The sequence below is a fragment of the uncultured Litoreibacter sp. genome (genome assembly GCF_947487515.1).
Taxonomy (GTDB): Bacteria; Pseudomonadota; Alphaproteobacteria; order Rhodobacterales; family Rhodobacteraceae; genus Litoreibacter.
In genome coordinates, this window is record NZ_CANKWO010000001.1 from 965,328 (window position 1) to 1,021,997 (window position 56,670).

Sequence of the window (56,670 nt, forward strand, 5' to 3'; positions counted from 1 at the left end):
CTGGCGGCCCGCCTCAAAGGTCACAGTAGGATACACCGCATTTGCAACTTGAAATCCGTCGACATTCACCGAACCTGAATCCAGCACCCCATGCAGGCTGTCTTGCAACTGATCCACCTTGGTTTGCGGCCCGACAAACACCAGATCCAAGCCCAAGCTCATCTCGGTCGCGCCTTTTTGAAAATGCGTATGCGCCCCGAACGACAAGGCCCCCACATAGAGGCGATCCGACGCATTCGGCGCTGCCACATTGACCGGTGTAATCATCTCGGCGCGGAACCGGTATTCGATCAATGCGCCAATCCGGTCCGGACGCTGCCCAGCCCATTCCTCTCCGCGCACATGCGAGACAACCAAGGACGCACTGCGCCAGCGATCTTTGCCGTCGCCCAATGTGTCGTTGTTAAACAGGCTCCCCCACCCCAAGGATTTATGCCCCTCGGCGCAGGCGGCACTGGTGGCTGCAAAAAGCATAAAAGCAACAGCGGCGCTGCGGATTACATTCATGGGGACCTCAGATGGTTGGTTGCAGGTGTTATCGGCAAGCTGCGGGGGCTTCACAAGCCTTGCAGTTCATTCATTGAAGACCCGTGGCACGAAGGCTACGCCGCCCCGCGCCCTCCCAAGTCCGCAGGGGCCACCGACACAGATTTGATCACCGCGTAGCAGCTCAGCCCCGCGCGCAGCCCCATCGCCCGCGCCGAGCGACGCGTGATCCGCGCGATCAATGAATCCCCCCCCGAGGTCAAAGCCACCGCCACCCCCGGCCCCTGCCCCTCATGCACTTGGGTCACCGTACAGGGCAGTATATTTAGCGCCGACAAGCCGTCCGGCCTATCCTTTGACAAGATCACATCACTGGCCCGAATGCGCACCCGCATGGCGCTGCCATCCTCGGCATGGACAGGCGGCAGGAACAAACGCCCCCTGCTCGTGGCCAATTCGCTTAGCCCGTCGCTGTCATTGGCCCGTGTCACCGTCACGTTTAAAATCGCTCCAGCCTCGCGCACTCCGATGTCACAGATTGCGGCCGGATCAGCGAGGATGTCCCCAAGCGGCCCTGCCCGCGCCACACGCCCCTCCCGCAGCACCACCAAATTGTCGGCCAATTGTGCGACCTCGCTCATGGCATGGCTGACGTAGAAAACGGGGATGCTTGTTCTGGCAACCAGCTGATGCAGATAGGGCAAAAACTCTGCCTTGCGCGCCTCATCAAGGGCCGCCAATGGCTCGTCCATCAGCAGCACATGCGGTTCGCTGCTCAAGGCCCGCGCGATGGCCACCCGCTGCGCCTCGCCTCCTGAAAGGTCGCGCGGGGAGCGATCCAGCAGATGCGCGATCCCCAACGCCGCCACCCCTGCATCGCGGTGCGTGGGGGGCTGCTGACGGGGGTGTCCATAAGCGATATTTTGCGCCACGCTCATATGTGGAAACAGGCGCGGCTCCTGAAAAACATAGCCAACACGACGCTTGTGCGGCTGCACAAATGTCCCCTTTGCGCTGTCGAACAGGACCTGCTCTCCTAGGCGAATATGCCCTTTGTCAGGCTGTGCCAATCCTGCGATGGCGTTGATCACAGACGTCTTGCCGCTGCCCGAGGGGCCAAACAGCGCCGTCACCCCGCCGTCACTTTCAAAGGCGACGTCCAAGGAAAAATCACCAAGCTGTTGCTGAATGCGGACGGAAACGCTCATGCTTTCCCACCCACGACGCGGCGCGCCACATATTCGGATATTGCCACGGCTCCCAGCGCAATCACCAAAGACACCAACACCAGTTTGCCAGCCTGACTTTCGCCGCCAGGCACCTGCAAGAACGCGTAGATCGCGGAGGGTATGGTTTGTGTCTGCCCGGGAATGGCCGCAACGAAGGTAATCGTCGCGCCAAATTCGCCGATGGCCTTTGCAAACCCCAATACCGCGCCCGCGATCACGGACGGCAACGCAGTTGGCAAGGTAATGGTGTAGAACACCCGCCACGGGGACGCGCCCAAGGTGACCGCCGCCTGTTCCAACTTGGGATCACTTGCCTCAAACCCGAGCCGGATCGCGCGCACCATCAACGGAAAGGCCATAATCGCCGCCGCCAAAGCCGCGCCGGTCCAGCGAAACGCCAAAACGATGCCAAGCTCATTAAGCATCGCGCCGATCATCCCTTGTGTCCCGAAGGTCAACAGCAACAAATAGCCCGTCACCACCGGCGGCAAAACCAAGGGCAATAACACCAAGCCGTTCACCAGCCCCTTGCCAACAAATTCACGTCGCGCCAGCAAATGCGCCACCCAGATCGCCAGAGGCAAAACCAACATCGTCGCAACCAGCGATACACGTATCGACAGCCAGATTGCCGTCCACTCATGCGGTCCCAATCCCAATGTCATGGCACACCAAACCCGTGAGCGGTGAAAACTGAACGAGCGGTCTTCGTTTGCAAAGCGTCCAATACCGCCCTCGCGCCTGCGTTCGCCCGAGCCGTCAAGGCTACGGGATAGCGGATCGGCAGGTCCTTTGACACGGGCCACATATGCACCAGTTGCACCGCAGGCTGCGCCACCACATCGCTGGCGTATACGATCGCAAAGGGCACCTCGTTGCGCGCAACCAAGGTAAGGGCTGCGCGCGCACTATCGGTCTCGATCAGGCGCGGGGCGACTTTTTCCCACTGACCCGCGGCCTCCAGATAGGCTTTCGCGTAGATCCCGGCAGGCACCGATCCGACCAACCCCGTCGCCACATGTCCGTCCCCAGCCAATAGATCATCCAGCGTGCCCGCGTGGCCGCTGACCGCCACAAGCCGATTGTTTACCACCTCCACACGGCTGTTGGCGGCAACCGCCCCGCCCTGTATTGCCGCATCCATCCACTGGACGTTGGCAGAGAAGAAAATATCCGCAGGGGCCCCTTGCAACAGCTGTCGCGCCAACAATCCGCTGCCCCCATAAGAAATGCGCACGGGCATCCCTTGCGTGACTTCGTCCAAGGCCGATTTCAGGCTCGAGGCCGCAAAAATCACCACCTCTTCGGCCCAAACGGGCGCGGCAATCAGGGCAAAGGCCAAGGAGATGAACAAGCGACGGATCATAGCGGTTGATTGTGGGCAATGTGCTGACAGGTGCAAGGCCAAATGCCACTTGAGACTCGACAAGAGGCGGCTAATCTACCCCCATGATGACATTTACCAAATCCGAACTAGAAGACGCCTGCACCCTCGCTTATCGGCATATGAATGCGACGCCGCAATATAGCTGGCCCTTGCTGAATGCGCGCACCGGCACGCCCACATGGGTCAAACACGAAAACCACGGCCCCAGCGGCGCGTTCAAAATGCGCGGTGCGATAACCTTCATGGACTGGCTGACCCGCACTCATCCAGACGTCCCAGGCATCTGCACGGCCACAAAGGGCAACCACGGCCAAGGTCAGGCACGGATGGCAACCGCCGCTGGATTGCGGGCGTTGATTTACGTTCCTCACGGAAATTCGGTCGAGAAAAACGCCGCCATGCAGGCCTTCGGCGCCGAGTTGATAGAGCATGGCGCTGACTTCGACGAGGCGAGAACCGAAGCCATTCGTGTCGCCGCACTAGAAGGCTTGTTCATCGTGCCACCGTTCCACAAAGAGCTGGTGCGCGGGGTGGCCACCTACGCGTTTGAGCTGCTAAGCGCGCAGCCCGACCTTGATACGATCTATGTCCCAATCGGGTGTGGCTCTGGCATTTGCGGCACCATTTTGGCCCGCGACGCCTTAGGGTTGAGAACAAAAATCGTGGGGGTTGTGTCAGACCGCGCGCAGACGGCGAAGCTTTCGGTTGAAGCTGGTCGGATGATCGAAACCGAGGCCCCCGACACCTTTGCAGATGGAATGGCCGTGCGTGTGCCGGTGCCTGAGGCTTTTGAAATCTACTCCAAAGGTGCTGAACGGATCATCGCCGTCTCTGACGATGAGGTCGCCGAGGCAATCCGTGCCTATTATCACTGCACTCACAATTTGGCCGAAGGGGCGGGCGCTGCACCATTGGCGGGGTTGTTGCAAGAGAAACACCGAATGGCTGGCAAGACATGCGCTGTGATCCTTTGCGGCGGAAACATCGATACGGATTGGTTCTTGCAGGTCTTGCAAGGGAGAACACCAAAACTTTAACCCGATATTCGTTCCCTTCCCTATCTATTGGAGCTAAATTGGGTCTATCGGCGCGCAAACACGCCTTCGGAGCAGCAATGTCACTCATCAAGATGAAACATCCGCCCTTGCGGATGGGCGGATCGCAAAAACGGGATGTACGCACCCAATTCGGAGCTTTGTGCTTTCGGGTGCAGGGCAAGGAAACCCAGATTTTGCTGGTCACATCGCGGAATTCACGGCGTTGGATTATCCCCAAGGGCTGGCCAATGGAGGACCAATCTCCCGCTCAGGCCGCCGCGATAGAGGCCTATGAGGAAGCCGGTGTAGAAGGAAAGGCCTTCAACATCTGCCTTGGGCTCTATTCCTACACAAAAGTCATGGATAAATCTGACGACTTGCCCTGTGCGGTTTCGGTTTTTCCAATGAAAGTTCAGAAAACTCGCAAAGTCTGGCCCGAAAGCAAGGAACGCAAACGCAAATGGTTTAGCGTGAAAAAGGCCGCTGCCCGCGTGCGCGAGCCTGAATTGCGCAAGATTATCAAGAACTTTGACGCCTCTTTGCTGAAATCATAAATCTACGCGCTTTGCGGTTAGGACTTGCTATCGCGTTGTGACAGCTTAAATTTACACCCCACACCAGTCACGAGGACCCTGAACCGGTATGATCCGCTACGCTCTTTCTTGCGCAAAAGACCACAGCTTCGACAGCTGGTTTCAATCCGCCGATGCCTTCGACAAGCTCAAGGCCGCGGGCATGGTGACATGTGCCATATGTGGCTCTGGGGACGTGCAAAAGTCGATTATGGCCCCGCCTGTGCGCACATCATCCAAGGACGCCCCGCTATCGGCCCCGTCTTCCCCTGCTGAGCAGGCCCTGAAAGAGCTGCGCGAAAAGGTCGAGGCAACCTCCGAAGATGTTGGCGAGAACTTCGCCAGCGAGGCCCGCGCGATGCATGACGGCACGGCCCCCGAACGCTCCATCTTCGGGGAAGCCAAAATCGAGGACGCAAAAGCGTTGATTGAGGACGGTGTGCCAGTGGTCCCCTTGCCCTTTGGACCAAATCGCAAGACCAACTAGCCCTACCCGCAGCCCTTGCCCTCAGCGCGCCAGCGGCCTAAGAGGCTGTTCGATACGACAAAGGGCAAAACCAATGCCAAGACTGGTAATGAAATTCGGCGGCACATCTGTCGCCAACCTAGACCGCATCCGGCGTGCAGCAAAGCGTGTGGGTGTCGAGGTGGCCAAAGGGTACGAAGTGATTGTGATTGTCTCGGCAATGTCGGGCAAAACCAACGAGCTTGTAGGCTGGGTCAACGAGACGTCACCGATGTATGACGCCCGCGAGTACGACGCGATTGTGTCTTCGGGCGAAAACGTCACCGCTGGCCTTATGGCGCTGACGTTGCAAGAAATGGATGTCCCCGCACGCAGCTGGCAGGGATGGCAAGTTCCGTTGAAAACGACGGACGCCCATGGCTCGGCGCGCATCGAAGAAATTCCAACCGCCAATTTGGACGCAAAGTTCAATGAAGGCATGAAGGTTGCGGTCGTTGCAGGCTTCCAAGGCATCAGCCCCGAGGGCCGGATCACCACTTTGGGGCGTGGCGGCTCAGACACGACCGCCGTTGCCTTCGCGGCCGCATTTGATGCTGAACGCTGCGACATCTACACCGATGTCGACGGGGTCTATACCACTGACCCGCGCGTCTCGGACAAGGCCCGCAAGTTGGACCGCATCGCCTTTGAAGAAATGCTGGAGCTGGCGTCCCTTGGCGCAAAGGTGCTCCAAACCCGCTCGGTTGAACTCGCGATGCGCTTCGGCGTGAAGCTGCGGGTTCTCTCGAGCTTTGAAGAAATGGACGACAACGCAGGCACATTGGTATGTGCCGAGGAGGATATCGTGGAAAGCAATGTAGTCTCAGGCATCGCCTTCGTGCGCGATGAAGCCAAAATGACCCTCATCTCGGTCGCTGACCGCCCGGGGATCGCCGCCGCAATTTTCGGACCTTTGTCCGAGGCGGGCGTGAATGTGGATATGATCATTCAAAACATCTCTGAAGAAGGTCGCACCGATATGACCTTCTCTTGCCCTGTTGATGAGGTCGCGCGCGCAGAGAAAGCAATGGCGGAGGCCAAGGCCTCGGGCGAGATCAACTACCATGACCTACTCGCCGACACCGATGTGGCCAAAGTTTCTGTCGTGGGTATCGGCATGCGCAGCCACGCAGGTGTCGCCGCCAAAATGTTCCACGCCCTGCAATCAGAAGGCGTAAACATCAAAGTTATCACCACCTCCGAGATCAAAATTTCGGTGCTGATTGATCGCAAATACATGGAATTGGCTGTTCAGGCCCTGCATGACGCGTTTGAGTTGGAAAAGGCGGCCTAAGCGCCGGCTCGGTAACCAAATCTGAACACTGTCAGCCCTCAGGTGTTGGCAGTGTTCTTTGGGGCCTTTGGATGCATAGGCCCCCGTGCGACCAATAATCGCGAGATGACGTCATTCCCCCCGTGATTCAACGACGAATTCATAAGCATTATTTGCATTCTACCGCCAGTACGAATTCTCTGCCCTCCCATTCACTGACAAACTCCCCTATATCCCTTATGGAGACCAGTAAGGGGGGCGAAGAAATTGCCCAAAGGATCAGAAAGTGAAAGCCGCAAGCTGCTTGGCCGCCTGCGCGATACTCTCGCCGAGGAGGGCGCGGGTCAGGAACGACTGGACCGGATCACCAGCATCATCGCGGGGTCTATGGGAACGGACGTGTGCTCGATCTACTTGCTGCGCGACGCCGAAACCTTGGAACTCTGCGCCACTGAAGGCCTGAACAAAGCGGCTGTCCACCAAACCCGCATGCGCATCGGCGAAGGGCTGGTCGGCCGCGTGGCCAGAAGAAAAAGGCCGATCAACGCGCCAGATGCCCCCTCCGAACGCGGCTTTCGGTTTATGCCCGAAACCGGCGAGGAAATTTACACGTCATTCCTAGGCTTGCCGATCCAACGTTTGGGCGAAACCTTGGGCGTATTGGTCGTGCAATCCAAGGACGAGCGCCGCTACTCCGAAGACGAGGTTTACGCCTTGGAGGTCGTGGCGATGGTTCTCGCCGAGATGACCGAGCTTGGCGCGTTTCAGGGCGAAGGGGCGGCCATGAGCGCGCGCCACATCCAACAAGCCCTGTTTCGTGGCGGCATCGCGCAAGAAGGTGCCGCAGAAGGACAAGTGTACCTGCACGAGCCGCGCGTCGTCGTAACCAACCCGATCGCGGATGACCCCCATGCCGAACTCAAGCGCCTGCAGGATGCCATGCGGACCTTGCGTGGGTCAGTGGATGAAATGCTCGGCTCGATGGGGAAGAACTCTGACAAAGAGCAGGTAAAGGTTCTGGAAGCCTACCGTATGTTCGCCAATTCGCGATCTTGGGTGCGGCGGATGGAAGAAGACATCGCCCTTGGCCTGTCTGCCGAGGCCGCCGTCGAGAAAGAGCAATCCGCCACCCGTGCCCGCATGGAAAATGTGCCGGATGCCTATCTGCGCGAGCGGCTCCACGACCTCGATGACCTCTCCAACCGGCTGTTGCGCCTGCTCACGGGGCAAGGCCAAGACACGGGCGCCGAGATCCCCGAGAACCCCATTCTGGTCGCCAAAAACATCGGCCCGGGTGAGCTGCTGGACTATGGCAAGAAGCTGAAGGGCATTGTGCTGGAGGAAGGCTCTGTCGGATCGCATGCGGCGATCGTGGCGCGGGCTTGGGCAATTCCACTGGTCATCAACGCAAAGCGTATTCTGACAGAGGCGCTGAATGGCGACCAAATCCTTGTGGACGGCGATCAAGGAATTGTGCATCTGCGCCCGGAAGAAAGCGTCGCCGCCGCCTTCCGCGACAAGATCGCCATGCAAACAGAGGCGCAGCAACGCTATGCCTCGATCCGCGAAAAACCGGCCACCTCATTGGATGGCACCACGGTGTCCCTGCATATGAATGCCGGCCTTATGGCCGATTTGCCATCGCTGGAAAGTTCGGGGGCGCAGGGCGTCGGCTTGTTCCGAACAGAGCTGCAATTTTTGACGCGCGCACGTGTGCCCCGACGGTCCGAATTGGCAACAATCTACGGGTCGGTTCTGGACGCGGCCAAAGGTAAGCAGGTCGTGTTTCGCACCCTTGATATCGGGTCGGATAAGGTCCTGCCCTATATGAAACCCACCGAGGAGCCGAACCCCGCAATGGGCTGGCGGGCCATTCGTGTGGGGTTGGACAAACGCGGCGTCATGCGGATGCAACTGCAAGCCCTGATCCGTGCAGCCCAAGGCCGCCCGCTATTGGTAATGTTCCCTTTTGTGGCGCAATTCGACGAATTTCGCGAAGCCCGCCAGCAACTCCTGGACGAATTGGACCGCGAAGAGAAAATGGGCCATGTCATGCCGTCTGATGTCAAGATTGGCGCCATGTTGGAAACCCCGTCACTGGCCTTCGCACCGCGCCAGTTTTTCGAGATGGCCGATTTCATCTCAATCGGCGGCAACGATTTGAAACAGTTCTTCTTCGCAGCAGACCGCGAAAATGAGCGGGTGCGCAAACGCTACGACACGCTGAATGTAAGCTTTCTGACCTTCCTTGAGCAAATCGTGGCGCGATGCGACGCCACCAACACGCCGGTCAGCTTTTGCGGCGAGGACGCGGGCCGACCGGTAGAAGCCATGTGCTTTGCCGCGATGGGGTTGCGGTCCCTCTCCATGCGCCCTGCATCAATCGGCCCAGTCAAAAGCCTGCTGCGCCGCGTGGATTTAGCCGAGGTCAAAGATGTCATCGACACAGCGCGCGGCACCGGTGACCAATCGGTACGCGCGGCAATCATGGATTACCTGACGGGGCGCAACGGGAAACCCTGAGCGGTCCACCAGCGCATAAAAAAACCCGCCATCTGAAAAATCCAGATGACGGGTTTTACCAGCAAGAGGGAAACTTGCTGAAAACTCTTTACTTACTCGTGCCTCAGGTACCTGCAGTTGATCAATTACCCGCCACAAAGGCAGGTAACATGAGGAAAGTTATCGAAAGGTTAACGATCGCTGAGTTTCCCGAAAATTTCCGCCCGAAATAACTCAACCAATGCTGCGCGATCTGATCCGGTCTCTTCCGCCAGCTTGCGCAACCCAAAGCTGACGTGGGCCATTTCCTGATAGTAACTGGTAAAACTGTAGTTGATCGCGGCCCCCGTCACCGCCCCCAAAACCGGCACCATTTGCGCCGCCAACTTCTGCCCCAGCACCACTGCCAACTTGGGGGATATGGTCTTGATCATGGTGTGGAGCGTGACGCCAGTGACGCTGGCCCGCAACGTCAAGAAGCTGAGGTCTGTGCTGTCATCCTCTGCCAAAGGTCCGGCAGAGGCGAACACCTGCAAACATTCCGCCCGCGTGTCAGGATGCGAGGGGTCAAATCCGTGCTCATTGGCAATTCCCTGAATGGCCCGCAAAATGACTGTTGTTGTCAACGGAAGCTCCGCGAGCGAGGATGCAAACCCGCCAAAACCTCCTGCGGCCCCTGTTCCCATGGTGACCGCGCGGGTCATCCAATGGCTGGCGTCAGGCGCGGCATTGCGGGACACTGCGGCGGCCTCAAAGCTGAACTCCAAAGCCTTTAGCGTTGCGGCGTCCAGACCTTCACGGGCCGTATCTGGCAGGTGATCCAGCAATCCATCCGCTTGCGCCCCCAATGTTCCGAGAAGCTTCAGCCCCACCCCGCGCGCATTGCGGTAGCGAGTTGCGAGTTCTTCGATCTGCACCTCTATAGGCGGGTCGGCGGGCACGATGGGCGATAAAATGATGTGATCCATCTGCCCTAAATGTGTTCGGAGGACCCCTTTTTCAAGGATGTCACCTCCCCCTCGACACCGTCCCAATCCCACAGGCCCAACACTCGGTCAGGATTGGTAGGAGGGGGCATCTGGACACCGTGAAGCATCTTGAAGCCAAATTTTCCGTAGTATGAGGCGTCACCAACGAGCAGCACGCGCGCCCACCCCAGTGCCTTGGCCCGCGCCAAGCTGTCGCGCACCAATGCGCCCCCTAGTCCCTCCCCCTGACGGGTCGGGTGGACTGCAACAGGGCCCAGCAACAATGCGTCTTCCTCACCCACGCGGATCGGCCAATACCGGATTGCCCCCCCAAGAATCCCCGCCTCGTCGCATGCCACCAACGACAGATCCGGCACTGGCGGAACCCCATCACGCAGCCTGTAGGACGACAATGCAGAACGTCCGGGCGCGAATGATAGGTCATATAAGGCCTCTACAGCCCACCAATCCTGCGGTGTTTCTAGCCTAAGTTCCACGTTCTTCGCCCGATTTTCCCTTTCGGCGCAGTCTACATGGCGCTACCTCTTGGGCAACCAAGAAGAGGAAACTGACGCCAATGTTCTACCGCCCCGAGGATGGCCATAACCTGCCACATAATCCGTTCAATGCCATCGTCTCCCCGCGCCCGATTGGCTGGATCTCCACACGCGGGGCTGACGGGTCCGAGAACCTCGCCCCCTATTCCTTTTTCAACGCGGTGGCCTATGTCCCGCCTCAGGTGATGTTCTCATCCACCTCGGCCAAGCCTGACCGCGACGGCACGAAGGACAGCGTCTCCAACATTCGCGAAACCGGCGTGTTTTGCGTGAATGTGGTCGAATACGCGATGCGCGACGCGATGAATATGACCTCGGGGCCTTGGGATCGGGAGGTGGATGAATTCGACAAGGCGGGCATCGCGCGCGCTGAATGCGACACGATCGCCTGCTCCCGCGTGGCGCAAGCCCCTGCCAGTTTGGAATGCAAGCTGACCCAGATCGTGCAACTTCCGGGCGAGGCAAATTTCGCGGTCTTCGGGGAGGTTGTGGGCGTGCACATGCGCGATGACTGCATGGTTGACGGCATGTTCGACGTGACCAAGTTCAAGCCCTTGGCGCGGCTTGGGTACAAGGATTACACCCACGTCGGGGAGATCTTCAGCCTGACACGACCGGGCGAATAGCGCGGAGCATTAGCCACGCTCGCAAAGCATGCCCCAACTGGACGCCCGCCCGTCACGATGGTCGTGCGGAGACGTGTTTGTGCATGCCCGAAAGCTGGCGGAGTGTGCATATCGCCGCGAATGGCAGCCTCGAGCCCTCTTTTCAAAAATGCTGCTGTGCAGCCAAGGCCCGCTTTCGGAAGGCGATCCAGAAAGCGGGCTGACATCATAGTATGAGTGTTTGCGGCTCCCCTGCCGACCTCCCCTTTCTTGGCATATCGGGCCGTCTCGGCCTCAGGGTTTCGACCTGCAGAGCATTCTTGGAAAGAGCCAGTTTTCCTTGGGTTAGGCTGAAATTAACGCCTAGTCTGCAAAATTGGGCCAAAATCAGGACATGAAGATGCCAGCCTATATTTCGGAGATCCATTACGACGGCAACAAGAACGTCGACTTCTTTGAAATCGCCGTGCCGGAAGGAACGGATGTTTCAGGGTATACCCTGTCGTTCTACGACGTCGGCGGAAATAGCTACGTTACCACGTCACTGGGAACACCAGTACAAACTCAATACGGCTATGACATCTATGTTGTCGACAACTTCACGATCACCCTTCCAGATTCCAGAAGTGGCCACGGTATCGCGCTGTCCGATGGTGATGGTACCGTTATCCAGTTCGTGTCCTATGGCGATAGTCCATCCACAATCACGGGCATCAACGGTGCGGCGGACGGTTTAACAAGCACCTACATCGGTGCGGCCTCCAGCGGGTCGACGCTGGAAACCACGGATGGCGGCGCCACATATTCCGTCCAGAGTACCCCGAGTTCTGGTTCTATTCCCGGTGCTCCGACCTGTTATGCCCCCGGAACATTAATCGACACACCCGACGGGCTGCGCGCGGTAGAAACCCTGCGCCCGGGTGATCCGGTGCTGACTATGGATCGCGGGGCCCAGCCGATCCGTTGGGTGCGCAGCAGTGATCATCCGCTGGATGACGTCAGAGAAAAAAACAAACCGGTGCTCATTCAGGCCAGTGCCCTTGGTCCGGGCCGACCCGCACGAGACCTGATTGTGTCGCCCCAGCACCGCGTTCTGGTCGGCGGAGGCGGGCAGTTACAGGGGTATTTCAAAGAGGAGGTCTTTGTGCCGGCAAAGTCACTAATCGAACTTCCGGGCATCCGGCACATGAAGGGCAAGACAGCAATCACCTGGATCCATTTTGCCTGTGACAACCACGAGGTTGTTGTGGCGAATGGCTGCTTCTCAGAAAGCCTCCTGTTGGGGCCAATGGTGTTGGGCGGTCTGACACAGGCTGAACGCCAGTCACTGATCGACATTTACGGATCTGTTCAGAGAACTGGTGAAGCGAAAAACGGCCCGGCGGCCCGTCCGAGCAAGACTGTTGGCCACGTCCGACGGATTCTTGCGAAGGGCCTGAACGAGAACAAGAACCGCACCGCATGTCAGGGAGTGGAATATCGATCTGGCGATGGAACGATATGAAACTAGCAGATTGCAGGATGTGGCCCGACTCGGCTAAAACACGCCCGACTAAAGCAATTTACTCGGTGGTTGCGGAGACTTCGCTTCGATTGGACATGGCAGCCATTAGTGCAAGCGAGGCGAAAGTTCAATTTGTCCCGCGCAGCCGACGTCTATAAAAACCTTCATTCACCGACACGCTCCCCCGCCCACCACAAAGCACGCCAAACACCCCGTGCAGCGATAGGGACCGCGCGGGGGGGGACGTGTTCTCTGCCTAAGGAAAGCCCCAAAACCTCGGGGCAAAAACATAAGTGGCGGCGCCGCACATTGCGGAAATGCCAAACAGGGGTGTCAGCCCCTGCATCTTCAAACGCATGCGTCATGCAGATGGCCCTTGTCAGGGGCCCTGTATTCCACGAGCTATGTTTCAACGTCGAGGGGCAAGTTCTACCCGCCCCCCGTTAATCTATAGATAAGCCTGCGTGCGCCGCTTAGTGACCGCCCGCCATAACGCCGGTTTTGACCGAGTAATTCACCGCGACCTCATAGTCTGGGTCGTCGTCGCTATCGACAATCAACTGGCCTGCGTTGGTCAGCAGCTCGTGGCAATCGCGGCTCAGGTGGCGCAGTTGCACCGCTTTGCCCTCGCCCTCGTATTTGCCCGCAATCGCCTCGATCGCTTGCAGCGCCGATTGGTCCGCCACGCGGCTGCCGGCGAAGTCGATGATCACGCTGTCGGGGTCCTCATGTGGGGTGAACAGCTCTGCGAAGCCTTCGGCAGACCCGAAGAACAGCGGGCCTTGCACCTTATAGACCTTGGTGCCGTCCTCCATCATGTCGACCTCGGCGTGGATGCGGCGCGCGTTTTGCCACGCATAGGCCAGCGCCGAGACGATCACCCCAACCACAACCGCGATGGCAAGGTCATACATAACCGTGGTGACCGTCACCAACACGATCACAAAGGCATCCACCCGCGGCGCCTTGCGCATGATGTTGAACGAGTTCCACGCGAAGGTGCCGATCACCACCATGAACATCACGCCCACCAATGCGGCCAGCGGGATTTGCTCAATCAGCGGCGAGGCCACCAGAATAAACGCCAGCAAGAACAACGCCGCCGCGATGCCCGCCACACGGGTGCGGCCGCCGGATTTCACGTTGATCATGGATTGCCCGATCATCGCACAGCCGCCCATGCCGCCAAAGAGTCCTGTCACCGTGTTTGCCACGCCTTGGGCCACACATTCTTGGCTGGCACCGCCGCGCTTGTTGACGATTTCGCCCACAAGGTTCAACGTCAGCAGGCTCTCGATCAGGCCGATGGCCGCAAGGATCAACGCGTAGGGGGCGATGATGACAAGCGTGTCCCAAGTGAAATAAGCCAATAGGTCGCCGTATTCACCCGTTTGCGTGGAAATCGGCATGAAGGTGAACGGCACATGGAACGACGGCAATCCGCCCGAAATCGGCGACAAATCCCCGACCCGCGGCACGTCAATGCCAAAGCCGATGACGATCAACGCCACGATCCCAATGCCCGCAAGCGGCGCAGGGATCACCGATGTCACCTTAGGCGTCGCCCAAATGATGCCCATAGTCAGCACCGTCAGGCCAAGCATCATGGCAAGTGGCGTGCCACTCATCCACACAGGATCAGCCGCTTTCTCGCCCAGCTCAGCCGCGTCATGTATTTGAAACTGGCTCATCTGCGCCAAGAAAATAACGATCGCCAAGCCATTCACAAAGCCCAGCATCACCGGATGCGGCACCAGCCGGATAAACTTGCCCAGCTTGAAGATACCCGCCGCAATTTGCAGCACCCCCATTAAGATCACCGTGGCAAACAAATACTCAACGCCATGGGCTGACACCAAGGCCACCATGACAACCGCCAAGGCCCCCGTCGCGCCCGAAATCATCCCAGGTCGCCCGCCGATACATGCGGTGATCAACCCAACGATGAAGGCGGCATACAGCCCCACCAAGGGGTGAACTCCCGCCACAAAGGCAAAGGCCACGGCCTCGGGCACCAAAGCCAAGGCCACGGTCAGGCCGGACAGAATTTCGATGCGCCACCGCGCAGCGCCCATGGGGCCACTGGGCGCGAGGCTCAATTCGTTCAAAATCGGGTTCTTGGCGAGGGACGCCATCAGCTTGTTGGTCACGCTGCTGCCTCTTGTTCAGGTCACAAATATCGATGAGTTGCGGGCCTGTTAGCCTAGACAAGCGCGGATTGCACGGAATACTTGGTGTGACGTCTTAGGGATATATCGAACGGTGCATTTCCATCCGGTTAACCTTGGGACAATATGCACCGGCTTAAGAACTTTCAGACCAAGGACACAGACATGGCAGACACAATGATCGGCGTGATCGGGGGCTCCGGCTTGTATGAGATCGACGGGTTGGAAAACCCCCAATGGCGCAGCGTGGACACCCCTTGGGGCGCGCCTTCGGATGCCATTCTGACCGGAAGGCTGGACGGGGTGAACATGGCCTTCCTGCCGCGCCACGGGCGCGGCCATGTGCACTCGCCAACCACAGTCCCCTATCGCGCCAATATCGACGCGCTGAAACGCATTGGGGTGACCGACGTCATCTCCGTATCCGCCTGCGGCTCCTTTCGTGAGGAAATGGCACCTGGGGATTTTGTCATTGTAGATCAATTCATTGACCGAACCTTTGCGCGCGAAAAGTCCTTCTTTGGCACCGGCTGCGTGGCGCATGTGTCAGTCGCGCACCCCACCTGCCCGCGCCTTGGTGCGGTCTGTTTTGAGGCGGCCAAAAACACCGGCATCAATGTCCACAAGGGCGGCACTTATTTGGCCATGGAAGGCCCGCAATTCTCTACGCTGGCCGAAAGCAAAATGTACCGTGACAGCTGGGGGGCGGATGTGATCGGCATGACCAATATGCCCGAGGCCAAACTCGCCCGAGAGGCCGAGCTGTGCTACGCATCCGTCGCCATGATCACCGACTACGACAGCTGGCACCCCGACCACGGCGAGGTCGATGTAACCCAAATCATCGCCACCCTGATGGGCAACGCCAGCAAGGCCCGCGATATGGTCGCCAAGCTGCCCGCCCTGCTTGGGGCCGAGCGTGACGGCTGCCCGCACGGCTGCGACCGCGCGTTGGAATATGCGATTCTGACGGCTCCGGATGCGCGTGATCCATCGCTGGTGGCAAAACTCGATGCTGTCGCGGGGCGGGTCCTTGCCTAAAGCCATAAGGGCCGTGCTTGCGGGGGTGGCTCTCTTTTTCGCCCCCAGCATTTGGTTGCATCTAAGCACGCCCATGGTGTCGCCCGCCAAGGCCACCCCAGCTGACGCCGCCCTCATCTTTGGCGCCGTCGTGCGGGCGGGCGCAATCACCCCGCTGCACCAAGAACGCTTGGACGCAGGAATTGCGCTCTACCACAGCGGGGCCGCAGCCCGATTGGTCGTGTCCAACACCGCTGCCGCGGCTGAGGTCATGCACAGCTATCTCCTTTCCCAAGGCATCCCCGCCGAGGCCATCGAGCGCGATCCCCAAGCCGAACGCAGCCCCGACACCTGCGCCTTTGAGGCGGGCCAAGGCACGGGGCGCTCGGTGATCCTCGTCAGCCAACGCTTCCACCTGCCCCGCCTCGCGCTTCATTGCCGCCGCTACGCTCTGGATCCGCAGTATGTAATCGCCGATAGCCACAGCCGCGCGCCCAGCCCGCTGGCCACCAAAGTTCGCGTGCGAACGGGGCGGTTTTTGCGCGAAACCTTCCTCATCTGGGGCACATTGCTCCGCATCTACCCTCACAAACCCTAAGCCTAAACCTTTCCCCTTCCCGCGCCCTCAGGTATCCGAAGGCGCACACAACCTTCCGGAGCCCAAAATGGCACAGCAAAAGCAGGTCAAAGACTACATTCGCACCATCCCGAATTTCCCGCACGAAGGGATCATGTTTCGCGATGTCACGACGTTGTTCTTGGATGCCCGCGGGTTTCGCATGGCGGTAGATCAACTGCTGCACCCCTATGCGGGCCTCCGCTTTGACAAGGTCGCGGGCCTTGAGGCGCGGGGGTTCATCATGGGCGGGGCTATCGCGCATCAACTCTCGGTGGGTTTTGTGCCGATCCGCAAGAAAGGCAAACTGCCGGGAAAAACCATCGAACAAAGCTATTCGCTGGAATACGGGGAGGCCACGATGGAGCTTCATGAGGACAGCCTTCAACCCGGAGAAAAAGTCCTGCTGGTCGACGATCTTCTCGCCACTGGCGGCACAGCAGAAGCCGGCATCAAGCTTATCGAAAAGCTGGGCGCCGAGGTCATCGGCTGTAGCTTCATCATTGATTTGCCCGATCTGGGAGGCCGCCAAAAGCTGGAGACCATGGGCCAAGATGTTCATGTCTTATGCGAATTCGAAGGCGACTGAGCGCAGTTCAGCCGCAATTTTACCATGGCCCAGCAGAGGGTCAGGTCAGCGCGCTATCGATTTTGGTCAACCACTGCCCCGGGGTTCATAATGCCCTTGGGGTCCAGCGAGGCTTTGATCGCGCGCATTGCCGCCAGTTTCGTCGCATCGCCATAGCGGTTCAAATCCGCAACCTTCATGCGCCCGATACCGTGCTCTGCCGAGAACGACCCATCAAATTCGGCCACCAAGTCATGCACCAGTCGCTTCACTTCACCCCGTTGGTTTTCATAGGCATCTCGCGACATGCCGCGCAGGGGGAAGACGTTGTAATGCAAATTGCCATCGCCCAAATGGCCAAAGCAATTCACACGAAAATCCCCAAGCTGCGCCAAGGCCTTCCCCGCTTTCTCGATAAACTCGGGGATGCGACCAACAGGCACCGAAATGTCATGCGACGAAATCGAGCCAATCCGCTTGTTCGCCTCTGGGATGCTTTCTCGAATGGTCCAAAAAGCCTCGCGCTGCGCTCCTGATTGCGCGATCACACCGTCGCTGACCAGATCGCGGGCCAATGCTGCTTCGAACAGGCCCAGCAATGCCTCGGACGCTTCAATACCCGCAACACAGCCCACATCAACCAAAACCATCCACTCTGGAGTGTTCTCAAAGGGGGCGCGCACATCGGGCCCCACTTCCGACAGGAAATCCAACCCCATATGATTTATCAGCTCAAATGCAGACACTTGGTGCCCCAGAAGATCCCCCGCCAAGGCCAATAGATCCAAAGCCGCAGCCGGATCGCGCACGACCATCAAAGCTGCCCCCACGCTTGCGGGTTTCGGGAACAGCTTCAACGACGCGGCAGTGATAATCCCTAATGTCCCTTCCGCCCCGATCAACAGGTGGCGCAGGTCATATCCGGTGTTGTCTTTCTTCAGCCGCGACAATCCGTGCATGATTGAGCCATCCGGTAGCACAGCTTCCAAGCCCAGACATAATTCCCGCGTGTTGCCATACCGTACGACATTTACCCCGCCCGCGTTGGTCGACAAATTGCCACCAATCCGCGCAGAGCCTTCCGACGCCAGCGACAATGGGAACACTCGGTTCGCCTCATCGGCGGCGTTCTGAACATTTTCCAAAATGGCCCCCGCTTCGGCGACCAAAACATTCTCGGCGGGAAAGATGTCCCGAATTCGTGTCATACGTTCCAGCGACAGGATCACCGGTGTCACGCCTCCCTCCAACACCTGCCCCCCGACAAGGCTGGTGCCGCCGCCGTAAGGCACAATGCCCACGCGCGCATCCGAGCACGCCCGCACCACAGTGGCCACATCTTCTACGCAATCAGGGGCGATCAGCAGCCCGCCGTTCCCGCGGTATCGCCCGCGCGGCTCGGTTAAATAGCTTTCACTCAACTCGCGAAACGCGCTGTTGGGAAGCTTGGAGGCCAGCTCGGTCGTTAGGGCATCGGTCACAGAATTTAGCATGGTTTGTTATTACCCAGCAGCGCGACAAGGGAAACATAAATCCGAATATTGCTGGCAGCCATGTATCGGCAAGAGGCACGCATCGACGATCTTTGCCCCCAGCGGAATGTTGTATCAAAGCCAAAACCGCCTGAAGCCGGACAAAGCAGGCGCCAACGAATATACTCGCCTCACCATGAGCGGTGCCGTAAACTCTAAGACAGCGTATTCTGGCGCTGCAACGGGATTGGGAGATCGTCCGAATGTTGAAATATATCTATCCAGACGGAAGCCATTGTTACCGCGCAATTCATACAGCCCATGCTGTCTATCGAGACGAGGAAGGCAAGTTGATCGCCCGCGCAGAAAAATCTGATCAAAGTGGGATGTACGAGTTCGAGATAAAGGGTTTCGAAATCTTGCAACCCGGTGTTTTCTACGAATAAGGCCTCGCGGCAGCTAAGCCACGCTTAGCCAACATCCGTTTTCCCGCGCCGATCACTGCGGAGGTTGGAGAACAACACATGGTTGCGCCAGCGCCCGTTGATTTGCAGATAACTTTGCGCAACACCTTCGTATTTGAAGCCGGATTTTTCCAACACCCCGCGCGAGGCCGCGTTTTCGGGAAGGCAGGCAGCCTCGATACGGCTGAGGTCCAGCGTGGTGAACGCAAAATGCACCATTCCCCAGATCGCCTCGCGCATATAGCCGTTGCGAGCGAACCGTTGCCCCATCCAATAGCCCAAAGTTCCCGACTGAGCGGGGCCACGCCGAATGTTGTCCAAGGTGATCGCCCCGATCAACGCCTTGTCCTCGCGCCGCTCCAAAAACACCGGAACCGCATTGCCGTTACTGACCGACCGCTGCGCCCAATACACCCGATTGGTGAAACTTTTACGTGTCAGATGGTCCGTCGCCCAAGCTGGCTCCCAAGGGGTCAGGAACTCCAATGACGTAGACCGTAAAGACGCCCATTCGCGGTAGTCCCCATGCCCCGGCAGACGCAGCGTCAGACGTTCCGTCTCGATACGGATCTTCCGCTTGCGGCCGAACATCAGGCCGCTAGCCTGCGCGACATATGCGCCAGATCATGCGCCTTTTCGACAGGTCCATAGAGCGCCATTGCCACCTGCGCACGCGCCAAGCTTTCGGCAAAGCTACGCACCTGCGCCACATCTACTTCGTCGATTTTTTCGATGGTTTCGGACAAAGGCGGAATCCGGCCCCAAATCCCGACGATGCGGGCCAGACGCTCTGCGCGCGACGACGGGCTTTCCAGCCCCATCAAGATGCCCGCCTTCATTTGCGTCCGCGCGCGTGTGACCTCTGCCTCGGACATATCATCGGCTGCGCGTTTCAGCTCATCCACCGTGATGTTGGCCAGATCAGCGATGTCATCGGCAGAGGTTCCCGCATAGACGGTCATCATGCCCGTATCGTTGTAGCTGCCGATAGAGCTGTAGATCGAATAGCAAAGCCCGCGTTTTTCACGCACTTCTTGGAAAAGCCGTGAGGACATTCCACCGCCAAATGCGGACGAGAAAACCTGCGCAGTGTAGAAATCATCTGCGCGGTAGCCCGGGGCCTCCAATGCAAAGGTAAAATGCGCCTGCTCCAAGGACTTGATTTCGCTGCGCTCGCCCGATGCAAATTTGGCGTTTTCTACCGGTTGAGACGTTCCTTTGGGCATGTCACCAAACATATCTTCTGCCATGCGCACGATGGCATCATGATCCACAGCCCCCGCCGCGGATAGGATCAGATTTTGTGGCCCGTAGTGTTCGCCTACAAATGCTGACAGATCAGCGCGAGAGAAGTTTTTCACCCGCTCGGAGGGCCCCAAGATTGTGCGCCCGATGGGTTGCCCCGGATAAGCGGCCTCTTGCAGCCAGTCGAAAATCACATCGTCTGGCGTATCCAGCGACATGCCGATCTCTTGCAAAATCACGCCGCGCTCCACCTCGATTTCGCGCGGATCAAACACCGGATGGCGCACAATGTCACCAATCACATCCATTGCCAGTGGCACATCGTCCTTCAGCACGCGGGCATAATAGGCCGTCACCTCGCGCGAGGTATAGGCGTTGATATAGCCGCCCACGTCTTCAATGGCCTCGGCGATTTGCAACGCACTACGCCGCTTTGTGCCCTTGAAAGCCATGTGCTCCAGAAAATGAGCGATGCCGTTTTGCTCTACCCGCTCGTGGCGGCCACCGGCATTGACCCAAATCCCCACGCTGGCGCTTTCCAGCCCCGGCATATGTTCTGTCACGACGCGAAATCCGTTGGACAGAGTGTGCAATTGTTGCGTCATGTGGCGATACGCTCGCGGATGATCGCTTTGATCGCGTCAATATCATTTGGCAATTCGGTCATGCGCTCGTCGCGCTCGAACAGATCCGACATGCGGTCCGGCAGCTCTGGGTGGTGGCCCGAGGCGGCCTTGACGGCAGCAGGGAATTTGGCCGGATGCGCTGTGGCCAGTGTGACCATTGGCGTGGTGCCTTGGTGGTCCATGGCGACTTTCACCCCCACGGCGGAATGCGGGCACAGCAATTCGCCCATTTCTGCATTGGCGCGTGTGATCATCGCGGAGGTTTCCTCCTCGCTGACGCGGCCGGATGCATATGTTTCCTTCAACGCCTCAAAGGCGCCTTGGCTTACCTTGAATTCACCAGATGCCTTCAGTGCGTCCATCTGATCCGACACAGCTGCGCCGTCTTGGCCGTAGGCGTAGAACAAGGCGCGCTCGAAGTTGGAAGACACTTGGATATCCATCGACGGGCTGATGGAAGGTTTCACGCCGTCCGTTGTATAGGCCCCAGTTTCCAACGTGCGGTGCAGGATGTCATTCTGGTTCGTGGCAATCACCAGCTCGCCAATGGGCAGGCCCATTTGCTTGGCAATATAGCCCGCGAAGATGTCCCCGAAGTTGCCGGTTGGCACGGTGAAGTTGATCTCGCGGTCTGGCGCTCCCAGCGACACGGCCGAGGTAAAGTAGTACACCACCTGCGCCAACACCCGCGCCCAGTTGATCGAGTTCACCCCCGCAAGGCGCACGCCATCACGGAAGTCGAAGTCGTTGAACATGTCTTTAACGGCGGCTTGGCAGGTGTCGAAATCGCCTTCAATCGCCAAAGCATGCACATTGTCCTCGGACGGGGTGGTCATCTGGCGGCGCTGCACGTCGGACACGCGCCCTTGCGGGAACAAGATGAACACATCCACCGCGTCCAATCCACGAAATGCCTCAATCGCGGCGGAGCCCGTATCACCGGAGGTGGCCCCCACAATAGTGACCCGCTCGCCAGAGCGTTTAAGGGCTGCTTGGAACAATTGGCCAATCAGCTGCATGGCGAAATCTTTGAACGCCAGCGTCGGGCCGTGGAACAGCTCCAGCAGGTAGTGGTTCGCCCCCAGTTGCACCAATGGTGCGCGCGCATCGTGACCAAAGCCGTCATAGGCCTTTGCGATGATCTCGCGGAATTCGGTATCCGTGAACGTGTCGCCGATGAAGGGCTTCATTACGGTAAACGCCACGTCCTCATACGACAGGCCGCGCATGGCGCGAATGGCGTCATGATCTAGCGTAGGAATGGTCTCGGGCAGATACAGGCCGCCGTCGCGGGCAAGACCGGTCAGCATAGCTTGCTCGAACGTCAGGACAGGGGCTTTGCCGCGGGTAGAGATGTAACGCATGGGGTGTTCCTTCAAACGGTCCGCTGCCTGATACGCCAAAGCAAAATGCCTGTCATCACAAACCATATCGTTGCGAGTGAAAACCACGTGATTGCGTAAGATAAGTGATCATTTGGTATGCCAAAACGGCTCACCGGCAGCGGTAAGATTTCTGGGGTCGCGGGGGTGGCACTGCGCAGGATCAGTAAAACAGGGTCGGTGCCGAGTTTCGCTGCCATCTGCTCCACATCACGGGCGAACCAAATATCGCGGTTGGTGTCAGGGTCTGGCGTGTAGCTATCGACCTCGTTGGGCCAATGCAGATTGCCGGTTACTTCCACCGAACCCGTGGGGGATGTGGGGAGTTCATCGGCGATGGGAATAACCCCGCGATCCACCATGATCGTGCGCCCATTTGTGGTGAACGGGCTAATGATCCGGTAACCAGCACCGACCTTCTTTTGGCTGACCAAAACGCGGATGCGGTCATCCCCGAAAGTGCCTTGCGCTTGAACCGGAAGATACACGTCCACGTCTGGGTCAATGCTTTCGGGTAAGGCCACAGCAGGAGCAGTGATACGCGCGTCGATCTCCGACAAGATCGCTTCTTTCCACGCAAGGCGCTTCACTTGCCACGTACCTAGGCTGACCAGAATGGCGCAACCAATCAGGCCGAACAGCAAAGGCAGGATCATTCGTTTCGTCATGTCACCTCAATGAAGAAGCGCGAGGGTTTCCCCCCGCGCCTATTAGTTTCTCAGATCGCCTCGAAGCGCTTAGCCGCCCCAGATGTAGACAGCTGCAAAGAGGAACAGCCAAACCACATCAACGAAGTGCCAGTACCAAGCCGCCGCCTCGAAACCGACGTGATGCGTTTTGGTGAAATGGCCTTTGTAAGTCCGGATCAAACACACCAGCAGGAAGATGGTCCCGACCAGAACGTGGAAGCCGTGGAAGCCCGTCGCCATGAAGAAGTTGGCGCCGTAAATGTTGCCCGAGAAGCCAAAGGCCGCATGGCTGTATTCATAGGCTTGGAACACGGTGAACACCGCCCCCAGCAGGATCGCGATGATCAGGCCGTTTTTCAGGTCTTTGCGGTTGTCTTCATGGGCCAGCGCGTGGTGCGCCCAAGTCGCCGCCGCACCGGAGCACAGCAGGATCAACGTGTTGATCAACGGCAGATGCCATGGGTCGAATGTCTCGATACCCGCGGGTGGCCACTGGCCGTCCACGGCAGGGCTAAGCGGGCCCATCGGGTACATAGCGTGCTTAAAGAACGACCAGAACCACGCCACGAAGAACATAACTTCGGACATGATAAAGAAGATGAAGCCGTAGCGAAGGCCGATTTGAACAACCGGTGTGTGGTCACCTTGCTCGCCTTCTTCGACCATCTCGGCCCACCAGCTGAACATCGTGTACAGCACCGCTGCAAAGCCAATCAGGAACATCCAAGGGCCGCTGATCTCAAAGCTACCGAAAAGGACCGGAATAGGATCAGACATCCAGGCAACAGCGCCGGTCAGCATGACAAAGGCCGACAAAGCACCGAGGAACGGATTAATGGACGGCGGCAGAATGTGGTAATCGTGGTTCTTGGCGTGGGCCATTGTGTCGGGCTCCCTCGTATCGGCTTAGTTGTATTCAGTTGCTTTTGCGGGCTGCTCGGGTGTCAGGGACGCTTGCGCGCCCCCGTCTTCCGGCAGGTCGATTTCGTAGAACGTGTAGCTGAGCGTGATTTCTTCGACGAATTTCCCGTCGGGGTCATCGATGATCTCAGGATCAACATAGAATGTCACTGGCATTTGGATACGCTCACCAGGTTGCAAAACCTGTTCTGTAAAACAAAAGCAGTCAATCTTGGCGAAGTATTCACCGGCTGTGAACGGAAACACATTGTAGCTGGCCTGGCCCGCAATTGGACGATCGGTCGGGTTATAGGCCTCGTAAAAAGCCAGTCCGGTTTCCCCCAAGCGTACAGTCATCTGGGTTTGAACGGGCTTAAATTCCCACGACATATTGGACGACAGCGACGCGTCAAAGCGGACGTTCATCGTGCGGTCCAGAATGGTTTCCGATCCAGCATCCGCCTGCTGAGTGGTCCCGCCATATCCGGTCACCCGGCAGAACAGGTCATACAGCGGCACAGAGGCAAACCCCAATGCGCCCATGGTCAAAACGACACTTGCCAACACCGCAACGGTGCGTTGCTTTGGGTTCAGCTTCCGCAACATTAGTTATCGGCTCCTTCGGGAATCAGAGCTGGCCGCGCCACATGGTCATAGCCCTCGACGAAGCCGGTGTTTTTCACCTTCACCACAGTCAATCCGAAGACGATTGCGACGAATCCGACAAGCAAAAACCCAACACCAATATTCCGTCCGAAGCGACGCTGGTGCATTTCATGTTCGACCTTCAAAGCCATACGACTACCAAGCCCCCATACCAGATTTCACCCAGACAGCCTGCAAAAGCAACGCGCAGAAACTGGCGAAGAGATAGACAAGTGAGAAGCGGAAATAGGCCCGCTCAGCCGCATATACATCGGCCTCGGCCGCGTCTTCTTGGCGCTGCCATAGCTTCCATGCGCCCCAAACGAATTTGGCGTTCAGAACAATGGCCGCAGTCAGGTAAATCCAACCGCCGATTGACGTGAAAGCAGCACCGATCGCCAGCGGGGCCAACAGGGCCGCGTAGATGAATATCTGTTTACGGGTCTCACGCTTGCCGTGGGTAACGGTCAACATCGGCACGCCCGCGTTGGTGTAGTCATTGTTCATAAACAATGCCAAAGCCCAGAAATGCGGAGGCGTCCACATAAACACGAGGCAAAACAACAAAACACTTTCGACCGACACGCCACCTGTCGCCACAGCCCAGCCAATCATCGGAGGGAAGGCCCCCGCCGCACCACCGATGACGATGTTTTGCGGCGTCCAACGCTTCAGCCACATGGTGTAGACCACGGCGTAGAAGAATATGGTGAAAGCCAAGATACCAGCGGCGACCCAATTGGAGGCCAGCCCCAGCATAGTGACGGAAATAAATGACAGCCAAAGCCCCAGGGTCAACGCCTCTCCGGGGGCGACGCGGCCCGCAGGGACAGGGCGATTGGCCGTGCGCTTCATAATGGTGTCGATGTCGTGGTCATACCACATGTTCAACGCGCCAGAGGCCCCGCCGCCCAATGCGATAAACAAGATAGACACCAATGCCACAAAAGGATGCACGCCAACCGGTGCCACAAACACCCCAACAGCGGCGGTGAACACCACCAACGACATCACGCGCGGCTTGAGCAACGCCCAATAGTCGCTGAACTGGCCTTCGCCAGAAGTGGTGTTGATGTTCTGTGTCGCATCGCTCATGTCGCGGAGCATCCTAAATGGCCGATGGGAATAGGGCGGAGTTTCCCCCGCCACACCCTAATTTTTAGTCTACAGAGGCAACCTGCACGGACAAAGGCGTCCCTGCATATTCCTCAATCGCGCCTTCCAACCAAGCGTCATAAACCTCTTGGCTCACGACTTTCACAGTGATTGGCATATAGGCGTGGGCTTGGCCGCATAGCTCGGAGCACTGACCAAAGTAGACGCCTTCTTTATCCGCCTTGAACCAAAGCGCTGCCAGACGGCCAGGAACGGCGTCCTGCTTCACGCCAAATGCCGGAATGGTCCAAGAGTGAATGACATCCGCGCCGGTGACCTGCATCACAATGGTTTTGCCAACCGGCACAACCACCGCGGTGTCAGTCGCTAGCAAAAACTCATCTTTGCTGTAGCCTGCTTCAACCAACTCGGCTTCAACATCAGGCGTCATCCGGTTTTCACCAGCGCCGATCATGATGCTGTCAAAGCCGAAGCCGTGGTCGACATATTCATAGCCCCAATACCACTGGTAGCCCGTCGCCTTGATCACAATGTCCCCTTGCGGGATGCGCTGCTGCTTGAACAACACAGGCACGGAGAACGCGCCGATTACCACCAAGATGATGACCGGGATCATAGTCCAAGCCACCTCGAGCAACGAGTGGTGCGTAAAGGTCGCCGCATTCGGGTTGCGTTTCGCGCTAAAGCGGTACGCACACCACAACAACAAGCCAGTCACAAAAATGGTAATCACGGTGATGATTACGAAAACAAATTGATCCAACCACTGTATGTCGCGCGCCAATTCGGTGACGGGGGGTTGAAAGCTCAAGGACGTCTCGGCGTTTGGTTTGCCGATAATTTCCAAATCATCAAGTGCGGCTTGAGCAAAAGCGCCTGAGGCGGCGAAAAGGCCCGCGAAGCCGGCAAAAAGTTTTGCAATTCTCATCTAGTATTCCCGTCGTTGTCAGGACCATGCACTTTTGGCACGGCTCCCCCGCTTGCGTCTGGACTGTGAGAAACCATATTACCATGCAAGGGGCAAGCGCAGACACGTTGAAAGCGCCACGATGCCGCACACAATTTTGCGTTAAATTGCGCATAATCAAGGGAATCACCAATGACTTCTGCTAACGCCACCCCATTTCGCCCGTTCGAGACCATGTTGGATCAAGATCGCGCCTTGGAGATTCTCTGCATGGCGACCGCTGGTGCCGACGATGGCGAGCTGTTTTTGGAGCGCAAACGCGGCGAAGTTTTCGCCTTTGATGACGGTCGCCTCAAAACTGCCAGCTACGACGCATCCGAGGGGTTTGGCCTTCGTGCTGTCCGCGGCGAGACCGCCGGCTATGCCCATGCCACCGAGATTTCCGAACAGGCCTTACTTCGCGCCTCCGAGACCGCACGGCTTGCCGTTGGGGCTGGTGGCGGCGTCTTGGCCGCAAGCCCCGCACGCACCAATCGCAGGCTCTATTCCGACATGGACCCGATGGAAGGCATCTCCTTTACAGCCAAGGTCGACACTTTGCGCGAAATCGACGCCTTCGCCCGATCATTGGACCCCCGCGTGGTGCAGGTCTCTGCCTCCTTGGCGGCGTCCCACCAAGAGGTCGCAATTTTACGCCCTGACGGCACATTGGTCACTGACGACCGCCCGATGACCCGCATCAATGTGTCAGTCATCGCCGAGAAAGACGGCCGTCGTGAAAGTGGTACCGCTGGGGGTGGTGGGCGCACCATGCTGGACGGGTTGTTGGAGCCCACACATTGGCAAGGTCTAATTCGGGAAGCCCTGCGCATCGCTTTGGTCAATCTCGACGCGACCCCTGCCCCTGCTGGCGTAATGGACGTTGTTCTTGGACCTGGTTGGCCAGGAATTTTGCTGCATGAAGCGATTGGGCATGGCTTGGAGGGGGATTTCAATCGCAAGAAGACTTCTGCCTTCGCCGGCCTCATGGGGCAGCAGATCGCGGCCAAAGGTGTAACCGTTCTGGATGATGGAACGATCCCTGACCGTCGCGGCTCCATCACTGTGGATGACGAGGGCACGCCCTCGGGCAAGAACACCCTCATCGAAGACGGCGTATTGGTCGGCTACATGCAAGACCGCCAGAATGCCCGCCTGATGGGCGTAGATGCCACCGGCAACGGGCGCCGAGAAAGCTACGCCCACGCACCGATGCCTCGTATGACCAATACCTATATGCTTGGTGGTGACGCAGAGCCGGAGGCCATCGTGCGGGACTTGAAGGACGGCATCTATGCCGTCGGGTTTGGCGGCGGTCAGGTGGACATCACCAATGGTAAATTTGTGTTCTCTTGCACTGAAGCCTATCGCGTGAAGAACGGGGTTGTCGGGGCGCCGGTGAATGGGGCCACCCTCATTGGCGACGGCGCCACCGCCCTAAAGCACATTCAGGCCATCGGGAATGATATGGCCCTTGACCCGGGAATGGGGAATTGCGGGAAGGCGGGGCAATGGGTTCCAGTGGGCGTCGGCCAGCCGACCTTGAAAATTGGTGGGCTGACGGTCGGCGGATCAGCCACTTAATCCCGTCCATTTGCTGCACCATCAGAATCATCCTCGCCGAAGCGCGGGTGATTCTCGGCGCATCTGCATTTTTGAAGCGATTAATTTCAACAACTTAGGCGAAACAGTTGATCAATTTGTTCACGTTCACCTTCCCTTAACCGCTCCGCGTCAAAGTGAGATCACTGATTAGACGGAGCGAAGAATGGCCAGCCACCTGCTGTCTACCCCACCCCCCCTCGCACCCCCAAGACTACAGGGCGATTGTGTCTCTTGGCTCCGTTTAATCAGGTCCTACCGCGTTGGTGTCAGCACTTTCTTCCGCCTTTTGGCAGAACATGGAACTGCCGATGCGGCATTGGACGCTCTTCCCCAAATCGCATCGGCTGCAGGCGTTGCCCGCTACACCCCTTGCACACGTGCCGCCGCCCAGCGAGAGCTGGAACTTGGTTATCAGCTGGGCGCGAAATTGCTGCTGCACGGAACGCCCGAGTACCCGCAAGCCTTGCTTGACTTGGAAGATGCCCCGCCGGTGCTCTGGGCTTTAGGGGATATCGCGCTGTCCAACCGCCCTTGCGTCGCCATGGTGGGCGCACGCAACGCCTCCTCATTGGGGACACGCATGGCGCATGGGCTGTCCAATGATCTGGGCAACGCGGGATTTGTCATTGCCTCCGGACTTGCCCGCGGCGTTGACACAGCCGCCCATCTTGCTGCTCTGCCCCATGGTACCATTGCTGTCGTGGCCGGTGGGCTGGATGTCGTTTACCCGCGCGAGAATGCTAAACTGCATGACGACATCGCCAAGCGGGGGCTGATCCTGTCTGAACGCCCCTTGGGATTGCAACCGCACGCCCGCGACTTCCCCCGCCGAAACCGGATCATTTCCGGCCTGTCGCAAGCCGTTGTCGTAGTCGAAGCTGCCGCAAAATCCGGAAGCCTAATCACGGCGCGCAATGCATTGGATCAAGGGCGCGACGTCTTGGCCGTCCCTGGGCACCCGCTGGATGCGCGCGCGGCGGGCTGCAATATGCTGATCCGCGATGGCGCTTCCCTCGTGCGCTCGGCGCAAGATGTGATGGCTGGAATAGGTCCTGCGCAACCACATGTAGACGCCCCCGCGACAGAACCCGCGCCAGTTCAGCCACCTCAGCCAGTTCATTCCCACGGCGCGGCTCATGCGCAAATCCTTGGGCTGTTAGGCCCCACGCCAGTGGCCGAAGATCAGGTAATGCGCGATCTGAAAATTGATGCGGGAACTCTGGCGCCGCATCTCACCGTGCTAGAGCTGGAAGGCAAAATCGAGCGCCAGCCGGGGGGATTGCTGACCCGCCTGATCTAGGCCTGTTTGCGCAAGGCAATCCCTACGCCGCCCAAGACCAAAAGCCCTGCGATGAAAAACTTCAGGCTGAGCGCCTCGCCCAAAAATACCATGCCCCCCGCCAAGGCGATAACTGGCACCGTCAATTGCACGGTCGCAGCGATAGTCGTCGGGAGTTGAGGCAACACACGGTACCAAAGAGCATAGCCCAACGCGGAAGACACCGCCCCTGAAGCAACCGCGGTGGCATATCCCAATGATGTCCCCATTGGCAGCCCGACCACCAATGCCACCGCGCCCATGAACATTGCAGCAAAGCGAAAGCTGCGTTCTGTGCGCAAAAGCGGGGATACTGCGCCGCGCCCGACAAAAGTGTACACCCCCCAGCCGACCCCCGCTGCCGCCATCAAGACGCCGCCCCACAGGTCAACTGTCACGCCATTGGAGGGCCAAAGAAGGACCACCAGCCCAGAAAACGCCACCCCGCAGCCGATGTATCTTAGGGTTGGGATTCGTTCGCCTGTGATGGCGGCAATAGCGAACATGGTGATTTGCACAACACCAAATAGAATAAGCGCGCCAACGCCGGTTTCTAGCGTCACATAGGCCAGCGAAAACCCCAGCATATAGACCAGCAAGGAAGCGGCCCCTACAAAACTGCCCGTTTCACGCGCCGCATTTTGTCGAAACCAGACGAGGATCAGCAACATGAGCGCGCCGCTCCAAAGCCGCAACATGGCAAATCCCAACGGCTCCATACCGCCCTGAGAAACCCCCAACTTGTTGAGGACAGAATTGGCTGCAAAGGCAACCATGGTAAGAGCCGTGAGAAGAAATAGACGCATTCCTTGGCCATAGAACCAATTGCCTTCGAAGAGAAACGAAAAACCACGGCTATCGGCGTAAGGCGTTCACAATGCAGTCAACGAAAAAGGGCCACCCCGAAGGATGGCCCCAAAAGTCAGCGTAATATGGCGTAAGCCCTATTACATCATGCCGCCCATGCCGCCCATGTCAGGCATGCCGCCACCAGCTGCGCCGCCGTCTTTGGATGGCTTGTCAGCAACCATTGCTTCGGTTGTGATCAGCAAAGCCGCAACAGATGCCGCGTCCTGCAGAGCAGTGCGTACAACTTTCGCAGGGTCGATCACGCCGAATTTGAACATGTCGCCATATTCTTCGGTTTGAGCGTTGAAGCCGAAAGTCACGTCACCGGACTCGCGGATTTTGCCAGCCACAACAGCACCGTCGACACCAGCGTTCTCAGCGATCTGACGCAGTGGCGCTTCGATGGCTTTACGCACGATCGAGATACCAACGTTTTGATCATTGTTCGCACCTTCCAGACCCTCAAGGGTCTTGGAGGCCTGAACCAGAGCAACACCACCACCAACAACGATACCTTCTTGAACAGCGGCACGTGTCGCGTTCAATGCATCGTCAACGCGGTCTTTGCGTTCTTTAACTTCAACTTCGGTCATGCCGCCAACGCGGATAACAGCAACACCGCCAGCCAATTTGGCAACGCGCTCTTGCAGCTTTTCACGATCGTAGTCGGAAGTTGTTTCTTCGATCTGCTGACGGATCTGGGACACGCGTGCCTCGATCTCAGCTTTCTCGCCTGCACCGTCAACGATTGTTGTTTCGTCTTTGGTGATTTGAACCTTCTTGGCTGTGCCCAGCATGTCGATGGTCACGGACTCAAGCTTCATGCCCAGATCTTCAGCAATCACTTGGCCACCAGTCAGGATCGCGATGTCTTGCAACATGGCTTTACGACGATCGCCGAAGCCAGGAGCTTTAACAGCAGCAATTTTCAGGCCGCCGCGCAGCTTGTTCACAACCAAAGTTGCAAGGGCTTCGCCCTCAACGTCTTCAGCGATGATCATCAGTGGTTTGCCGGACTGGATAACAGTTTCCAACAGTGGAACCATTGGCTGCAGGGAAGACAGCTTCTTCTCGTGCAACAGGATCAGGCAGTCTTCCAGCTCTGTTGTCATCTTGTCAGGGTTCGTGACGAAGTAAGGGGACAGGTAACCGCGGTCGAACTGCATGCCTTCAACAACATCGGTTTCTGTTTCCAGACCTTTGTTTTCTTCGACGGTGATAACACCCTCGTTGCCGACTTTCTGCATCGCGTCAGCAATTTGCTGGCCGATTTCAGCTTCGCCGTTTGCAGAGATTGTACCAACCTGCGCAACTTCGTCGCTGTCGTTGACCGGACGCGCCGCGCCGGAGATCTCAGCCACAACCTTAGCAGTCGCCATGTCGATGCCGCGCTTCAGGTCCATTGGGTTCATGCCAGCCGCAACCGACTTCAGGCCTTCGCGAACGATCGCTTGCGCCAGAACTGTTGCAGTTGTTGTGCCGTCGCCAGCTTCGTCATTGGTACGGGAAGCAACTTCCTTAACCATTTGCGCGCCCATGTTCTCGAACTTGTCTTCCAGTTCGATTTCTTTGGCCACGGATACACCATCTTTGGTGATGCGCGGTGCGCCGAAGGATTTGTCCAGTACCACGTTACGGCCTTTAGGACCGAGGGTAACTTTTACAGCGTCAGCCAGAATGTTGACGCCGTTCAGCATCTTGTTCCGGGCTTCTGTGCCGAAATTTACGTCTTTAGCAGCCATTTTCATGTGCTCCTTTGAAATTCATAAGTCTTGCGAAGTGTTCGTGAGATGGGGTCGCCCCCGACATTTCCACTTAGGAAATGATGCCCAGAACGTCGCTTTCTTTCATCATCAACAGCTCTTTGCCGTCAACGGTGACTTCTGTGCCGGACCATTTGCCGAACAGGATTTTGTCACCCTCTTTAACAGCCATCGGGATCAATTCGCCCGAGTCTTTGCGCGCGCCTTCGCCTACAGCAACAACCATGCCTTCAGCTGGTTTTTCTTTTGCGCTCTCAGGGATGATCAAACCACCTGCGGTTTTTTCGTCGCCTTCAACACGTTCTACAAGAACGCGGTCGTGAAGCGGTTTCAATGCCATCGTTTGGTGCTCCTTAGCTCCAATGTTACTCCCATGGCTTCGGGGTTTCCGAAGCCGTTAGCACTCACCCAATGCGAGTGCCAACGACGGATAGCTAAGGAGCGCGGAGAGATGAGTCAACCACAACGCATAAGAAAATTCGGAGCCTATCAGACGGCCACATCCCCATAGTCGTTCAGACCTTTGTGGCCTTGGGCGGAAAGCTCATAAACCCCCTTCGACACCTTGTCGAACCAGCCGTAATGATTGTCGCGCATGAGGCGCGTTGCCGTCGGCACCTCTGCCCATTCGGCCACCTTTGCGCCCTTGGACGCACCATGCACCGCCAAGAACCGCGCACATCGGATTGCGTCTTGCCGGTAGGCTGTGATCAACCCGTGTCGGGTGGCCCCCCCGTCGTTTGGGTCTCCTACCCTGCGGGCGAATTCCTTCAACAACCGCCCTTTGCGCTTTTTCGACTTTCGCGGGGCATAGGGCACTGGGTCGGCGTGCACCTCGACCAATTTATCAGACAGGCGCACGGTCAAAAGCCCAAGCCCCAGACGTTTGCACAGCACGGTGTTTTCCTTCAGGGCCTTTTGGAACGGCTTACCCGTTTTACGCGGCACAGCTATATAGACGTCATCTGCCATTCCCAACCGCGCGACCCCTTGATGAAACAAGCTCAAGGAAAAGGCGGTTTTCAGCTCAACGATCACCGGATCATCGCCCTTTCGCAGGCCCACCACGTCGCACGCGCCAATTTCGCCCTTCACCTCATACCCCTGCCCTTCGAGGAAGGATTTCACGGGGCCGTATAGCTCTGTCTCTTTGGTCATATCGTGCAGGCTATACGCAGGCGCGCCGCGTGCAACAAGGTTTTGCCAAGCCCGCCCACCATAGTGTATCATCCCCGCAAACCAGAGCAGTCAAACCAGAGCCCCAACAAGGAGCCACCGAAAATGCTATCCGCCCCCCTTGCAGCCCATATGGCGTGTGACGAGGCCAAACTGGATTTCGCCCGCGTCTTTCGGGGCCAATTCACCCTCAGCCAATCGCCAGAGCTAACCATCGACGGCTTCCGCGTGACCGAATTGGGACAGGGCTGGCGGCTGCATCACTGCCGGACACTCCCCGTGGCCAGCTTGCGCAGTGAAACAGATGACTTTGCAGGGCTGCTTTTGGGAATTGCGGTGGATGCAGATGGGTCTTTGGTTAACGATGGCTACAAACTTTCCACATCTTTCGAGGCCTTCGTCACTGGGGCCGCTGGCCGCTATGTGGCTCTGGATGCCACCGGTGCTGCCTATGCGGATCCCACCGGCTCTATGGGGCTGGTCTATGACCGGAACACCAGAACCGTGGCCTCTACTCCGCTTATGTGTCTCAACCGGCCACTCATCGAGAACCCCCGTTTCGACGGGGTCGCCATTCAAAAGGGCCGCGGAAGCTACGCCCTTGGGCATACATGCGACGCCTATCTTCACGGGGTAATGCCGAACCACAGGCTGGATCTTGACAGCTTTTCCCTTGTGCGGTTTTGGCCCCAAGCCAATGCCAGCTACCCGACGGATGCCCCCGAAAAGACCATCGCACACATGGGGCAACGACTAAGCGACATCATCGGGGCCATTGCGCGGGGTCATACAACCCTGTTGCCCCTGTCCGGAGGGCGCGACAGCCGCAATTTGGCAGCTGCGGCCAAACCGCATCAGGCACATATCGAACAAAGCTATACTTTTGTCTCCAACTGGCAGGGTCAGATCGATGCCGAAGTGGCCGAGCAACTGGCCTCCACACTTGGGCTTTCTCACCAGACCTATGCGTCCTTCGTTGACACCCCGCAAAACCGGATCACCCTCAGCCGCCCTGCGCGCCGCCGTCAAAAAGCGGCCTTTCGGTTGGCAGGAGGATATGTCGGCGACGCCAACAACGACGTTCTGGACGGCTTGGTACGCAAATTGCCAAAGGGGGTTGTTTTGCGCGGGAACGTGATGGAAATCCTCAAAGCCAACCATTGGAAACGCGGGTTGACCCAAGACGCCGCGCATCCTGACGGACATGATGCCGACTATGCGACCGAGCGGCTGGCGATCCTCCCCGCTGGCGGCGCCGCCACAGTGGCGGCCTTTAAGCCGGACTACCTTAAGTGGAAATCCTCATTGCCCAATGGCGCGCAGCATTTGGCCTATGATTTCGCCTTCATTGAAAGCATCCTACCCGGCTGGCAGCCCAAGTTTTACGGGTACACCCGCAACTTCCTCGTGAACCCGTTCAGTGACCGCGCCCTCATTGAAGGATGCCTGCGCTTGCCCGTCTCCGAGCGTCGCGCCAATGTCTACAACGAGGCACTCCTGTCGCATCTGGCCCCCGAGCTGGTGAGCATTCCATTCACTCCGGACATTAAACTGGCACGGACCGCCGCGGCCTAATTCGCCGCATCAAAGCTGGCGTGACAAGCCTCGCGGCGGCTTCTATAAGGCCCCAAAGACCAGACATTTACCGAGGACGCCTTCCACATGACCACATTCGTATTTGGCCACAAATCCCCTGACACAGACAGCACCGGATCCCCCTTGATCTGGGAATGGTTCATCAACCACACCGGTGGCTCCGCCGCTGCGAAGCTGCTGGGAGAGCCAAACACAGAGGCCGCCTTCATGCTGGAGCGCTGGAACCTGACCAAGCCCGAAATCATCGATAACGTGGCCGACGGCCAGCCTTGCATCATCGTCGACACCAACAACCCAGCCGAGCTGCCCGACAACATCAACGGCGCAGATGTGCAAGCCATCATCGACCACCACAAACTGGTTGGCGGCTTGGAAACAGCTGGCCCGATCGACATCACCATCCGCCCGCTGGCCTGCACCGCCACGATCATGCACGATCTGATGGGCGATCACGCAGACCACATGCCCGACAACATCAAAGGTGCGATGCTGTCGTGCATCCTGTCGGACACGCTGGAGTTCCGCTCCCCGACCACAACAGACACAGACCGCGACTTGGCGACCAAGCTGGCGGCGGATCTGGGCATCGACATGGCGGCCTATGCGGCTGACATGTTCGCTGCAAAATCTGACGTATCTGCGTTCTCGGCGGCTGAGTTGTTGCGCATGGACAGCAAGGAATACGAAGTCGACGGCGTAAAATTCCGCGTCTCGGTTCTGGAAACGACCAGTCCCAAAATGGTCCTCGACCGCACAGCCGAAATCATGGAAGCCATGCCGGCAGTGGCGGGCGAGGACAAGGTCAACGAGGTTCTGCTGTTCGTTGTCGACATCCTCAACGAAGAGGCCACAATGTTGATTCCGAACGACCTTTCCAAACGGGTTGCCGAAAAATCCTTTGGCGCGACTGTTACCGGAAACACCGTAGTGCTGCCGGGCGTGATGAGCCGCAAAAAGCAAATCATCCCAAGCCTTAAGGTCTAAACCCAGACCCCATCAAACGCCAACATCGGGCACCGCGATCTCTATTTGACGGTGCCCGACGATTGAAGACGGAACACCGATGGTGATCCGACATCCATTTCGAGGTCCCGATAATGTCCCAGATCGTTACTCACCTGTCCGAAATATCCGACCGCTATGACGCGCTTTTTGTTGACCTATGGGGGTGCATCCACAACGGGCTGACGCCATTTTCGGATGCCGTGGCGGCAATGCAAGCATATCGCGCAAAGGGCGGCAAAGTGATCTTCGTGACCAACGCCCCCCGCCACCGTGGATCTGTTACAGCGCAACTGGATAAAATCGGCGTGGCCGAAGACAGCTGGGACGCGATTGCCACCTCCGGCGACAGCGCCAGATTTGCGATGTTCAACGGTGCCGTCGGCTCAAAAATCTACTTCATCGGGCAACCGCACGACCAAACATTCTTCGACCCTTTGGATATTGTGGAGAACCCAGTCACCATAGAAAAGGTCGCCTTGGAAGACGCGGAAGGCATCGTATGTTGCGGCCCTGTTGACCCGATGGCGGACCCCGAAGTCATGCGCCCCGAGTTCCTATATGCCAAGCAAAAGGGGCTGAAGCTGCTCTGTGCGAACCCTGATATCGTAGTCGATCGTGGCGAGACGCGCGAATGGTGTGCCGGTGCCTTGGCCAAGCTCTACACTGAAATGGGCGGCGACAGCCGGTATTTCGGCAAGCCGCATCCACCGATCTATGATCTTGCACGTCGCAGGTTGGCGGCTTTGGGGGAAACCATCCCCGACGACCGGATTTTGTGCATTGGTGACGGGGTACTGACGGACGTTCGCGGGGCTATGGGGGAGGATCTTGATTCTCTTTTCATCTCTGGCGGCCTAGCAGCGGCAGAAACCAAAACGACCCATCAACCTGACCCTGATCTGCTAAGTGGCTATTTAGAAAAGGAAATGGTGTCCCCGACCTATACGATTGGCTTCCTGCGCTAAGGTAGAAAAGACTGGACTTTGCTGCAAGTGCGAAGTAATTATCTTTCAAACACGCATTCATCCTTGTTTGAAAGTTACGCATCATGCTCGACGTTCATCGCACTGACAATCTTCCTCGCGGCACCATCTGTATCGAAGATATTGAAATCGGAATGAAGCGGCATCTGCGCAAGCAGGTGACCGACAAAGACATCGAGATGTTTGCCGAAATTTCAACCGATCACAATCCGGTTCACCTAGATGATGAGTATGCCCAAGATACCATCTTTGAAGGCCGTATTGCCCATGGGATGCTCACAGCGGGTCTGATTTCAGCGGTAATTGGTGAACAGCTGCCTGGCCACGGCACTGTCTATCTGGGGCAAACCATGAAATTCCTCGCCCCTGTGCGCCCAGGCGACATGGTTCTGGCAGAGGTTGAGGTGACCGATATCGACCATTCCAAACGCCGCGTCACCATGCATACCCGCTGTGAAGTGGATGGCAAAAACGTCCTCAAAGGGGAAGCAACCGTTTTGGCTCCGTCCCGCAAGTTCGACTAAGGCTTGCACCCCTGCCGCACGGCGTTTACCCAATCGCCATGAGGATCATCCGAGACTACCAATTTGTACGACCTGAGGACCGTGGCGCCACTGCCGCCATCGGCAACTTTGATGGCGTCCATCTGGGCCACCAAGCGGTGATCGAGATCGCGCAAAAGGCCGCACCAGAGGCGCCCCTAGGCATTGTCACCTTTGAGCCGCATCCGCGCGAGTTCTTCGCAAAAGACGCCCCGCCTTTCCGGCTGATGAACGCAGAAGCGAAGGCCAACCGTCTGGAAAAACTGGGCGTGGAGCGCTTGTATCAGTTAAATTTCAACCCCAGCCTGTCAGGACTGACCGCCGAGGAGTTCGCCCGCGACGTCATCGCGGCGGGCCTTGGGTTGACCCATGTCGTCGTGGGCGCAGACTTCTGCTTTGGGAAAGGCCGTGCTGGCAACGTGGAGATGCTGAAATCCTTCGGCGAGACTTATGGCTTTGGAGTGACCGTAGCGGAGCTCGTGACGCACGACATGGGGCTCGTTTCCTCCACCAACATCCGTGCAGCCCTGACCGAAGGCCGCCCTCGCGACGCCGCTCAGATGCTCAGCCATTGGCACCGCATCGAAGGAGAGGTCATTCAAGGCGATCAGCGGGGCCGCGAATTGGGCTTCCCCACCGCCAATATGTCTATCGACGGGCTGCATCCGCCAAAATTCGGTGTTTATGCCATTCTGGTCGATGTGCTCACCGGTCCGCATCAAGGCAGCTACCACGGAGCCGCATCAATCGGAGTGCGGCCGATGTTTGGCGTGAACACCCCAAACTGCGAAAGCTTCCTCTTTGATTTCAAAGGCGATCTTTACGGCGAAACACTGTCTGTCGCCTTAGTCGATTATCTGCGCGGCGAGGAAAAATTCGACAGCCTTGATGCGTTGATCACCCAGATGGACGCCGATTGCGATCGCGCCCGCAACATTTTAGCCGCCCTATGAGCGATCCTATCCAGCGTGACGGTTTGCGCCACAAGTTTTGGGAAAAAGTCCCATTGAAAAACATGGCCGCCAAAGAATGGGAGGCCTTATGCGACGGCTGTGGGCGCTGTTGCCTCAACAAGCTTGAGGATGAAGACACCTTCGAGATTGCCTTTACCCGTGTTGCCTGCCGCCTGCTGGACGGCGACACCTGCCGCTGCGCGCAATACGACATTCGCAAGCAATTCGTCCCAGACTGCGTGCAACTTACCCCAAAGAACATCGACGAAATCGGCTACTGGATGCCGTCCACCTGCGCCTATCGCCTGCTAAACGAGGGCAAGGCGCTATATGACTGGCACCCTCTGATTTCCGGAACGGCGCAAACGGTCCATGACGCTGGCATCTCGGTTCAGGGCTGGACCGTCCCTGAATTCGAAGTGCCTGAAGACGAATGGGAAAACTACATAATCGAGGACTGAAGCCATGAATTTTGCCTCCGACAATGCCGGCCCAATGCACCCAAGCGTGTTGCAAGCAATTGTAGACGCCAACACGGGCTACGAGATGCCCTATGGCAACGACACCGTAATGCCCCGCGTGCGCGACATGATTCGCACCACATTCGAGGCCCCCGAGGCCGCAGTCTATCTGGTGGCCACTGGCACGGCTGCCAACGCATTGGCGCTCTCAACCTATACCAACAGCTGGGACACTATCTATGCCCACAGCGTTTCGCATGTGGAGGAAGACGAATGCGGCGCGCCCAACTTCTACTCGAATGGGGCCAAGCTGACTTTGGTCGAGGGCGACGGCGCCAAAATGACCCCCGAAAATTTGCGCCGCGCCATAACCAAAACCGGCGCAACAGATGTCCATGCCGCCCAACGCGGGCCGGTCACCCTTACTCAGGCCACAGAAGTTGGCACGCTTTATAGCGTGGAAGAGATCGCACAGATCACAAACGTCGCCAAAGACTACGGCCTAAAGACCCATCTCGACGGCGCGCGGTTTGCCAATGCCTGCGCAGCCCTTGGATGCACCGCCGCAGAGATGACATGGAAAGCCGGCATCGACATGCTGTCATTTGGTGGGACCAAAAATGGCTGCGCGGGCGTCGAGGCGGTGATCTTCTTTGACCCCGAAAAGGCGTGGGAGTTCGAGTTGCGGCGCAAGCGTGGCGCCCATCTTTTCTCCAAGCACCGCTTTCTTGCAGCTCAAATGGAGGCCTATCTGCGCGACAACCTGTGGCTGGAGCTTGGGGCGAAAGCAAATGCCAATTGCGCCCGTTTAGTCAAAGGCTTGCAAGATATTGAAGGGGCAGAAATCCCCGACACTCCGCAAGCCAATATGGTCTTTGCCCATCTGCCCCGAGCAGCCCACCGCCGCGCCAAGGAGGCAGGGGCGCAATATTACCTGTTCCCCTTGGATGTATCCCTTAACGGCCCAGATGACGAATTGATCCGTTGCCGGATGGTCTGCGATTGGAACAAAACAAACGCGGAGATCGACCAACTGGTCAATTTGCTCTGCGGGTAGACAGCCGGCCCCTCCAACGCGGCGGGGCCGAAACCGCTTACAGCTTACCTGACAGGTAGAGGTCCAGGTCTTCGATCTTGTCTTGCCCCCAGAACCGCTCGTCGGTGTCCGTGATGAATGTTGGGGCCCCAAAGACGCCGTTGTTCACCGCATCCTCCAAGTTGCGGGCATATTGCTCTGCCCCTGCCAACATTCCGCTATCGACCAATCCCGCATCAAACCCGTGACGTTCCAGAATTTCGCGCACAACGCTCTCATCTGCAATGTCGCGGTCTTGCGCCCAACACGCGCTGGTGAAGGATTGGACCAACCCCGCCACGTCCCCGCCCACCTCTTGGGCCGCAATAATCGCATAGGACGACGGGGCGGGGTTGGTTGGCCAATGAGCAGGTTTCAAATTGATCGGCATATCCAGCTTCTTGGCAGAGCGGCGCATTTCTTGCAGGCGCCATTCCTGACGGTTCGGATGGCGCTGCGGCGGCGGGGTGCCTCCGGTGCGGCCAAACAAGGCCATGATATCCATCGGCTTGTAGGTGAGAGTTGCGCCATGCTTGGCCGCAACCTCCTCAAGACGCCCCCCCACCATGTAGGTGTAAGGTGATAAAGTTGCGAAATAGTAGTCAACATGTGGCATTTGGACGTCCTTTGAGGGTTAAGGCTTTGCGCGAATCCTAGTCCGGTGGTACGGGAAGCGCAACGCGGGCCAGTTGGGGAACACAGGGCCGTGATAGCTGCCAAACGGGGACACCACATGCCAGTCAACACAGATCCTAAACTCATCGCCGGTAACTCAAATATTCCGCTTGCTGAAGGCATTGCCAAACGCATGTCCATGCACCGCGGACAATCGGTAAAGCCGATCGACACTCGTGTAGAGCGGTTCAATGACGGCGAGATTTTTGTCGAAGTGTTCGAGAATGTGCGTGGCGAGGATATGTTCATTATCCAAAGCACTTCCAACCCCGCGAATGACAACCTGATGGAACTATTGATCATGAGCGATGCGCTCAAGCGCTCAAGCGCCGCCCGCATCACTGCAGTGATCCCCTACTTCGGATACGCCCGCCAAGACCGTCGCACCAAGGCCCGCACGCCAATTTCGGCAAAGCTGGTGGCCAACCTGATTGAAGAAGCCGGCGTCGAGCGGGTGCTGACCATGGACCTGCACGCGGCCCAAATCCAAGGGTTCTTCGACGTGCCGGTGGACAATCTCTATGCGTCTCCGATTTTCGCGTTGGATATTCTGCACCATTTCCAAGACATGGACGACGTCATGGTTGTCTCTCCGGATGTCGGCGGCGTCGCCCGCGCCCGCGAATTGGCGCAGCGCATTAAAGCGCCTTTGTCCATCGTTGACAAACGCCGCGAGAAAGCCGGGGAAGTGGCCGAAATGACCGTCATCGGGAATGTCGAAGGCAAGCGCTGCATCATCGTTGACGACATCTGCGACACCGCTGGCACGCTCTGCAAAGCAGCCGAGGTCCTGATGGACGCAGGCGCAACCGAGGTTCACAGCTATATCACCCACGGCGTGCTCTCCGGTCCCGCTGTCGATCGCATCACGAACTCTGTCATGAAAAGCCTCGTGATCACCGATAGCATCGAGCCGACCCAAGCCGTCAAAGCCTGCAAAAACATCCGCATCGTTCCAACCGCGCCGATGTTTGCACAGGCAATCCTCAATATCTCCGGCGGGATGTCAGTCTCATCGCTGTTCGACAATGAGACCCTAGAGCCAATCTACGAAAGCCTCTACCCGAACAGATAGTCCCCTATCACTGCTTCAAAAATACCTTGGGGGTTTGGGGGCAAAGCCCCCATCCTATCCAACTGCGCCGCAGGTACATTTTGGCAAGCCTAGTAAAGCTCCCAGTCATCTTCGTTGGGCAACGGTCCGATCACCATCCAATTGGCGCGCACGCGGGCCACGCGGCTGTCGCCCCATGTCCGGTACACAAGATCAAAACCGGATTCGCTGATGTTCTCAGCCGCAATATCCATCCGCTGATTGGTCTTTGTGTCGCTGTCCCACATGGCAATGGAAACCATAACATTGGGAATGGCGGCGTAGGGCTCTGCAAATTCCACTTCAAAGCGGTGCTCACGCGGACCAGTGCCGGTCCACATCGGACCGTCATCAATGTAATCGGAAAACAAAACACGAGAGCCTTGCGTGATACCGATGTTGTTGCTGGTTAAACGTTGCATAATCTACCTTTACGCGGCGATGGTACTCTTGAATTTAGCCTACACTATGACGGCACTCCTTAGGGTAAGCGTTACGTAGGAGTAAACCCAAAAAAAAGCCCCGACGAAGCGGGGCTTTTTCTATTTCGTTGCGCATAAGACGCGAGGCTAACGAGATTAGCCCTGAATCTGAGCGCTCGCAGCCACGAGGTCATCAGCATATTTCGCTGCCACATCCGTGTTCGCTGCATCGCGCTGAAGGTTTGCCTCTTTGATGAGGTCCTCCATCAACTCAGCAGTCACATCCGCTTTCACAAAAGCGCGTTCTGCCAGAACAGACGTCCCAGTAGCACCCACTTCGGCAAAGCCACCTGTCACCAGATATTCATCCGTGCCGGACGCGGTCACGACCTTCAACACACCCGGACGCAGGGTGGTGATCACCGGCGCGTGCTGCGCCATAGCGGTGAAGTCACCCTCGGCCCCGGGGATTTGCACCTCGGTGGCCTGTACGGAGGTCAAGCGCCGCTCGGGCGAGACCAGATCGAATTGCATCATATCAGCCATGAATGGCCTCCTTGAATTTAGGCTGCTTCCGCGGCCATTTTCTCGGCTTTAGCAACAACTTCGTCGATGCCACCAACCATGTAGAAAGCGCCTTCTGGAAGGTGATCGTATTCACCAGCCACAACTGCTTTGAACGACGCGATCGTGTCTTCCAAAGCAACCTGCTTACCGTCGGAACCTGTGAACACTTTCGCCACGTCGAACGGCTGGGACAAGAAGCGCTCGATCTTACGGGCACGTGCCACTGCCAATTTGTCGTCCTCGGACAATTCGTCCATGCCAAGAATGGCGATGATGTCTTGAAGCGACTTGTAGCGCTGCAGGATACCTTGCACGTCACGAGCAACACCGTAGTGCTCCTCGCCAACAACCGCAGGGTCCATCAGGCGGGATGTGGAGTCGAGCGGGTCAACCGCAGGGTAGATACCTTTTTCCGAGATCGCACGGTCAAGAACCGTTGTCGCATCAAGGTGAGCAAAGGACGTCGCAGGCGCAGGGTCAGTAAGGTCATCCGCAGGAACATATACGGCTTGAACAGACGTAATCGAGCCCGCTTTTGTGGATGCGATACGCTCTTGCATGGCACCCATGTCGGTTGCCAGTGTTGGCTGGTAGCCAACCGCAGATGGGATACGACCCAAAAGCGCGGACACTTCGGATCCGGCTTGTGTAAAGCGGAAGATGTTGTCCACGAAGAACAGAACGTCAGAACCCGTGTCATCGCGGAACTGCTCAGCCAAGGACAGACCAGTCAAAGCGATACGCATACGCGCACCGGGAGGCTCGTTCATTTGGCCGTAAACCAGCGCAATTTTGGAGTCTTCCAAGTTGTCTGGAACGATAACGCCGGATTCGATCATCTCGTGGTAAAGGTCGTTTCCTTCACGCGTACGCTCACCAACACCCGCGAACACGGACACACCAGAGTGCACCTTCGCGATGTTGTTGATCAATTCCATGATCAAAACTGTTTTACCAACACCCGCACCACCGAAGAGGCCGATTTTACCGCCTTTGGTGTAGGGAGCCAGCAAGTCGATAACCTTGATGCCTGTTACCAGAATTTCAGTCGCTGTGGACTGGTCTTCAAATGCAGGCGCGTCACCGTGAATTGGGCGGCGGCCGGACGCTTTAACAGGGCCCTGCTCGTCAACTGGGTCGCCAGTTACGTTCAGGATGCGGCCCAAAGTGCCAGTGCCCACTGGAACAGTGATCTGACCTTCGGTGTTGATCACTTCCTGACCGCGCACCAAACCTTCGGTGGCGTCCATAGCAATCGCACGAACGGTGTTTTCGCCAAGGTGCTGAGCAACTTCCAACACCAGCTTTTTGCCGTTGTTGTCTGTTTCCAGCGCGTTGAGGATCTCAGGCAGGTCATCGGCGAATTGGACGTCGACGACCGCACCAATAACCTGTGTAATTTTGCCTTTAACATTGGCCATGTTGAGGTTCTCCGGGGTCTAGAGCGCTTCAGCGCCCGAAATGATTTCAATAAGCTCGTTGGTGATCACAGCCTGACGCGAGCGGTTATACTCTACGGTCAGCTTGTCGATCATTTCGCCTGCGTTGCGGGTCGCGTTGTCCATAGCGGACATCCGTGCACCCTGCTCCGAGGCGCCGTTTTCCAACAGGGCCGAGAAGATTTGCGTGGCAACTGCGCGCGGCAGCAAGTCAGCCAAGATGGCTTCTTCGCTTGGCTCGTAGTCATACAGCGTCGCTTCCTCGCTGGCTTCAACATTGCTGAAGTCGGCTGGGATGATTTGCTGCTCTGTCGGCGTTTGGCTGATGACGGACTGGAAGGTCGAGTAGAAGATCTTCGCAACGTCAAATTCACCATCCTCGAAGCGGGTCAGCAGGTCTTGCGCAATACCAGAGGCATTGTCGTAACCCAGCTTCTTCACTTCCGACAGGTCCACGTGGCCGATGGAAAGGTCGCCGAATTCGCGTTTCAGCGCTTCGCGACCCTTTTTGCCAACAGTGAGGATCTTCACTGTCTTGCCTTCGGCCATGAGTTTATGAGCGGCCACACGGGCCAGCTTTGCAATGTTGCCGTTAAAGCCACCACACAGGCCACGTTCTGCGGTCATAACGACCAACAGATGTGTCTGGTTGGAGCCGTTTCCGACCAGCAGCTTTGGGCCGCTGTCGGAAGACACGCCACCGGCCAACTGCGCCATAACGGCGTTAAACCGTTCAGCGTAGGGGCGGCCAGCCTCCGCTGCTTCCTGCGCACGGCGCAGTTTAGCAGCGGCGACCATTTGCATCGCCTTCGTGATCTTGCGGGTCGATTTGACCGACGCGATCCGATTTTTTAGAACCTTGAGGTTTGGCATCTGCCTAAGCCCCCCTTATGCGAAGTCAGCTGCGAACGCGTCTAGCTCTGCCTTGATGGCCGCCTCGGCATCACCCTTAATCTTTGGGTCATCCTTGGTGATCATGTCCAGAACAGCTTTGCCTTTGCCACGCAGGTGCGCCAGCAAGCCAGCCTCGAAACGACCGACGTCAGAGACTTCGATCTTATCAAGGTAGCCTTTGGTGCCCGCGTAGATCACGCAAACGATCTCAGCATTGGTCAGTGGCGAGTACTGTGGCTGTTTCATCAGCTCAGTCAAACGCGCACCACGGTTCAGCAACTGCTGAGTAGCGGCATCAAGGTCGGAGCCGAACTGCGCGAACGCAGCCATCTCACGGTATTGAGCAAGCTCCAGCTTAACCGGACCAGCAACAGATTTCATCGAGTTCGTTTGAGCGGAAGAGCCCACACGAGACACCGACAGACCTGTGTTCACCGCAGGGCGAATGCCTTGGTAGAACAATTCGGTCTCAAGGAAGATCTGACCGTCGGTGATCGAAATCACGTTGGTTGGAATAAACGCAGAAACGTCACCACCTTGGGTTTCAATGATCGGCAGCGCCGTCAAGGAACCGGAACCGTTGTCTTCGTTCAATTTGCAAGAACGCTCGAGCAGACGGGAGTGAAGGTAGAAAACGTCACCTGGGTACGCTTCACGGCCTGGTGGGCGACGCAGAAGCAAGGACATTTGACGGTAGGACACAGCTTGCTTGGTCAAATCATCATAGATGATCAAAGCGTGGCGGCCGTTGTCACGGAAGTGCTCGGCCATCGCAGTCGCGGCGTATGGAGCCAAGAACTGCATTGGTGCAGGGTCAGAAGCCGTCGCCGCAACAACAACCGAATATTCGATCGCGCCGGACTCTTCGAGCTTCTTCACCAGCTGCGCAACTGTAGAGCGCTTTTGGCCAACCGCAACGTAGACACAGTAGAGCTTCTTGCTCTCGTCGTCGCCAGCAGCGTCGTTGTAGGATTTTTGGTTCAGGATGGCGTCAAGCGCGATCGCTGTTTTACCGATTTGACGGTCACCAATGATCAATTCGCGCTGGCCGCGGCCAACTGGGATCATCGCATCCACAGATTTCAGACCAGTCGCCATTGGCTCGTGAACCGACTTACGTGGGATAATGCCCGGTGCCTTTTGGTCAGCAACAGCACGGTTCTTCGTTTTGATCGGGCCCTTGCCGTCCAGCGGGTTACCCAGACCGTCAACAACGCGACCCAGCAGCTCGTCACCGGCAGGTACGTCCACGATGGAGTTTGTGCGCTTAACAGTGTCGCCTTCTTTAATGTCACGGTCAGACCCGAAGATAACAACACCAACGTTGTCGTTCTCGAGGTTCAGGGCCATGCCTTGAATGCCACCAGGGAATTCGACCATCTCACCAGCTTGGCAATTGTCGAGACCGTAAACACGGGCGATACCATCGCCTACGCTCAATACGCGACCAACTTCAGCAACTTCGACTTCTTTGCCGAAGTTTTTGATTTGATCTTTCAGGATCGCAGAGATTTCTGCAGCTTGGATCGCCATTTTATCCGACCTCTTTCATGGAATTCTGGAGGGAAGCAAGTTTCGAGCGGATCGACGTATCGATCATCTTGGAACCTACTTTTACGACAAGACCGCCAATGAGGCTTTCATCGACGGCCATATTGATTTTCACATCTTTGCCCACAGTCGCTTTCAGCGTCTTGGCAAGTTTGTCTTGTTGAGCCTTCGTCAGCGCCTTTGCGGCTGTGACGTCTGCTGCGATTTCGCCCTTTTCGTCGGCGATCAGCCCGCGCAACTCGGATACCAACTGCGGCAGAACAAACAGACGGCGCTTGCCGGCCATCAGGTTCAGCGTGTTGGCCATAGTCGGCGACAGCTTCATTTTCTTGGAGATTGCCACGATGGCGCTTGCCTGCTGCTCACGAGAGTACAGCGGAGAAGCGATAAGATCGCGGAAATCTGAGCTTCCGGTCAATGCGGCGTCCAGCGTATCGACGTCGGTTTCCAACGCCTTCAGCTTTTTGCCTTCCTTGGCCAATTCAAACACGGCTGTCGCATAGCGACCGGCGATGCCTGTGGAGATCGAGACTGGTTCGGACACGTCCACCCTTCCGTTACGAGGCCAGCAAACTTTTCGCGAAGTCCGACGTGGCCGTTGCAAGAAAGGCCGCGCAAACCCGCAGCCTTCAAAATCAGTGGTGATCTAGCAAAGCGGGGTGCGTACCGCAACAGGGAAGGTCAATATATTAATGTTTCAGTATACTGTCGTATCCCCTTCTTTTATTGGGCTCCCGGCCATCGAAGCCATGGGTGCGACCGAATGAAGCCGCAATAAATGGGACTCAATTCGCAAATTTGGTCCCATTTTCCCCGCGAGTCACCCCAAGGGGCGTGCAAGTTGGATCTTTCACCTCGCGCCCCGACACCGGATTCGCCGCACCTTCCAAAATACGCAACGGCGCACGCACCTTCGCGCCGATCCCCCTCTTCTTCGGGGCATAGACCTGCTTGCTGACCTCAACAATCAGAACACCGCCCGCAATGTAGCTGGACACCCCGCGCCCCATCTTCTCGATGGTGGCGGCCCATTTCAGCCAAACTTTGCGTTGGCTGGGCGGGGTAAACAGCGCCGCGCGGTGACTTTCCGGTGTGAAGGAGTGGCGCTTTAACTGTGTCTCCAACTGCGTCAACGAATAGGGCCGCCCGTAGCCAAACGGCGTGCCGTCGCGTCGCGCCCAAAGTCCAGCACGATTGGGGACCACAAATAATGCACGCCCCCCGGGTCCCAGCACCCGAAAGCATTCGTCCAGCAATGCGGTCGGGTTCTCTGTGGTTTCCAACCCGTGCATCACCACCAATTTATCCGCCTGCCCTGTCTCAAGAGGCCAAAGCGCCTCCTCGCATAACACCGACATGTTGTCTTGGCCGGCGGGCCAATGCATGACCCCTTGAGGTCCCGGCATCAGTGCAACCACGCGGCGCGCCTCGCCAATAAATGGGCGCAACAAAGGAGCCGCAAACCCGTATCCAATTACTGTCTGCCCTTTGGTGTCCGGCCACAGACTGCGCAGCTGATCACGCACCGCGCGTTGCGCCACACGGCCAAGTCCGGTGCGATAATAGAACTTTTTTAAATCTTGTACGTCGAGATGCATGAACTGTCCCTTTACGCGTCACAGGCACTCTGCAACTCTTTTGCGCCCTTGCAAAGACGGATGCGCATCTTAGGTGAAGTATCTCGCGACAACACGATCTGACGCGATACTCTCTTCCCTTTCGGGCCGATCACGACCATTGTGAAGAGAAACGACTTGAATATCGGCGATATAAACCGAAATGTAAGGTCTAAGAGGCAATGGTAAGATCCGGGCCCTCAACCCCGGAAACTGCCCTCGATAATAAAGGAGCATAGGGTGCCGTCATTCTCTGACACTCTCGAAAAGGCAATTCACTCGGCATTGGCGCAGGCCAATACCCATCGCCACGAGCTTGCGACGCTGGAACATCTTCTGCTTGCGCTCATTGACGAACCGGATGCTGCCAAAGTTATGAACGCCTGTGGCGTTGATCTTGATGTGCTTCGCAAAACACTGGGCGAATTCATCGAAGACGAGTTATCCACTCTCGTGACGGATGTTGAAGGGTCGGAGGCGGTGCCAACCGCTGCCTTCCAACGCGTCATTCAACGCGCGGCAATTCATGTGCAATCCTCTGGCCGCACCGAGGTCACTGGCGCCAATGTCTTGGTTGCGATCTTCGCCGAACGCGAAAGCAACGCCGCCTTCTTCCTGCAAGAACAGGATATGACACGCTATGATGCGGTGAATTTTATCGCTCATGGTGTAGCGAAAGACCCCACATTTGGCGAAGCACGCCCCGTCTCAGGAGCGCCGGACTTTGAAGAAGAGATCACGCCTGAGGCCAATGATGTTGAAGGTGAAGCCAAGGAAACCGCGCTTTCTAAATACTGTGTAGACCTGAACGCCAAGGCTGCGCAGGGGGATGTTGACCCATTGATCGGCCGCTCTGAAGAAGTGGAGCGTTGCGTTCAGGTATTGTGTCGCCGTCGCAAGAATAACCCGTTGTTGGTTGGCGATCCTGGCGTTGGCAAAACAGCCATTGCAGAAGGATTGGCCCATAAGATCGTCGCTGGTGAAACTCCTGAAATTCTGGCGCACGCCACGATTTACTCCCTTGATATGGGCGCGTTGCTGGCTGGCACACGGTATCGTGGTGATTTTGAAGAACGCCTGAAAGCCGTGATGACTGAGATGGAAGATCATCCCGATGCGGTGCTGTTTATCGACGAAATCCATACGGTAATCGGCGCTGGCGCAACCTCTGGTGGTGCGATGGATGCCTCCAACCTGCTGAAACCCGCGCTGCAAGGGGGCAAACTGCGCTGCATGGGATCCACGACCTACAAAGAGTTCCGTCAGCATTTTGAAAAAGATCGCGCTTTGGCCCGTCGCTTCCAAAAGATCGATGTGAACGAGCCTTCAGTTGATGATGCCATCAAAATCCTCAAGGGCCTGAAACCCTATTTCGAGAAGCATCACGACATCAAATACACAACTGATGCGATCAAATCTGCCGTAGAACTGGCATCGCGCTATATCCACGACCGCAAACTGCCCGACAAAGCGATCGACGTGATCGACGAAGCCGGTGCAGCGCAACATCTGGTGGCCGAAAGCAAACGTCGCAAAACCATTGGCGCAAAAGAGATCGAAGCCGTTGTGGCGAAGATCGCACGAATCCCGCCCAAAAATGTCACCAAAGACGACGCCGTCGTTCTGAAAGATTTGGAAAAGTCGCTCAAACGCGTGGTGTTCGGACAAGACGCGGCCCTAGACGCGTTGTCTTCGGCGATCAAATTGGCCCGCGCCGGCTTGCGCGAGCCGGAAAAACCCATCGGCAACTACCTCTTCGCAGGTCCAACTGGTGTGGGGAAAACCGAGGTTGCCAAGCAACTCGCCAGCACTTTGGGTGTAGAGCTGTTGCGCTTTGACATGTCGGAATACATGGAGAAACACGCGGTTTCACGTTTGATTGGCGCGCCTCCAGGCTATGTCGGTTTCGATCAGGGCGGTATGTTAACCGACCAAGTCGACCAGCATCCGCACTGTGTGCTTCTGCTCGACGAAATGGAAAAAGCCCACCCGGATGTCTACAATATCCTGCTGCAGGTGATGGATAACGGCAAGCTGACAGACCACAATGGACGCACGGTGGATTTCCGCAATGTGATCTTGATCATGACGTCAAATGCGGGCGCAATGGAGATGTCCAAATCGGCCATCGGCTTCGGACGTGACCGCCGCGAGGGGGAAGACACCGCCGCCATTGAACGCACCTTCACACCGGAGTTCCGCAACCGTTTGGACGCTGTGATCAGCTTTGCACCGCTCGGCAAGAAGATCATCTCGCGTGTAGTTGAAAAGTTCGTATTGCAACTCGAAGCACAATTGATGGATCGCAACGTGACCATCGAGTTAACCCCTGCCGCGGCGGAATGGCTTGGCGAAAAGGGCTACGACGACAAGATGGGCGCACGCCCCTTGGGCCGTGTGATTCAGGAGCATATCAAAAAGCCGCTGGCTGAAGAATTGCTGTTTGGAAAGCTGGCCAAAGGTGGTGTGGTGAAAGTTGGTGTCAAGAAAGGTGAAATCGACCTCACCATTCTGGAGCCAGAGGCTGCGCGCATCACCTCCAAAAAGAAGCCACCTCTGCTTACTGCTGACTAGTGCGAAGAATACTGTCGTTCATCATTGCAATAACTTTCGCGGCCCCAGCGGCCGCGAAGGATCCTCTTTTTTCGCTGCCTATTGATTGCGTTCTCGGGGAGACCTGCTTCATCCAGAACTATGTCGACAGCGATCCAACTCCCAATGCCCGCGATCACACTTGCGGGCCTTTGACCTATGACGGCCACAAAGGCACCGATATTCGTGTTGCGACCTTGGCCGAAATGAAGGCCGGCGTGACCGTCCTTGCAACGGCCCCGGGAACGGTGCGCGCTACTCGCGACGGGCTGCCCGACATTGCGTCAAATGCTCCGAATGCTCCTGACCTCAACGGAAAAGATTGTGGAAACGGGTTGGTTATCAGCCATGGCGACGGTTGGGAAAGCCAGTACTGCCATATGCGAAACGGCTCAATCACCGTGGAGAAAGGCCAGCGCGTCGCCAAGGGCACGGCCCTTGGTTTGGTCGGCCTGAGCGGCAGAACCGAATTCCCGCATATTCACATGTCATTGCGCCACAACGGTGTCGTGGTCGACCCTTTCTCTCCGGATGCGGCGGGACAATGCGGGCCTTCCGAAACAACGCTGTGGCAAGACCCAATCACCTATACAGCTGGTGCGCTGCTCGACATCGGGTTTTCCGAAGGCGTGCCAAAGTTCGATGACATCAAAGCCGGATTGGAGGACGCAGACAGTTTAGCAGCCAATGCCGCCGGTTTGGTTCTTTGGGGCTATGCATTTGGCACCCGCGCAGGGGACACGATGACGTTCAAAATTACCGGCCCGGAAGGTTGGCGCCACAGTCAAATTGTAGAATTCACCAAACCCCAAGCCCAAGTTTTCCGCGCATCAGGCCGCAAGAAACCAAAGAACGGCTGGCCTTTGGGGGTTTATGAAGGCGTGGTGACATTCGAAAGAAACGGCACCGTTCTGAGCACACAGTCGTTAACTACTTCTCGGTAAGCTTCAATTCGATCCGCCGGTTTTGGGCGCGCGCCTCTGGCGTATTCGCAAGGTTAATCGGTTGAAACTCCCCAAATCCGTTGGCCGCCAATCGCGAAGGTGCAATTCCCAAATCCGCGCTCATATACCTTACGACAGATAATGCGCGCGCTTGGCTCAATTCCCAATTGTCTTTGAAACGGCCAACCCCCGACAAAGGCAAATTATCGGTGTGACCATCGACGCGGATCACCCAATCTAACCCGTCAGGAATATCCCCTGCAACGCGCGACAAGATGGTTGCGACCTTGGCCACCTCGCTTTTGCCCTCCGGCGACAGCACGGCCCGTCCAGGTTGAAACAGCACCTCTGATGAAAACACAAAGCGGTCACCTTCAATTCGGATACCATCTTGATTGCCCAAAAGTGCTCGAAGTTGCCCAAAGAATTCGGAGCGGTAGTTCTTCAACTCTTTTGCCTCGGCCTCCAGACGCAACCGCTCCGCTTCCTCAAGTTTGGCCCGAGAGCGCTGCTCAGACGCAACCAGCGCAAGGGCAGAATTCAATTCAGCCCCCAAATTCTGAACCTGAACATCAGAGGCTTCGCGGCGCGCATCCGTTTCGTCCAAAATGGATTGCAAAGACCCCAATTGCGTTCGTAAAGCCGCGACTTGCTGGTTCAGCACCTCAACTTTGCGCTGACTTTCCAAGCTAATTTCCTTTTCATCCGCCAGCTCGCTACGCGCCAACGACAGAAGGGCTGCCCGTTGTTCGGCCTCTCCCATCGCCTCTGCAATACCGGTTTGCGCGGCGGCCTGCGCAGCCAGTGCCGCTACGAGCTGCTTGCGCAGGTCTTCCTCTTCGGCTTGTGATGCCTCCAGATTGGCGGTCGTCTGGGTCTGCGTTGCAAGGACAGAGGCCAACTGATCTGCCGACACTTTCTCTGCGGCCCGTGCGGCTGCCAGCAAGGTCAATGTATCCTCTGCCTCTTTGCGTTGCGTTTCCAAAGCCAAGGTCATGGCGGTAAGCTCCGCATCAGCATTTTGCAAACGCGCGCGCAAAGCATCTGCAGCAGCGTCATCAATAAGTTTGGCCGCCTCCGCCGCGCTGAGCGCCTCGGATTGTGCATCGGATTGAAGCTGCAAGTCCGCGACCAAAGCCTCCAAGGCTTCGCGGCGCGCGGCCGCCAAGCGGGCAGTCTCAACACCTTCGTCGATTTCAGCGCGTGCCGTCGCCAATGCCAATTGGGCGGCTTCCTTTTGCGAAATCTCTCGTGCCAAACCCGCCTCTATGTCTTCGATCCGCGCGAAAAGCCCTTCCACCTGATTTTGAGAATCTTCAAGATCGCCCGTCAAAGAAGCTACCTGTCCGCGCAAGCCCTCGCGCTGGCTCAGCAGCCCTGCGACCTGCTCTTCAAAGCTGGCGATCTTGCTGGCTTGCGTTTCATTTTGCGCCGAGAGTGAGGCAATCAATGTGGCCTGTTGCGCGGCAGTAATATCAAGTTCTTCGATGTCTTGCTCCAGACCGAAGCTGCGCTGTTGCTCCAATCCCAATGCCTGCGCAAGTGAGGCCACCTCGCCAGTCAACTGGTTCAACTCGCTGTCTTGGGAGGTGATCTTCTCGCTCAGCATAAACTGCACAATCATGAAGATAGACAACACAAACACCAGAACCAAAAGCAAGGCCGTCATCGCATCCACAAAGCCAGGCCAGATGTTGGCTTCAAACCGTTTTCCGTTGCGTCGAGACAGCGCCACGGGGCTATTCCTCCTTCCCGTGATCCGGCAAACGGCGGGTATTGGAAGGGCGGCGTTCGCGGGTTAATTGACGCACTGCCTGTGTCACCTGAACCAAATCCGTATGCAGCTGGCCCATGCTTTCCTGCCGGCCAGAAGACATTTCTTCCAGTATCTTCAGCATCTGAACATCGATGGACCGCAACCGCATGCGGCTTTCCGGATCGATGTCATTGTCTGTGGTTTCTGCCAATTTGGCCAACAGTCGCTCTTGACCATCCGCGACACGATTTAGCGCATCTGTCGGATCGATGCTCATGTCCAGCCGGTTGGTCAATGTCGCGACCGCGCGGGTAAGGCTATCCAGCTTTTCCGCAGAGGCAACACGGCTGGCTTCCCCTTGTACAAATAGGCCTTGAAGACTGTCGATTTGCTCCACCATATGGTCAAGGACTGTGGCCACGACCCCTTGATCAAAACCGCCGCCGCCGTCGCCTTCCCCCGAGGAAAATCCGACGCGTGTGATGGTGGACAACCATTCTTCCATTTCACGGTAGAACCGGTTTTGCCCATGCCCCGCGAATAGCTCCAACAAGCCCACAACGAGTGACCCCGCAAGCCCCAGCAAAGAGGACGCGAAGGCCGTGCCCATGCCCGCAAGCTGGCTTTCCAACCCGTTCATCAGATCGCCAAAGACCTTAGCGCCGCTTTCACCTTCTTCAACATTCAACGACCGAATGGTATCCACAACACCGGGAATGGTGGTTGCCAATCCGTAGAACGTCCCCAGCAAACCCAGAAAAATCAACAGGTTAATGATGTACCGCGTTATATCACGCGCCTCATCCATTCGTGTGGCAACGGAATCCAAAATCGTGCGCGACGAGCCAGAACTGATCTGCATCCGCGCCCCGCGAGACCGCAACAACCCTGCCAAAGATGCAAGAAGAGTTGGAGCATGGGTCTTGTCGTGATCTGCGCGATCATGCGCGAAACTTTCGATCCACGACACGGACGAAATCAACTGCAGCACCTGCACAAAGCAGGCCAGAACGCCCGCAACAAACACCGACAGGATCACCCCGTTCAGATATGGATTGGCCAAAAACACCGAGCTGACGGACGGGTAAATCAGGTATCCGCCAAACGCTACAAGACCAAGGATGACCAACATCACCATGATCTGTCGCACAGGCTGGGTGAATTGCGGCGTGCGTTCCCGCTCGATTGGGGTGTCCATCAGTTTGCGGCCTCTGTCATGCTCGGACTTCTTTTTATTCAAGGCATGATAGGCGCGCACAGGCGGTTTTCAAAGGAATAACTAACCCGCCAGTTGCCGTACCCGCGTGACCAACCAATTCATGTCAGTATCTGTGATCTCGAAGGCATCAAGCTGCTGTGCTGTGTTATACAAATACTCGGTGTTGGGCCCACGCCCCCCAACCGCCTTGGCGATAACTTGGGCTTGCTGTTCCAGCTCCATCCCGCCGCAATACTGGATATGATCCCGCTCAATCACATAGCAAAGCGCAGGCACCTTGCGCCCGTCACGCAGCTCAAGGTCATGCACCTGTTCGACATAGGCGGCGGATACCAGTTCGCGTTCACGCAGATAAGCAAGCACCGCGTCACGTTCGTGATCTTTCACCCGCATGGCCACCCCATCGCAGGTGGTATCGGCCTCATCCAGCGCTAAAACCAGTCCCGGTTCCTCTTCGGAGCCGCGGTGGTGGATCGACCACATACAAAAAGAGCGGTGAAACCCGTCGAGCCGCGCCAGAACCTGCTCCTCAGGTTCAAACCCCGGGTTCCACATCAAAGAGCCGTAGCCAAATACCCAAAGAGGAGCGTCCGTCATGATCTGGTCCTTCTACCTTTGCGCCTGTAAACAACATCACGGGTTTCGGGAAAAGGACATTCCACATGCGTAAGTTGATCGTCGTCGTTTTGGTGGCTGCCACCGCATGGGCCGCCTATTGGGTTGTTGGGGCGACCGCGTCGCAAAAAGCAACCGTTGGCTGGCTGGACGCCCGTCGCGCAGAGGGGTGGCAGGTCGAATATTCGGACCTCAAGGTTCGCGGTTTTCCCAACCGGTTTGACACCACGATAACAGACATTCAGTTAACCGATCCCGAAACTGGGGTAAGCTGGTCTGCGCCGTTCTTTCAAATCTTCTCACTTAGCTATCAGCCTAACCATTTGATTGCCGCTTGGCCGAACTCTCAAAATTTGGCCACGCCGTTTCAAAAAATAGACATAAAAACCAATGCCATGACCGCATCGATTAAGGTTATGCCAAACAGCAAGCTAGAATTGGTCAACGCAACGTTGGTCGTCGAAGGCGCCGCCGTCTCTTCTAGCGAAGGGTGGAGCGCCGGAGCTGATAACATCAACTTCGCCATCAGGCAGACGGCTGACAAGGAAATGACCTATGACATCGCCGCGCAGGCCGACACGCTCCTTCCCAGCGAGGCCTTGCGGAAGGTTCTGGACGCCGGAGGCAATCTGCCCGATGCGATCGAAGGGTTCAGTTTCGACAGCGAAATCGGCTTCGCCCGTCCTCTTGATATTCGTGTGATTGAGCAAAACCGCCCAGACATAACCTCGCTCGATATCAAAGACGCGCGCGGCAGCTGGGGGGAATTACACCTTCGGGCCAAAGGAGACTTGGCCGTAGATACCACCGGTCACCCAAACGGCGAAGTCGCCATCAAAGCGCAAAACTGGCGTGAAATGCTGAACCTTGCGGTAAATGCTGGCGCTATGCCCGCCGAAGCCGCCCGCGCGGCCGAGCTGGGCTTAGGCTTTCTGGCGACCTTATCTGGTGCGGAAAATTCACTCGATGCACCGCTCAGTTTCTCGGACGGGCGCATCTTCTTAGGGCCCATCCCGATCGGATCAGCACCGAAGCTCAACCTACGCTAGCGGCAGTAAGTGCCGGAGCGGTATCGCGCGGTGTCAAAGTGAAAATGGTCTTGATGAAAGCGGTTTGCATTTGGCCCCAAAACGGTCCCAAACGGCCCGCAAGCTGCCTTGTGCATCTTCTTCAATGCCGGTCCGTTTTTCTTGCTGCGCCAGCCCTTTAGCACAGTCATCGATGAGCCATCCTTCAGGTTGATCGCTGCAATGTCCAAAGCGCGGCCTCTGCCGTGTTCTGAAATCTTCGCGCCCTTTTGATTGTTACGTGTCCTGCAATTGTAATGGGCCACAATTTTGAGGGATTTAACCCCTCCCCCGCGGCGCCCGACCGCAGGTTTCACGCCCTTATCCACCCATGTTTTCAGGGCTTTGGCCGTGTTACAATCGATCTTGGCATGCTGCGTCAAAGCAACGCCAGACACTTCCGTTATCTTCA

Annotated in this window: 57 protein-coding genes (2 of these 57 running past the window's edge); 24 read left to right on the top strand and 33 right to left on the bottom strand. The window is 57.2% G+C overall.

Going from position 1 to position 56,670, the window contains the following annotated elements; genetic code table 11:
• The 4 genes from Q0746_RS04755 to modA form a co-directional block, all read right to left on the bottom strand.
• Positions 1-507: the 5' portion of a lipid A-modifier LpxR family protein gene (locus Q0746_RS04755; RefSeq protein WP_298257709.1), read on the bottom strand. 405 nt of this gene lie to the left of the window's left edge; 507 of the gene's 912 nt are visible here — the first part of the coding sequence; its start codon is at positions 505-507; its stop codon lies beyond the left edge, outside the window.
• A gap of 95 nt (positions 508-602) precedes the next feature.
• Positions 603-1,694 carry a molybdenum ABC transporter ATP-binding protein gene (gene modC, locus Q0746_RS04760; protein WP_298257711.1) on the bottom strand — a complete coding sequence of 364 codons (1,092 nt, stop codon included), beginning with the start codon at positions 1,692-1,694 and terminating at the stop codon, positions 603-605.
• Positions 1,691-2,380 (bottom strand): molybdate ABC transporter permease subunit, encoded by a 690-nt coding sequence (gene modB, locus Q0746_RS04765; RefSeq protein WP_298257712.1) that lies wholly within the window; start codon positions 2,378-2,380, stop codon positions 1,691-1,693. The genes modC and modB overlap by 4 nt, the downstream gene beginning before the upstream one ends.
• A complete protein-coding gene (gene modA, locus Q0746_RS04770; RefSeq protein ID WP_298257714.1) occupies positions 2,377-3,081 on the bottom strand; it encodes a molybdate ABC transporter substrate-binding protein in 705 nt (234 codons plus the stop codon). The genes modB and modA overlap by 4 nt, the downstream gene beginning before the upstream one ends.
• Before the next feature lie 83 nt (positions 3,082-3,164).
• Here modA and Q0746_RS04775 point away from each other — a divergent pair, with 83 nt between their 5' ends.
• From Q0746_RS04775 to ptsP, 5 genes are all read left to right on the top strand, one after another.
• On the top strand, positions 3,165-4,139 hold the full coding sequence (locus Q0746_RS04775; RefSeq protein WP_298257716.1) for a threonine dehydratase: 975 nt from the start codon (positions 3,165-3,167) through the stop codon (positions 4,137-4,139).
• Between the two features lie 77 nt (positions 4,140-4,216).
• Positions 4,217-4,693: an NUDIX hydrolase gene (locus Q0746_RS04780; protein WP_298257718.1), complete on the top strand. Its 477-nt coding sequence runs from the start codon at positions 4,217-4,219 to the stop codon at positions 4,691-4,693.
• 88 nt (positions 4,694-4,781) lie between these two features.
• Positions 4,782-5,198, top strand: coding sequence for a DUF1178 family protein (locus Q0746_RS04785; protein WP_298257719.1), 417 nt, complete (start codon positions 4,782-4,784; stop codon positions 5,196-5,198).
• 73 nt (positions 5,199-5,271) lie between these two features.
• Positions 5,272-6,510 (top strand): aspartate kinase, encoded by a 1,239-nt coding sequence (locus Q0746_RS04790; protein WP_298257720.1) that lies wholly within the window; start codon positions 5,272-5,274, stop codon positions 6,508-6,510.
• 246 nt (positions 6,511-6,756) lie between these two features.
• Entirely contained in the window at positions 6,757-9,012 is a 2,256-nt protein-coding gene (gene ptsP / locus Q0746_RS04795) for a phosphoenolpyruvate--protein phosphotransferase (protein ID WP_298257722.1), read from the top strand.
• Between the two features lie 170 nt (positions 9,013-9,182).
• Here the strand turns inward: ptsP and Q0746_RS04800 are convergent, their stop codons facing one another.
• Both Q0746_RS04800 and Q0746_RS04805 read right to left on the bottom strand, forming a co-directional pair.
• The gene (locus Q0746_RS04800; RefSeq protein ID WP_298257724.1) at positions 9,183-9,959 is read right to left on the bottom strand and encodes an EcsC family protein; all 777 of its coding nucleotides are present in this window, start codon (positions 9,957-9,959) and stop codon (positions 9,183-9,185) included.
• A 5-nt stretch (positions 9,960-9,964) separates the two neighbouring features.
• Positions 9,965-10,456 (bottom strand): N-acetyltransferase, encoded by a 492-nt coding sequence (locus Q0746_RS04805; RefSeq protein ID WP_298257726.1) that lies wholly within the window; start codon positions 10,454-10,456, stop codon positions 9,965-9,967.
• A gap of 80 nt (positions 10,457-10,536) precedes the next feature.
• Between Q0746_RS04805 and Q0746_RS04810 the strand changes: the two genes are divergently transcribed.
• On the top strand, positions 10,537-11,142 hold the full coding sequence (locus tag Q0746_RS04810; RefSeq protein ID WP_298257728.1) for a flavin reductase family protein: 606 nt from the start codon (positions 10,537-10,539) through the stop codon (positions 11,140-11,142).
• A 379-nt stretch (positions 11,143-11,521) separates the two neighbouring features.
• Positions 11,522-12,625 (top strand): Hint domain-containing protein, encoded by a 1,104-nt coding sequence (locus Q0746_RS04815; protein ID WP_298257730.1) that lies wholly within the window; start codon positions 11,522-11,524, stop codon positions 12,623-12,625.
• Positions 12,626-13,098: 473 nt separating this feature from the next.
• On the opposite strand, the gene Q0746_RS04820 is transcribed toward Q0746_RS04815, so the two are convergent.
• Positions 13,099-14,700, bottom strand: coding sequence for a SulP family inorganic anion transporter (locus Q0746_RS04820; RefSeq protein ID WP_298258065.1), 1,602 nt, complete (start codon positions 14,698-14,700; stop codon positions 13,099-13,101).
• Positions 14,701-14,958: 258 nt separating this feature from the next.
• On the opposite strand from Q0746_RS04820, the gene Q0746_RS04825 reads away from it, so the two are divergent.
• From Q0746_RS04825 to Q0746_RS04835, 3 genes are all read left to right on the top strand, one after another.
• Positions 14,959-15,834, top strand: coding sequence for an S-methyl-5'-thioadenosine phosphorylase (locus tag Q0746_RS04825; protein WP_298257732.1), 876 nt, complete (start codon positions 14,959-14,961; stop codon positions 15,832-15,834).
• The gene (locus Q0746_RS04830; protein ID WP_298257734.1) at positions 15,827-16,411 is read left to right on the top strand and encodes a YdcF family protein; all 585 of its coding nucleotides are present in this window, start codon (positions 15,827-15,829) and stop codon (positions 16,409-16,411) included. Before Q0746_RS04825 ends, Q0746_RS04830 begins: the two co-directional genes overlap by 8 nt.
• A gap of 67 nt (positions 16,412-16,478) precedes the next feature.
• Positions 16,479-17,018, top strand: coding sequence for an adenine phosphoribosyltransferase (locus Q0746_RS04835; protein WP_298257736.1), 540 nt, complete (start codon positions 16,479-16,481; stop codon positions 17,016-17,018).
• 53 nt (positions 17,019-17,071) lie between these two features.
• On the opposite strand, the gene Q0746_RS04840 is transcribed toward Q0746_RS04835, so the two are convergent.
• A complete protein-coding gene (locus Q0746_RS04840) occupies positions 17,072-18,490 on the bottom strand; it encodes an FAD-binding oxidoreductase (RefSeq protein WP_298257738.1) in 1,419 nt (472 codons plus the stop codon).
• 242 nt (positions 18,491-18,732) lie between these two features.
• On the opposite strand from Q0746_RS04840, the gene Q0746_RS04845 reads away from it, so the two are divergent.
• Positions 18,733-18,915, top strand: coding sequence for a hypothetical protein (locus Q0746_RS04845; RefSeq protein WP_298257739.1), 183 nt, complete (start codon positions 18,733-18,735; stop codon positions 18,913-18,915).
• Positions 18,916-18,939: 24 nt separating this feature from the next.
• On the opposite strand, the gene Q0746_RS04850 is transcribed toward Q0746_RS04845, so the two are convergent.
• From Q0746_RS04850 to coxB, 9 genes are all read right to left on the bottom strand, one after another.
• Positions 18,940-19,524, bottom strand: a complete 585-nt coding sequence (locus Q0746_RS04850; protein WP_298257741.1) for a GNAT family protein — start codon at positions 19,522-19,524, stop codon at positions 18,940-18,942.
• Positions 19,524-20,783, bottom strand: coding sequence for a pitrilysin family protein (locus Q0746_RS04855; RefSeq protein ID WP_298257743.1), 1,260 nt, complete (start codon positions 20,781-20,783; stop codon positions 19,524-19,526). Before Q0746_RS04855 ends, Q0746_RS04850 begins: the two co-directional genes overlap by 1 nt.
• A complete protein-coding gene (gene thrC / locus Q0746_RS04860; protein WP_298257745.1) occupies positions 20,780-22,168 on the bottom strand; it encodes a threonine synthase in 1,389 nt (462 codons plus the stop codon). Before thrC ends, Q0746_RS04855 begins: the two co-directional genes overlap by 4 nt.
• 11 nt (positions 22,169-22,179) lie before the next feature.
• Entirely contained in the window at positions 22,180-22,854 is a 675-nt protein-coding gene (locus Q0746_RS04865; RefSeq protein WP_298257747.1) for an SURF1 family protein, read from the bottom strand.
• 69 nt (positions 22,855-22,923) lie between these two features.
• The gene (locus Q0746_RS04870; protein WP_298257749.1) at positions 22,924-23,757 is read right to left on the bottom strand and encodes a cytochrome c oxidase subunit 3; all 834 of its coding nucleotides are present in this window, start codon (positions 23,755-23,757) and stop codon (positions 22,924-22,926) included.
• 24 nt (positions 23,758-23,781) lie between these two features.
• Positions 23,782-24,381, bottom strand: a complete 600-nt coding sequence (locus Q0746_RS04875) for a cytochrome c oxidase assembly protein (RefSeq protein WP_298257751.1) — start codon at positions 24,379-24,381, stop codon at positions 23,782-23,784.
• Positions 24,381-24,572 (bottom strand): hypothetical protein, encoded by a 192-nt coding sequence (locus tag Q0746_RS04880; RefSeq protein ID WP_298257752.1) that lies wholly within the window; start codon positions 24,570-24,572, stop codon positions 24,381-24,383. The genes Q0746_RS04875 and Q0746_RS04880 overlap by 1 nt, the downstream gene beginning before the upstream one ends.
• 4 nt (positions 24,573-24,576) lie before the next feature.
• Positions 24,577-25,515, bottom strand: a complete 939-nt coding sequence (gene cyoE / locus Q0746_RS04885) for a heme o synthase (RefSeq protein ID WP_298257754.1) — start codon at positions 25,513-25,515, stop codon at positions 24,577-24,579.
• 64 nt (positions 25,516-25,579) lie between these two features.
• Positions 25,580-26,464: a cytochrome c oxidase subunit II gene (gene coxB / locus Q0746_RS04890; RefSeq protein ID WP_298257756.1), complete on the bottom strand. Its 885-nt coding sequence runs from the start codon at positions 26,462-26,464 to the stop codon at positions 25,580-25,582.
• 171 nt (positions 26,465-26,635) lie between these two features.
• On the opposite strand from coxB, the gene tldD reads away from it, so the two are divergent.
• The gene (gene tldD, locus Q0746_RS04895; RefSeq protein WP_298257758.1) at positions 26,636-28,066 is read left to right on the top strand and encodes a metalloprotease TldD; all 1,431 of its coding nucleotides are present in this window, start codon (positions 26,636-26,638) and stop codon (positions 28,064-28,066) included.
• Positions 28,067-28,250: 184 nt separating this feature from the next.
• The gene (gene dprA / locus Q0746_RS04900) at positions 28,251-29,387 is read left to right on the top strand and encodes a DNA-processing protein DprA (protein ID WP_298257760.1); all 1,137 of its coding nucleotides are present in this window, start codon (positions 28,251-28,253) and stop codon (positions 29,385-29,387) included.
• Here dprA and Q0746_RS04905 read toward each other — a convergent pair.
• The 4 genes from Q0746_RS04905 to Q0746_RS04920 all read right to left on the bottom strand — a co-directional run bounded on the left by Q0746_RS04905 (position 29,384) and on the right by Q0746_RS04920 (position 33,175).
• Positions 29,384-30,211 (bottom strand): DMT family transporter, encoded by an 828-nt coding sequence (locus Q0746_RS04905; RefSeq protein WP_298257762.1) that lies wholly within the window; start codon positions 30,209-30,211, stop codon positions 29,384-29,386. The two genes, dprA and Q0746_RS04905, sit on opposite strands and share 4 nt — an antisense overlap.
• Before the next feature lie 141 nt (positions 30,212-30,352).
• The gene (gene groL / locus Q0746_RS04910; RefSeq protein WP_298257764.1) at positions 30,353-31,996 is read right to left on the bottom strand and encodes a chaperonin GroEL; all 1,644 of its coding nucleotides are present in this window, start codon (positions 31,994-31,996) and stop codon (positions 30,353-30,355) included.
• Between the two features lie 73 nt (positions 31,997-32,069).
• Entirely contained in the window at positions 32,070-32,357 is a 288-nt protein-coding gene (locus Q0746_RS04915) for a co-chaperone GroES (protein ID WP_298257766.1), read from the bottom strand.
• Positions 32,358-32,506: 149 nt separating this feature from the next.
• Entirely contained in the window at positions 32,507-33,175 is a 669-nt protein-coding gene (locus Q0746_RS04920) for a DUF2161 family putative PD-(D/E)XK-type phosphodiesterase (protein ID WP_298258067.1), read from the bottom strand.
• Between the two features lie 123 nt (positions 33,176-33,298).
• Here Q0746_RS04920 and Q0746_RS04925 point away from each other — a divergent pair, with 123 nt between their 5' ends.
• The 7 genes from Q0746_RS04925 (at position 33,299) to Q0746_RS04955 (ending at position 39,790) form a co-directional block, all read left to right on the top strand.
• Entirely contained in the window at positions 33,299-34,768 is a 1,470-nt protein-coding gene (locus Q0746_RS04925; protein ID WP_298257768.1) for a hypothetical protein, read from the top strand.
• 87 nt (positions 34,769-34,855) lie between these two features.
• The gene (locus Q0746_RS04930) at positions 34,856-35,773 is read left to right on the top strand and encodes a manganese-dependent inorganic pyrophosphatase (RefSeq protein WP_298257770.1); all 918 of its coding nucleotides are present in this window, start codon (positions 34,856-34,858) and stop codon (positions 35,771-35,773) included.
• A gap of 113 nt (positions 35,774-35,886) precedes the next feature.
• On the top strand, positions 35,887-36,759 hold the full coding sequence (locus Q0746_RS04935; RefSeq protein WP_298257772.1) for a TIGR01459 family HAD-type hydrolase: 873 nt from the start codon (positions 35,887-35,889) through the stop codon (positions 36,757-36,759).
• A gap of 83 nt (positions 36,760-36,842) precedes the next feature.
• On the top strand, positions 36,843-37,301 hold the full coding sequence (locus Q0746_RS04940) for a MaoC family dehydratase (RefSeq protein ID WP_298257774.1): 459 nt from the start codon (positions 36,843-36,845) through the stop codon (positions 37,299-37,301).
• A 38-nt stretch (positions 37,302-37,339) separates the two neighbouring features.
• Positions 37,340-38,272, top strand: a complete 933-nt coding sequence (locus Q0746_RS04945; RefSeq protein ID WP_298257776.1) for a bifunctional riboflavin kinase/FAD synthetase — start codon at positions 37,340-37,342, stop codon at positions 38,270-38,272.
• The gene (locus Q0746_RS04950; RefSeq protein WP_298257777.1) at positions 38,269-38,733 is read left to right on the top strand and encodes a YcgN family cysteine cluster protein; all 465 of its coding nucleotides are present in this window, start codon (positions 38,269-38,271) and stop codon (positions 38,731-38,733) included. Before Q0746_RS04945 ends, Q0746_RS04950 begins: the two co-directional genes overlap by 4 nt.
• Before the next feature lie 4 nt (positions 38,734-38,737).
• Positions 38,738-39,790 (top strand): beta-eliminating lyase-related protein, encoded by a 1,053-nt coding sequence (locus tag Q0746_RS04955; protein ID WP_298257779.1) that lies wholly within the window; start codon positions 38,738-38,740, stop codon positions 39,788-39,790.
• Between the two features lie 37 nt (positions 39,791-39,827).
• Here Q0746_RS04955 and Q0746_RS04960 read toward each other — a convergent pair whose 3' ends face one another.
• Entirely contained in the window at positions 39,828-40,424 is a 597-nt protein-coding gene (locus Q0746_RS04960) for a 2-hydroxychromene-2-carboxylate isomerase (RefSeq protein ID WP_298257781.1), read from the bottom strand.
• Between the two features lie 117 nt (positions 40,425-40,541).
• On the opposite strand from Q0746_RS04960, the gene Q0746_RS04965 reads away from it, so the two are divergent.
• Positions 40,542-41,558, top strand: a complete 1,017-nt coding sequence (locus Q0746_RS04965; protein ID WP_298257783.1) for a ribose-phosphate pyrophosphokinase — start codon at positions 40,542-40,544, stop codon at positions 41,556-41,558.
• A gap of 89 nt (positions 41,559-41,647) precedes the next feature.
• On the opposite strand, the gene Q0746_RS04970 is transcribed toward Q0746_RS04965, so the two are convergent.
• From Q0746_RS04970 to Q0746_RS05000, 7 genes are all read right to left on the bottom strand, one after another.
• Positions 41,648-41,998 (bottom strand): H-type lectin domain-containing protein, encoded by a 351-nt coding sequence (locus Q0746_RS04970; protein ID WP_298257785.1) that lies wholly within the window; start codon positions 41,996-41,998, stop codon positions 41,648-41,650.
• A gap of 156 nt (positions 41,999-42,154) precedes the next feature.
• Complete coding sequence (locus Q0746_RS04975; protein ID WP_298257787.1) at positions 42,155-42,544, bottom strand: F0F1 ATP synthase subunit epsilon; 390 nt, start codon at positions 42,542-42,544, stop codon at positions 42,155-42,157.
• Between the two features lie 17 nt (positions 42,545-42,561).
• On the bottom strand, positions 42,562-43,986 hold the full coding sequence (gene atpD / locus Q0746_RS04980) for a F0F1 ATP synthase subunit beta (RefSeq protein ID WP_298257789.1): 1,425 nt from the start codon (positions 43,984-43,986) through the stop codon (positions 42,562-42,564).
• Positions 43,987-44,004: 18 nt separating this feature from the next.
• Positions 44,005-44,877 carry a F0F1 ATP synthase subunit gamma gene (locus Q0746_RS04985; RefSeq protein WP_298257791.1) on the bottom strand — a complete coding sequence of 291 codons (873 nt, stop codon included), beginning with the start codon at positions 44,875-44,877 and terminating at the stop codon, positions 44,005-44,007.
• 15 nt (positions 44,878-44,892) lie between these two features.
• Positions 44,893-46,431 (bottom strand): F0F1 ATP synthase subunit alpha, encoded by a 1,539-nt coding sequence (atpA, locus tag Q0746_RS04990; protein WP_298257793.1) that lies wholly within the window; start codon positions 46,429-46,431, stop codon positions 44,893-44,895.
• A 1-nt stretch (position 46,432) separates the two neighbouring features.
• Entirely contained in the window at positions 46,433-46,999 is a 567-nt protein-coding gene (locus tag Q0746_RS04995) for a F0F1 ATP synthase subunit delta (RefSeq protein WP_298257795.1), read from the bottom strand.
• A 235-nt stretch (positions 47,000-47,234) separates the two neighbouring features.
• Complete coding sequence (locus tag Q0746_RS05000) at positions 47,235-48,047, bottom strand: methyltransferase domain-containing protein (protein WP_298257797.1); 813 nt, start codon at positions 48,045-48,047, stop codon at positions 47,235-47,237.
• 258 nt (positions 48,048-48,305) lie between these two features.
• Between Q0746_RS05000 and clpA the strand changes: the two genes are divergently transcribed.
• Together clpA and Q0746_RS05010 are read left to right on the top strand one after the other, a co-directional pair.
• Positions 48,306-50,639 carry an ATP-dependent Clp protease ATP-binding subunit ClpA gene (gene clpA / locus Q0746_RS05005; RefSeq protein ID WP_298257799.1) on the top strand — a complete coding sequence of 778 codons (2,334 nt, stop codon included), beginning with the start codon at positions 48,306-48,308 and terminating at the stop codon, positions 50,637-50,639.
• A complete protein-coding gene (locus Q0746_RS05010) occupies positions 50,639-51,601 on the top strand; it encodes a M23 family metallopeptidase (RefSeq protein WP_298257801.1) in 963 nt (320 codons plus the stop codon). Before clpA ends, Q0746_RS05010 begins: the two co-directional genes overlap by 1 nt.
• On the opposite strand, the gene Q0746_RS05015 is transcribed toward Q0746_RS05010, so the two are convergent.
• The 3 genes from Q0746_RS05015 to Q0746_RS05025 form a co-directional block, all read right to left on the bottom strand.
• Positions 51,588-53,336 (bottom strand): peptidoglycan -binding protein, encoded by a 1,749-nt coding sequence (locus tag Q0746_RS05015; protein ID WP_298257804.1) that lies wholly within the window; start codon positions 53,334-53,336, stop codon positions 51,588-51,590. The two genes, Q0746_RS05010 and Q0746_RS05015, sit on opposite strands and share 14 nt — an antisense overlap.
• A 4-nt stretch (positions 53,337-53,340) precedes the next feature.
• Positions 53,341-54,555 (bottom strand): biopolymer transporter ExbB, encoded by a 1,215-nt coding sequence (locus Q0746_RS05020; RefSeq protein WP_298257805.1) that lies wholly within the window; start codon positions 54,553-54,555, stop codon positions 53,341-53,343.
• A gap of 81 nt (positions 54,556-54,636) precedes the next feature.
• Complete coding sequence (locus Q0746_RS05025; RefSeq protein WP_298257807.1) at positions 54,637-55,173, bottom strand: gamma-glutamylcyclotransferase; 537 nt, start codon at positions 55,171-55,173, stop codon at positions 54,637-54,639.
• A 65-nt stretch (positions 55,174-55,238) separates the two neighbouring features.
• Between Q0746_RS05025 and Q0746_RS05030 the strand changes: the two genes are divergently transcribed.
• On the top strand, positions 55,239-56,240 hold the full coding sequence (locus Q0746_RS05030; protein ID WP_298257809.1) for a DUF2125 domain-containing protein: 1,002 nt from the start codon (positions 55,239-55,241) through the stop codon (positions 56,238-56,240).
• On the opposite strand, the gene Q0746_RS05035 is transcribed toward Q0746_RS05030, so the two are convergent.
• Positions 56,237-56,670 carry the 3' portion of an extensin family protein gene (locus Q0746_RS05035; RefSeq protein ID WP_298257811.1) on the bottom strand. It continues 406 nt past the right edge of the window, so 434 of the gene's 840 nt are visible here — the last part of the coding sequence; its start codon lies beyond the right edge, outside the window; its stop codon occupies positions 56,237-56,239. The genes Q0746_RS05030 and Q0746_RS05035 overlap by 4 nt on opposite strands.

Coding starts and splice junctions, on each gene's coding strand:
- modC (WP_298257711.1), bottom strand. CDS start 1,694: ATGAGCGTTTCCGTCCGCATTCAGCAACAGCTTGGTGATTTTTCCTTG.
- modB (WP_298257712.1), bottom strand. CDS start 2,380: ATGACATTGGGATTGGGACCGCATGAGTGGACGGCAATCTGGCTGTCG.
- modA (WP_298257714.1), bottom strand. CDS start 3,081: ATGATCCGTCGCTTGTTCATCTCCTTGGCCTTTGCCCTGATTGCCGCG.
- Q0746_RS04775 (WP_298257716.1), top strand. CDS start 3,165: ATGATGACATTTACCAAATCCGAACTAGAAGACGCCTGCACCCTCGCT.
- Q0746_RS04780 (WP_298257718.1), top strand. CDS start 4,217: ATGTCACTCATCAAGATGAAACATCCGCCCTTGCGGATGGGCGGATCG.
- Q0746_RS04785 (WP_298257719.1), top strand. CDS start 4,782: ATGATCCGCTACGCTCTTTCTTGCGCAAAAGACCACAGCTTCGACAGC.
- Q0746_RS04790 (WP_298257720.1), top strand. CDS start 5,272: ATGCCAAGACTGGTAATGAAATTCGGCGGCACATCTGTCGCCAACCTA.
- Q0746_RS04800 (WP_298257724.1), bottom strand. CDS start 9,959: ATGGATCACATCATTTTATCGCCCATCGTGCCCGCCGACCCGCCTATA.
- Q0746_RS04810 (WP_298257728.1), top strand. CDS start 10,537: ATGTTCTACCGCCCCGAGGATGGCCATAACCTGCCACATAATCCGTTC.
- Q0746_RS04815 (WP_298257730.1), top strand. CDS start 11,522: ATGCCAGCCTATATTTCGGAGATCCATTACGACGGCAACAAGAACGTC.
- Q0746_RS04820 (WP_298258065.1), bottom strand. CDS start 14,700: ATGGGCGCTGCGCGGTGGCGCATCGAAATTCTGTCCGGCCTGACCGTG.
- Q0746_RS04825 (WP_298257732.1), top strand. CDS start 14,959: ATGGCAGACACAATGATCGGCGTGATCGGGGGCTCCGGCTTGTATGAG.
- Q0746_RS04835 (WP_298257736.1), top strand. CDS start 16,479: ATGGCACAGCAAAAGCAGGTCAAAGACTACATTCGCACCATCCCGAAT.
- Q0746_RS04840 (WP_298257738.1), bottom strand. CDS start 18,490: ATGCTAAATTCTGTGACCGATGCCCTAACGACCGAGCTGGCCTCCAAG.
- Q0746_RS04845 (WP_298257739.1), top strand. CDS start 18,733: ATGTTGAAATATATCTATCCAGACGGAAGCCATTGTTACCGCGCAATT.
- Q0746_RS04850 (WP_298257741.1), bottom strand. CDS start 19,524: ATGTTCGGCCGCAAGCGGAAGATCCGTATCGAGACGGAACGTCTGACG.
- Q0746_RS04855 (WP_298257743.1), bottom strand. CDS start 20,783: ATGACGCAACAATTGCACACTCTGTCCAACGGATTTCGCGTCGTGACA.
- thrC (WP_298257745.1), bottom strand. CDS start 22,168: ATGCGTTACATCTCTACCCGCGGCAAAGCCCCTGTCCTGACGTTCGAG.
- Q0746_RS04865 (WP_298257747.1), bottom strand. CDS start 22,854: ATGACGAAACGAATGATCCTGCCTTTGCTGTTCGGCCTGATTGGTTGC.
- Q0746_RS04870 (WP_298257749.1), bottom strand. CDS start 23,757: ATGGCCCACGCCAAGAACCACGATTACCACATTCTGCCGCCGTCCATT.
- Q0746_RS04875 (WP_298257751.1), bottom strand. CDS start 24,381: ATGTTGCGGAAGCTGAACCCAAAGCAACGCACCGTTGCGGTGTTGGCA.
- Q0746_RS04880 (WP_298257752.1), bottom strand. CDS start 24,572: ATGGCTTTGAAGGTCGAACATGAAATGCACCAGCGTCGCTTCGGACGG.
- cyoE (WP_298257754.1), bottom strand. CDS start 25,515: ATGAGCGATGCGACACAGAACATCAACACCACTTCTGGCGAAGGCCAG.
- coxB (WP_298257756.1), bottom strand. CDS start 26,464: ATGAGAATTGCAAAACTTTTTGCCGGCTTCGCGGGCCTTTTCGCCGCC.
- tldD (WP_298257758.1), top strand. CDS start 26,636: ATGACTTCTGCTAACGCCACCCCATTTCGCCCGTTCGAGACCATGTTG.
- dprA (WP_298257760.1), top strand. CDS start 28,251: ATGGCCAGCCACCTGCTGTCTACCCCACCCCCCCTCGCACCCCCAAGA.
- Q0746_RS04905 (WP_298257762.1), bottom strand. CDS start 30,211: ATGCGTCTATTTCTTCTCACGGCTCTTACCATGGTTGCCTTTGCAGCC.
- groL (WP_298257764.1), bottom strand. CDS start 31,996: ATGGCTGCTAAAGACGTAAATTTCGGCACAGAAGCCCGGAACAAGATG.
- Q0746_RS04915 (WP_298257766.1), bottom strand. CDS start 32,357: ATGGCATTGAAACCGCTTCACGACCGCGTTCTTGTAGAACGTGTTGAA.
- Q0746_RS04920 (WP_298258067.1), bottom strand. CDS start 33,175: ATGACCAAAGAGACAGAGCTATACGGCCCCGTGAAATCCTTCCTCGAA.
- Q0746_RS04925 (WP_298257768.1), top strand. CDS start 33,299: ATGCTATCCGCCCCCCTTGCAGCCCATATGGCGTGTGACGAGGCCAAA.
- Q0746_RS04930 (WP_298257770.1), top strand. CDS start 34,856: ATGACCACATTCGTATTTGGCCACAAATCCCCTGACACAGACAGCACC.
- Q0746_RS04935 (WP_298257772.1), top strand. CDS start 35,887: ATGTCCCAGATCGTTACTCACCTGTCCGAAATATCCGACCGCTATGAC.
- Q0746_RS04940 (WP_298257774.1), top strand. CDS start 36,843: ATGCTCGACGTTCATCGCACTGACAATCTTCCTCGCGGCACCATCTGT.
- Q0746_RS04945 (WP_298257776.1), top strand. CDS start 37,340: ATGAGGATCATCCGAGACTACCAATTTGTACGACCTGAGGACCGTGGC.
- Q0746_RS04950 (WP_298257777.1), top strand. CDS start 38,269: ATGAGCGATCCTATCCAGCGTGACGGTTTGCGCCACAAGTTTTGGGAA.
- Q0746_RS04955 (WP_298257779.1), top strand. CDS start 38,738: ATGAATTTTGCCTCCGACAATGCCGGCCCAATGCACCCAAGCGTGTTG.
- Q0746_RS04960 (WP_298257781.1), bottom strand. CDS start 40,424: ATGCCACATGTTGACTACTATTTCGCAACTTTATCACCTTACACCTAC.
- Q0746_RS04965 (WP_298257783.1), top strand. CDS start 40,542: ATGCCAGTCAACACAGATCCTAAACTCATCGCCGGTAACTCAAATATT.
- Q0746_RS04970 (WP_298257785.1), bottom strand. CDS start 41,998: ATGCAACGTTTAACCAGCAACAACATCGGTATCACGCAAGGCTCTCGT.
- Q0746_RS04975 (WP_298257787.1), bottom strand. CDS start 42,544: ATGGCTGATATGATGCAATTCGATCTGGTCTCGCCCGAGCGGCGCTTG.
- atpD (WP_298257789.1), bottom strand. CDS start 43,986: ATGGCCAATGTTAAAGGCAAAATTACACAGGTTATTGGTGCGGTCGTC.
- Q0746_RS04985 (WP_298257791.1), bottom strand. CDS start 44,877: ATGCCAAACCTCAAGGTTCTAAAAAATCGGATCGCGTCGGTCAAATCG.
- atpA (WP_298257793.1), bottom strand. CDS start 46,431: ATGGCGATCCAAGCTGCAGAAATCTCTGCGATCCTGAAAGATCAAATC.
- Q0746_RS05000 (WP_298257797.1), bottom strand. CDS start 48,047: ATGCATCTCGACGTACAAGATTTAAAAAAGTTCTATTATCGCACCGGA.
- Q0746_RS05020 (WP_298257805.1), bottom strand. CDS start 54,555: ATGGACACCCCAATCGAGCGGGAACGCACGCCGCAATTCACCCAGCCT.
- Q0746_RS05025 (WP_298257807.1), bottom strand. CDS start 55,173: ATGACGGACGCTCCTCTTTGGGTATTTGGCTACGGCTCTTTGATGTGG.
- Q0746_RS05030 (WP_298257809.1), top strand. CDS start 55,239: ATGCGTAAGTTGATCGTCGTCGTTTTGGTGGCTGCCACCGCATGGGCC.